The sequence below is a fragment of the Alphaproteobacteria bacterium genome, assembly GCA_040905865.1.
In the GTDB taxonomy this organism is placed as follows: Bacteria; Pseudomonadota; Alphaproteobacteria; order UBA8366.
On the sequence record JBBDQU010000046.1, the window covers coordinates 55,289 to 108,474 of the forward strand.

Below are 53,186 nucleotides of genomic sequence, written 5' to 3' on the forward strand. Positions count from 1 at the left end.
CGTCGCCGAGATCGTCGAACGCATTCTGCCGACCGTGGTGCAGGCGCTGGCGGAAGAACCGAGGTGACCATGGCAAATGAATTTCGCGCGGCCCATGCGGGCGGCGCAACCTGGCAGGATGCGGCGCGGGACATCATCATCGGACTTGGCGAACTCGATGCATCGCACCGGTTGGGCTTTCTCTACGTAACGGACGCCTATGCCGATTCCTTCGACGAAATCTGCATTTTCCTGCGCCAGGCGACAGGCGTTCCGCACTGGATCGGCACCATCGGCTTCGGCGTCGTGGGCGCCGGCAAGGAATATTTCGACGAACCGGCCCTTTCGGCCATGGTTGCCCCCCTTTCGGAAGATGCGTTCCGGATTTTCAATCTGAACGGCGACGGCGACGGCGCCGAAGCCTTGCGGCGCGATCACGGCCCGTGGCTGGATCAGGCCGATTCGCCGCTGATCATCGTGCATGCGGATCCGCGCAACGACGGCCTTCTGGAAGATATCGACGATCTGGCGGAAGCGACCAACGGGTATCTGGTCGGCGGGCTCACCGCATCGCGCGGCCATTACGGGTTGCTGGCGGACGGGACGGATCAGGGTCCGGTCTCCGGGGCCATGGTCTCGCTGCACAGCGTGCCGGTGCAGCTGGGCCTGACGCAGGGCTGCACGCCCATCGGCAGGCCGCGGATCATTACCGACGCGGAAGAAAACGTCCTGTTCTCCATCGACGACCGGCCGGCGCTGGAGGTGCTGAAGGAGGACATCGGCGAGATCCTGTCTCGCGACCTGCGGCGGATCGGCGGGTATATTTTCGCGGCCCTTCTGGTGCCCGGCTCGGATACCGCGGACTACACCGTGCGCAACCTTGTCGGCATCGACGAAAACGAGGGCGTGATCGCCATCGGCAGTAACGTGGAGGAAGGCGAGCGCATCATGTTCTGCCGCCGCGACCGGGACAGCGCGGTCGAGGACCTGAAACGCATGCTGAACGACCTGAAGCGCCGCGCCGGCGGCAAGGATATCCGCGGCGGGCTGTATTTTTCCTGCGTCGCCCGCGGACCCAACCAGTTCGGACCGGACAGCGCGGAACTCGGCCTCATCCGGGAGATGCTGGGCGACTTTCCCGTGACGGGATTTTTTGCCAATGGCGAAATCAGCAACAACCGGCTCTACGGTTATACCGGGGTGCTGGCCCTCTTCCTGTAACACGGGAGACGATGACGGATGATACGGCTGTTCGTCGGGCTCTCGATTCCCGAATCCCTTCAGGCCCGGCTGACCGGGCTTTGCGGCGGCGTTCCCGGCGCGCGCTGGGTCAGGCCCGAGAATTTTCATGTCACCTTGCGGTTCATCGGCGATATCGGTGAAAACCTCGCCGAGGATGTGGACGCGGCGCTGTCGCGGATTACCGCGCCGTCCTTCACGCTCGAGGTTGCCGGCGTCGGACAATTCGGCAAGGGAGTCGCCACCCGGGCGCTGTGGGCCGGCATCGCGCCGAACCCGGCGCTGAACCATCTGCGGTCGAAGATCGAAACCGCCGTGACCGGCGCCGGGCTTCCCGCCGAAACCCGCAAATTCAAACCGCATATAACGCTCGGCCGGTTGAAAAACCCGCCGCCCGACCGGGTGGGGAATTTCATCGTCGACCATGCCGGGCTGCGCGCCGGAACCTTCCCGGTCGACCGCTTCACCCTGTTTTCCAGCTTCCTGTCGTCCTCGGGGGCGATCTATACGCCGGAAGTGGATTATGAACTCGAGTAAGGATCTGGAGGCGTTGCTGGCCCGGGTTCGCGCCTGCCGCATCTGCGCGGAATCGCTGCCGCTCGGCCCCCGCCCGGTGTTGCGGGCACAGGCAAGCGCGCGGCTGCTGATCGTCGGGCAGGCCCCGGGCACAAAGGTGCATGAAACCGGCATCCCCTGGAACGACCGCAGCGGCGACCAGCTGCGCGAATGGCTGGCGGTGGACCAGGACACGTTCTACGACGAGTCCCGCGTCGCCATCGTGCCCATGGGATTCTGCTATCCCGGCGTCGACCCGCGCGGCGGCGACAACCCGCCCCGCCCCGAATGCGCCGCCTGGCACGAACCGGTGCTGGCGCAGTTGCCGAATGTCGAACTTGTACTGCTGGTCGGCATGTATGCGCAGCGGCATTATCTGGGGAAGGAACGGAAACGGACGCTCACCGACACGGTTGCCGCCTGGCGGGATTACGGTCCGCTATACCTGCCGCTGCCGCATCCGAGCTGGCGCAACCTGCACTGGCGCCGCAGGAACCCGTGGTTCGCGGCGGAAATCCTGCCGGTCCTGCGCCGGCGTGTGCACGGCCTGCTTCAGGCCTCCGCCTCCAGGGCTTCCATATCGTCATCGGAAAAGCCGAAGTGATGGCCGATTTCATGGATCAGCACATGTCGCACGATATGGCCGAGATCCTCGTCCGATTCACACCAGTAGTCGAGCATCGGGCGGCGGTAGAGAAACACCATGTCCATATCGGCGGCCCCATCCATGACGCTGCGTTCGTTGATCGCGACGCCCTGGTACAGGCCCAGCAGTTCGAAGGGACTGTCGAGTTCCATTTCCCGGCAGATATCCTCGTCGGGAAAATCCTCGACACAGATGACGACATCCTTCGCCGCCGCGCGCAGCGCGGCGGGAATGGTGCGCCAGGCGTCGTCGGCCAGACGTTCGAATTCTTCCAGCGAGGGGGCGATAATCGGCGGCATGTCGGGCGAAACGATAGCGCCATAGGCCGCGTTTCGATAGAGTGAACTGCTTCAGGTTTCGGAGGAAAATGGTTTGGTGGAAAGACTGACCGGCGCGGCGCGCGACGCCGCACTGGCGACACTCACGGGCTGGACGGTCGCGGCCGGTCGCGACGCCATTGAAAAATCCTTCCGGTTCCCGGATTTCAACGCGGCCTGGGGCTTCATGACCCGCGTCGCGCTGCAGGCGGAGAAACTGGACCATCATCCCGAATGGTCCAATGTCTACGGGTCGGTCGACATCACCCTGACAACCCATGAATGCGGCGGGTTGAGCGAACGCGACATCCAGCTCGCCGCGTTCATCGACCGGGCGGCGGGCGCATGAGGGCCGTACTTGTCGCCCTGATGCTGATGTTGTCCGCCGGAACGGCCGGCGCGACGGCGTTCAAGGATGGCATCGCCGCGCTGGAAGCGAAGGATTTCCCCGGCGCGATCGCCGTATTCGGCCCGCTGGCGGCGCAGGGGAACGGCGATGCGCAGTTCATGCTGGGCGTGATGCATGAAAACGGGCTGGGCGTGCCACAGGACATGGGCGCGGCGGCATCCTGGTATCTGAAGGCGGCGGAAACCGGCGTCGCCTCCGCGCAATACAATATCGGCGTGTTCTATCAGCTGGGAACGGGCGTGATCGTGGACCCGGCATCCGCGCGGCACTGGCTTTCCCGGGCGGCGGAACAGGGCCATCACCGGGCGCAGAACAATCTCGGCACGATGTACTACACCGGCGGCGGGGTCGCCCGCGACCCTGTAGAGGCGCTGAAATGGCTGACCCTGGCGGCGGAGGGGCTGCAGGGCGACGCCCGCGACATCGCCCTGCGGAATATCGCCGCAATCGAAAAAGAGCTGTCGGCGGGAGAAAAAGCCGAAGCGGAACGCCGGGTCGCGGCCTGGAAGAGCCAGCGGTGAAACGCGCCGCCGCGGCGCTTGCCGCGCTGTTGCTGCTGGGAACGGCCGCCGCCGCCGAAAACGCGGAGGAAATCTATCGGCGCGCCGTGACCGTCCTGGGTGAAGCGACCCGGGAAAGCCACCGGGCCGACGGAGCGGCGCTGGTCGCGCGCGCGGCGGAGATGGGCCTCGCGGCGGCGCAGGTTCATCTCGCCACCCTTTACGCGGAAGGAACCATCCTGCCGCTCGACAAGGGCCGCGCCATGGAATGGTTCCACCGCGCCGCGCAACAGGGCCATCCCACCGCGCAATACGCTGCGGGCCTGGCGCAGATGGCGGCGGGCGACCGGCGCGGCGCGGCCGACTGGTTCCGCCGCGCGGCCGAACAGGGGCAGACCGACGCCCGCTTCCAGCTGGCGCTGCTGCTGGAAAAGGGCGATGGCGTGCCGCGGAACGAAGCAGAGGCACGGCGGCTATACGCACAGGCGGCGGAACAAAAGGATACGGCCTCGATGATGAACCTGGCCCTGATGCTGGACGAGGGGCGCGGCGGGCCGGCCGACCTGAACGCCGCCATCGGCTGGTATGTCCGCGCCGCCGAGGCGGCGCTGCCGGAAGCCATGCATGCGCTGTGCGAAATCCTGCTGGACGGGCGGGGCGTCGAGGCCGACCCGGAAAAGGCGGCCGGCTGGTGCCGGGCCGCCGCGGATCGCGGCCATGCGCCGTCGCAGCTGCTGCTGGCGACGCTCCATGCACTGGGCAACGGCGTGGCCATTGACGAGGTTCGGGCGGCAGCCTGGCTGATTCTCGCGGCAAAATCAGGGTTTCCCCCGGCCGTGAAGGCCCGCGACGAGTTGGTGCCCGGCCTGCCGCCGGACACGCGCCGGAAAGCCGAGGCCCTGTCGAATACCCTCGTGCCGACGAATTAGCGCGGCGCCAGCCGGATCGCGCTGTCCAGGCGGACGACCTCGCCATTCAGGATCGGGTTGTCGATCATGTGCAGGACCAGCTTCGCGAATTCCGCCGGCGTGCCGAACCGCGAGGGAAAAGGCAGGCTTGCCGCGAGACTGCCCTGCACCTCCTGCGACAGGCCCAGCAGCATCGGCGTTTCGAACAGGCCCGGCGCGATCGCCAGCACGCGGATCGCCGAGCGGGCGAATTCCCGCGCCGCCGGCAGGGTCAGCCCGACGATGCCGCCCTTCGACGAGGAATACACCGCCTGCCCGATCTGGCCGTCATAGGCCGCGACCGAGGCGGTGTTGACGATGATGCCCCGCTCGCCATCCGATCCCGCCGGTTCGCGCTTCATCATGTCGGCGGCGGCGAGCCGCAGGATGTTGAAGGTGCCGATCAGGTTGACCTGGACGACCTTCGCATAGGCGTCCAGCGCCAGCGGGCCGTCGCGACCGACGATACGATGCGGCGTTCCGACCCCGGCGCAGTTGACGCAGATGCCGGCCAGTCCCTGGGCGTCGCGCGCGGCGGCGATGGCGGATTCGGCGCTGGCGGCGCTGGAAACGTCGCATTCGATGGCGACGCCGCCGATTTCGTCGGCGACCTGCCGGGCCGCCGCCATGTTCAGGTCCAGAATGGCCACCGGCGCGCCGGCCGCGGCCAGCGCCCTGGCGGTCCCGGCGCCCAGCCCCGATGCGCCCCCTGTCACGATTGCCGGTACGCCGCTGACATCCATGCCTCAAGACTCCCCGAAAAATTTCAACCGATACCCGCGATGGCGCATGACCGCCAGCGTCACTATATGTCCCCTTATGGACGAGAACGATATCAAAGGATTCAATTTCGGCAGCCTGAAAGTACAGGAACGCACGGTCCGTACCGGATTCTGGTCAAAAATCAGGCATGCCGCCGGGCGGATCGATTTCGCGCGCGAAGCGGTCGCGGCCTGGTATTGCGCCACCGATCCGCAGACTCCCGTCCGCGTGAAGGCCATCCTGATCGGCGCGCTGGCCTATTTCGTCATGCCGGCGGATATCATCCCGGACATCATTTTGAGCCTTGGCTTTACAGATGACGCCGCCGTGTTCTGGGCCGCGTGGCAAGCGGTCAGCGGCCATATCCAGGACCGGCACCGGGACCGCGCCGCCAGGGCGCTGGAATACCAGACGCCGGAAGACATCGGCTAGATTTATAGGAAGTGGCCGGGTAAAACTCCAGAATTGCGTATTTCACCGGGAGAGCAACCGTGCCGAAGCCGCTCTGGAGCCCCTCCGCCGACAAGATCGCCAATGCCAACATCACCGCGTTCCGGAACGCGGTTGCGGAACGCTGGAACGTGACGGTTGACGATTATCCGGCACTGCATGAATTTTCCATCACCGAGCCGGCCAGGTTCTGGATCAGCGTCCGGGAATTCTGCGGCGCGACGGCGGAAAGCTGGGGTAAGCGGGACCTGATAAACGGCGACAAAATGCCGGGCGCCCTGTTTTTCCCCGATGCGAAACTCAATTTCGCGCAAAACCTGCTGCGGCGGCGCGACGACACGCCGGCGATCATCTTCCAGGCCGAGGACCGGGTCAGCAGCCGGATGAGCTGGCGCGAACTGTACGACGCGGTTTCCGTACTGGCGCAGGCATTGTCCGACATGGGGGTTGTCGCGGGCGACCGCTGCGCCGGCTTCGTGCCCAACATGCCCGGCGCGATTGTCGCCATGCTGGCCACCGCATCGCTGGGCGCGGTGTGGACCTCCTGCTCGCCCGATTTCGGCGTGCGCGGGGTGCTGGACCGCTTCGGACAGACCGGACCCAGGGTGCTGTTTACCGCCGACGGCTATTACTACAACGGCAAGCCGCAGGATTCGCTGGCGCGCGTCGCGGAATTCACCGCCGAACTGCCGACGGTGGAGAAGATCGTCGTCCTGCCGCTGCTCGCCGGCATGCCCGATGTGTCCCGCGTGCCCAATGCGGTGACGCTGGCCGGTTTCACCGCGCCGTTCAGCCCCGGCGACATCGCATTCGTGCCGATGCCGTTCAACAGCCCGCTCTACATCATGTATTCGTCGGGCACGACCGGGAAGCCGAAATGCATCGTGCATGGCGCCGGCGGCACGCTGCTGACCCATCTGAAGGAACACATTTTGCATTGCGACGTGAAGCCGGGCGACCGGGTATTTTATTTCACCACCTGCGGCTGGATGATGTGGAACTGGCTGGTGACCGGTCTGGCGGCGGAAGCCACGCTGGTCCTGTATGACGGATCGCCCTTTTACCCGGACGGCAATGTGCTGTTCGACCTGGCGGACAGGACCGGGATGACCCTGTTCGGCACCTCGGCCAAATATATCGATGCGCTCGCCAAGGCGGGGCTGAAACCGATGGAAACCCATGACCTCTCGACCGTGCGGACCATGACCTCCACCGGGTCGGTGCTGGCGCCGGAAGGTTTCGACTATGTCTACGAAAACGTGAAGCGCGATGTCTGCCTGTCCTCGATCGCCGGCGGCACGGATATCCTTGGCTGCTTCATCGGCGGCAACCCGGCCCTGCCGGTCTATCGCGGCGAGATCCAGTGCCGGCTGCTCGGCATGGCCGCCGAGGTCTTCGACGATGACGGCAATTCGCTGCGCAATGAAAAGGGCGAACTGGTCTGCACGAGACCCTTCCCGACCATGCCGCTGCATTTCTGGGACGACCCGGACGGCGCGCGCTATCACGACGCCTATTTTGCCCGGTTCGACAATATCTGGTGCCATGGCGACTTCGTGCTGCGCACCGAGCGGGACGGCTGGGTCATCCTCGGCCGCTCCGACGCGACACTGAACCCCGGCGGCGTGCGGATCGGCACGGCGGAAATCTACCGGCAGGTGGAACAGTTCGACGAGGTGGTGGAATCCATCGTGATCGGCCAGGACTGGGACCATGACACGCGGGTGGTGCTGTTCGTCGTGCTGCGCCCGGGGCTGGCGCTCGACGAAGATCTGACCGACCGGATCCGCAAGCGGATCCGCCAGAACTGCACGCCGCGCCACGTCCCGGCGAAGATCGTGCAGGTTACGGATATTCCGCGCACCAAGTCCGGCAAGATCACCGAACTGGCGGTGCGCGATGTGGTGCATGGCCGCAATGTCAAAAACAGCGAGGCGCTGGCCAATCCGGAAGCGCTGTCGCTTTACCGCGACCTGCCGGATTTGCGAACGGCCTGAGCGGATTTCGAGGGGGAGAGTTTCGATGCGGATTGCAATCATGGGAACCGGCGGTATCGGCGGCTATTACGGGGCGCGCCTGGCCCAGCATGGCCATGACGTGGTGTTCGTCGCGCGCGGCGCCCATCTGGCGGCGATGCGTAAGGATGGCCTGCAGATAAAGGACCGGAAGGGCGATTTCGCCATCGACCCGGTGCAGGCGACCGACGACGTGTCGAGTATCGGACAGGTCGATGTGGTGCTGCTCTGCGTCAAACTGTATGATACCGAATCCGCCGCGGCGCTGGTCAAACCGCTGCTCGGCCCCGATTCCGTCGTCGTGACCCTGCAGAACGGGGTAGAAGCACCCGATATCGTCGCCAGGGTTATCGGCCCGGGGCGCACCATTGGCGGCGCGGCCTATATTTCCTCGACCATAGAGGCGCCGGGCGTCATCCGCCACAACAACGATCTGGCCCGTATCGATATCGGCGAACCGGACGGCCCGGTCAGCGAGCGGGTGCGGAACCTCGCCGAAACCTTCACCGCCGCCGGATTCACGACCAACGCGGTCGACGATATGGCCGCGTTGCTCTGGACCAAGTTCGTGCTGCTTGCCTCCAACAGCGGCATGGCGTCGCTGACGCGCCAGGACAGCGGCGCCTTCATCGGCGATCCGGCCATCGAGCTTGTCTGGCGCCGCGCACTGGCGGAAACCGCCGCGGTGGGCCGCGCGAAAGGCGTTTCCCTGGACGACAATATCGTGGAGAACTGCGTCAAATGGGTGAAGGACAACCCGCCGATCAAACCGTCCATGCTGGTCGATCTGGAGCGCGGCCGAAAGCTGGAGCTGGACTGGCTGACCGGCACGATCCACCGGCTGGGTCTGGAAACCGGCGTGCCGACGCCAACGCATGACACGATCTACGCCGCGCTGCATCCCTTTGTGAAGGGCGCGCCGGCGATGTAGACAATCAGAAATCGACGCAGCGGCCGGATTTTTCCCAGTCACCGTAGCGGGTCGGCTCCAGCCCCCTGGGGCCGCCGATTTCCGCCGGCGGCTGACCCTCCCGGGCGGCCGCCTGGCGGGCCGCCTCGCCGGCTTTCTCGGCCTTCAGCTCCGCGTTACGCTTGGCATCGACCTTGTCCGCCGGATCGACCGGCAACGGCGCATCCGCGGCCGCCGTGCGCGGATTAAGCGCCTTTTCGCGCAGCGTATCGAACAGATTACCCATTACCGTCTCCTCGCTCTTGAAGCCGTGTTCGCCAAGAGCAACATATGCGCCGCAAGGAGAAACGCCAAGATGAACTACGCAAAGACTGCCATATTGCTCGCCGCGATGACGGCGCTGTTCCTCGGCTGCGGTTACATGATCGCGGGCGAGGGCGGGATGCTGATCGCCCTGGTCATCGCGCTGGGGATGAATTTCTTCGCCTACTGGAATTCGGACACGATGGTGCTGCGCATGTATGGCGCCCGGCAGGTGAACGAACGCTCGGCCCCGGCGCTGTACGGCACGGTCGCCCAGCTGGCGCGGGCCGCGAACCTGCCCATGCCCAAGGTATTCATCATCGAAAATCCCCAGCCCAACGCCTTCGCCACCGGCCGCAACCCGGAAAACGCCTCCGTCGCCGCGACGACGGGGCTGTTGCGCCTGCTGAGCCAGGAGGAAATCGCCGGCGTCATGGCGCATGAACTGGCCCATGTGAAGAACCGAGACACGCTGATCATGACGATCACCGCGACCATAGCGGGCGCGCTGTCCATGCTGGCGACGTTCGCCATGTTTTTCGGCAACAACCGCAACAATCCGCTGGGCATCGTCGGCGTGCTTCTCGTCGCGATCCTGGCGCCGATCGGCGCATCGATCGTGCAGATGGCGATCAGCCGCAGCCGCGAATACGAGGCGGACCGCATCGGCGCGGAAATCTGCGGACGTCCCCTGTGGCTCGCCGCCGCGCTGGAAAAATTGCAGCTTGGCGCCGAGCGCATCGACAACGAAGCGGCGGAACGCAACCCGGCGACCGCGCATCTGTTCATCGTGAACCCGCTGCACGCCCATGCCGCCGACAGCCTGTTTTCGACCCATCCCAGCACGGCAAACCGGGTACGGCAGTTGCGCGAAATGGTCCGCGTCACCGGTCCCTGGAGCGCGGTGGCTTGAAGGCGCACCATTCTTTTCATCTGATCCGCGCCTCTGACCGCCGCAATCTTGAATTGCCCTGACGGAAGCGGCGGGATAGGACTGGCGGCGTGAACAAACCGGACCCCCGAACCGCCGCCTTCGAGCTGTTGCTGGCCATCCTGGATGACAAGCGGCCGCTGGACGATGCGCTGGCGACGCAGCCCGGACTGAAGGGCATGACCCCGCGCGACCGCGCGCTGGCGCGGCTGCTGACCGCGACCGTGCTGCGGCGCATGCCGGAACTGGACGCCATGATCGCCCCCCTGTTGAACAGGCCGCTGCGCGGACAGGCGCGGAAGGTCCAGAACCTGCTGCGGCTCGGCGCGGCCCAGTTCATCTTTCTGGACACCCCGGCGCATGCGGTGGTCGCCACTACGGTCGCCGCCGCGCAATCCAGCGGACAGCGCGCCTATAAGGGGCTGATCAACGCCGTACTGCGCAGGCTGACCCGCGAAGGCGCGGTCCGCGCCGACAATCCGGCGCAGCGCAATACCCCGGAATGGCTGTGGGAGAACTGGCTTGCCGCCTATGGGGCCGAAACGGCGACGGCCATCGCCGAAGCGCATCTGGGCGAAGCGTCGCTCGACATTACCGTGAAATCCGACCCGGCCCTGTGGGCCGAACGGCTGGAAGCGGAACTGCTGCCGACCGGCTCCCTGCGCCGGGCCGCCGGCGGCGATATCCGCGAACTTCCCGGATTCAAGGACGGCGCCTGGTGGGTGCAGGACGCGGCCGCCGCGCTGCCGGCAACGCTGCTGCGCCCCGCGCCCGGACAGGCAATCGTCGATCTGTGTGCGGCGCCCGGCGGCAAGACCGCACAACTCGCCGCGGCGGGCGCGGACGTCCTTGCGGTCGATATCTCCGAAAAACGGATGAAACAGGTCGCGGAAAACCTGCAGCGCCTGCAGTTGAATGCCCGGCTGACCGTGGCCGACGCGGCCGAATGGGAACCCCCGTCGCCAGTCGATGCTGTGCTGCTGGACGCGCCGTGTTCCGGCACCGGCACGATCCGGCGGCATCCGGATATCGCGCGGCTGAAACAGCCGGGCGATATCGACCGGATGAGCGCCATCCAGGACAGGCTGCTGGCGCGCGGCGCGGATATGCTGCGGCCGGGCGGCGTCCTGGTCTACGCCACCTGCTCGCTGCAGCCCGAGGAAGGCCCGCTCCGGATCGAAAAACTGCTGGCCGGCGGCGCGCCGCTGGAACGGAATCCCGTGACGGAATCGGAAATTCCGTCGCTCGAATCGGCGATTACGGCCGCGGGCGAGGTCCGCACCCTGCCGTCGCACTGGGCGGCCCGCGGCGGGATCGACGGCTTTTTCATTGCCCGACTGCGGCGAATCTGAAGCTTCCCGGATTGCGGCTTGCGCGAATTTGGCGAATTCACTATAGCACATCAGGGTTAACCGGAACCGCGACAGGTTCCATTTAATCCTGTGAAGGTGCTATATCTTCAATAAGATAGATCAGATTCACATGGTGGCTGGATCGCCACGGGCGATTCCAGCAAGCCATGACCTGATCTAGGAACATGGCATGCAGAAAACCGTTAGAATTTCTCCTTCGATCCTGTCGGCGGATTTCGCGAAGCTTGGCGAAGAAGTGCGCGCCATCGACGAAGCCGGGGCCGATTTCATCCATATCGACGTCATGGACGGGCATTTCGTGCCCAACCTGACCATCGGCCCGGACGTGGTGAAGGCGTTGCGGCCGCACAGCGACAAGCCGTTCGACGTGCATCTGATGATTTCCCCGGTCGATCCCTATATCGAAGCCTTCGCCCGCGCCGGCGCGAATATCCTGACGGTGCATCCCGAAGCGGGCGCCCACCTGCACCGCACCATCCAGGTTATAAAGGACCATGGCTGCAAGGCAGGCGTCGCGCTCAATCCCGCAACCCCGGTCAGCGTCCTGGATCACCTGCTGGGCGATATCGACCTCGTGCTCGTGATGAGCGTCAACCCCGGCTTCGGCGGCCAGAAATTCCTTTTCTCGCAATGCGACAAGATCCGTGAAATCCGCCGCCGGATCGACGAAACCGGCCGGAGCATCGATCTGGAAGTCGATGGCGGCGTCAATGACGGTACGGTCGCCGATGTCGTCGCCGCCGGGGCCGACCTGCTGGTCGCCGGCACTGCCGCCTTCAAGGGCGGGCCGGCCGCCTATGCCGGTAATATCCGCCGCCTCAAGGGTCAGAACTGACCGGTGCAATGATGAGCCAACCGCTGCGTGGCAAAGCTGCATGGTCTTCGTTTCGGCGCCGAATTTACGGCACGGTATTCGCGACGCCGCTTTATGGCGTGACCCTGCTGCACCGCAACCCGGCGCAACTGGCCAATGTGCCGCCGGACACATGGCCCGGCGACGCCAACCGTGGCGCGGCGATACTGGGCGGCGCCTTTACGCTCGCCGGAATCCATATTCGGCCGGAACTGTCGCCCTGGGATGAAACGGATGCCGATCCGTCGTGGCGCGAAGCCCTGCACGAGTTCCTGTGGCTGCGCGACCTGCGTGCGCTGGGCGGCGACGATGCCCGCCGCTGCGCCCGCAACCTGACCGAAGAATGGCTGGAACGGCATGATTCCTGTTCCGGCCCGGCCTGGCGCGCCGATGTCATCGGCCGGCGGCTGACCGCCTGGGCGGCGCATTACAAGCTGTTTTTCGCCAGCGCCCCGGATGAAATGCGCCTGCAGCTGCTGGCCAGCATGGCGCGCCAGGCGCGGCATCTCGGGCGGGTCGCCGCGCGGGAAACAGACGGGATGCGGCGGCTCGCCGCCATCAAGGGGCTGCTCTATGCCGGCATGGGCCTGCCCGGCGAAATGCCCCTTTTCGTCCGGGCCGTTGGATTGTTGGAAGACGAACTGACCTGGCAGATCACCGGCGATGGCAGTCATGTCGAACGCAGCCCGGCGGGACAGCTTGTCCTGCTGCGCGATCTGGTCGACATGCGCGCCGCGCTGAGCGCCGCTCGCCAGGAGCCCCTGGCGCTGCTGGGCGATGCCATTGTTCGTGCCGCCGCCATGCTGTGTTTTTTCCGCCACGGCGATGGCGGGCTGGCGAATTTCAATGGCGGCGGCGAGGCCGACCCGACCATCATCGACCTCGTCCTGGCCCAGGCCGACGCCCGCGAACGGCCCGCGCGAAGCGCCCCGCACAGCGGCTTCGAGCGCCTTTCCGCCGGAAAGCTGCTGGTCATCGCGGATGCGGGCCTGCCAGCGCCACCGGGCCTCGACCGGGGCGCCCACGCGGGCGCCCTGTCCTTCGAGGCGAGCTACGGCAAGGAACGGCTGATCGTGAATTGCGGCGCCTCGCTGGCCAGCGGGCCGGACTGGCGCCATGCCGCGCGCGCCACGGCCGCACATTCCACACTCACGATCGAGGACATGAATTCCAGCGAAATCCGCCCGAACGGGTCACTGGGCCGGCGGCCGGAACATGTCACGGCCGAACGCGAACAGACCGACGGCAATGTCTGGCTGTCTATGAGCCATGACGGCTACGCGGCGCCCTTCGGATTGATCCACCGCCGCCGGATATACATGGCGGCATCGGGCGACGAATTGCGCGGCGAGGACAGCCTGATCCCCGCGGAACGCAGAATCGCCGAAGGCACTGCCGGCGAACCGGACAATCGGGCCTTTGCCATCCGATTCCATATTCACCCGGCGGCGCGCGCTTCGCTGGCGCAGGACGGCACCGCCGTGTTCCTGCGCCTGCCCAGCGGCGTCGGCTGGCGGCTGCGGGTCGGCGGCGCCAAGGTCGACCTGACGGAAAGCATGTATTTCGGCGGCAACGAAGCCCGGCGGACACAACAGATCGTCCTGTCGGGACGGACCGGTCCGGCGACGACAACGATCAAATGGGCGCTGCGCCGGGAAGGCGCTCAAAAATGACCTGCTGCCGGATCACAGCGACCAGTAGCGGAACGCCGTCGAGCCGGCCTGGTCGCGCCAGATTCCCTTGACGTCCGCCGCAAATCCGCCCGGCGCCAGCAATTCCTCCAGCCGCAGCGTCCGGTATGTATCGTGCGCTACCGTACCGACGACGCAGTCATAGCCACTGCCGATCTCGGCAATCAGTTCGAGGCTGTAAAGCCGCTTCGCCACCGCCGGATCGGCCATCGGGTCGTGCACGCGGACATCATGCCCCGCCGACGCCAGGCGCCTGGCGATGTCGGGGCTTTGCGAATTGCGCAGGTCCGGCACGTTTTCCTTGAATGTCAGGCCCAGCAGCAGGATTTTCGACGGTCCGGACAGTTGCGCGGCGACCCGGTCGGCGACAAAGCGGCTCATGCTGTCGTTGATCCGGCGACCGGCCAGGATGACTTCCGGGTCGTGGTTCGCCGCCTTGGCCGCATGCGCCAGGTAATAGGGATCGACGCCGATGCAATGGCCGCCGACCAGCCCCGGCGTGAAACCGAGGAAATTCCACTTCGTCGACGCGGCCGCCAGTACATCGTGGACCGACAGGTTCATGCGATCGAAAATCATCGCGACTTCGTTGATAAAGGCAATGTTGATGTCCCGCTGGGCGTTCTCGATGACCTTCGCCGCTTCGGCGGTGCGGATATCGGCCGCCACGAAGATATCGCCGCCATTCACCTTGCCGTAAACCGCACCGAGGCGCGCGGCAATTTCGGGCGTCTGCCCCGCGACAACCTTGGTAATGGTGTCGATCCGGTGGGCGCGGTCGCCGGGATTGATCCGTTCCGGCGAATAGCCGAGGAAGAAATCGCGGCCGCATTCCAGCCCGGACGCGGCGGCCAGCGCCGGACCGCAGACATCCTCGGTCACGCCGGGATAGACGGTGCTTTCGAAAACGACGATAGCGCCCGGCCGCATTGCCCTGCCGACGATTCCGGCGGCCGATTCCAGAGCGCCCAGATCCGGCTGCCGGTCGTCATCCACAGGCGTCGGCACGGCAACAATATAGATGTCGCGGCCCCGGATTACGGCTTCATCGCGGGTCAGCGCCAGTGACGACGCACGCAGGGCTGGCGAATCGATTTCGCCGGTACGGTCGTTTCCCGCCCGCAGCGCCTCGATTCGTCCCGCGTCGATATCGAATCCGACAGTGTCGAAATGCCGGGCCAGCGCGACCGCGAGCGGCAGACCGACATAACCGAGGCCGATCACGGCAAGTCTAGGGTTTTCCGGCATTTACGGGCTTTCCAGGCGCGCCTGCGGGTGTGCGAAGCGGGTCCTGACTAGCCTCTCGGCGGGCAATCTGTCAACCGTGCAAGTGATTGACTCATAGGGCGTTCATGAATTGAACCTTGACGTTCACAAACTGAACGCAGTACGTTCGCGGCGTGAACACGCAGCAGATTACGGACCGGTTTATGGCGCCCAAGGGTACAGCCGACAGTGCGCAGGACGGCGACACGGAAATCACGCTGGGCCTGCTGAACGCGGTGCAGGAAAACAGCGCCGTCACGCAGCGTTCGATGGCCAGCGACCTTGGCATCGCGCTGGGCCTGGCCAACACCTATCTGAAGCGCTGCGTGCGCAAGGGGCTGATCAAGGTCAGCCAGATTCCGCCGAACCGCTACGCCTATTACCTGACACCGAAGGGATTCAGCGAAAAATCGCGCCTGACGACGGAATACCTGTCATCGTCCTTCACCTTCTTTCGCCGCGCGCGCGGCCAGTGCGGCGACCTGCTGGAATACTGCGCCGCCCGGAAGTGGCAGCGGATCGCCCTGGCGGGCCGCAGCGAACTGGCGGAAATCGCGACGCTCTGCGCCATCGAGCGCAATATCCGGCTGGCCGGCCTGATCGATACCGGCCAGATTGCCGCGCCGGGCCGAAAAGGCGAACCGGTGCCGGCGGAGTTCGCCGGGCTGACGGTCGTGTCCCTGTCCCGGAAAATCTCCGATCTCGACGCCGTCATCGTGACGGATCTGCAGATTCCGCAGGCGGTCTTCGACAGGCTGGCGACGGAGTTTCCCGCCGAACGTATCCTCACGCCGCCCCTGCTGCGCATCCTGCGCGAGAATGCGCCAATGGACAGCGCATCATGAAACGCTGGTACGTGGTCTATACGCGCACCGGGATGGAGCGCATGGCGCAGGGGCACCTGGAACGGCAGGGGTTTACGACCTATCTGCCGCGCCGCCGCAAGGAGAGGCGGCATGCACGGCGCGTCGATTCGGTCCTCGTGCCTTTTTTCCCGCGCTACCTGTTCGTTGCCTTCGATATTGAAAAGGACCCCTGGCGGTCGGTAAACGGCACCTGGGGCGTGTCTTACCTGGTCGGCGCGGGCGACACGGTTTCTGCCGTCCCTGAAGGCGTCATCGAATCGATCCAGGAGCGGGAGAACGCCGAAGGCCTGATCGAAATCGAGGAGGCGCCGCCATTCGCACCGGGCGAGGTCGTGGAAATCACGCGCGGCGCGCTGGTCGCGCAGACCGGCATTTTCAAATGCGCCAACGACAACCAGCGGGTCACCCTGCTGCTGAGCCTGTTGGGCCGCGAAATGGAAATAAACGTGCCGGCGAATACCGTCCGCGGCTATGGCTAGCGGATACGCCGCACGATATAACGCCGCATGATATTCGCCGCAGCGGCCGTACTGATCGCCACCATCGCCGGAACCGGGCTGGTTCTGTATTTTCTGCGGCGGCACGCGATTCTGGACCATCCCAATGCCCGGTCCAGCCACGCCGTTCCGGTGCCGCGCGGCGGCGGCATTGCCGTGGTCACGGTCCTGGTCGCCGCATGGACCGCCCTGGCCGCGCCGGATTTCAGCACGGAATTCCTGCTCATCCTTGCCGGCGCCACGGGCCTGGCGGCGGTATCCTGGGTCGATGACCTGCGCTCCCTTCCCGCCGGCGTCCGGCTGCTTGCCCAGGCGGCGGCGGTCCTGCCGGCGTCGATCTGGCTCGCCGGTCCGGTATTTCAGGGCTGGCTGCCGGGGCCGCTGGATACCGCGGCGACGGTGCTGCTCTGGCTGTGGTTCGTCAACCTGTTCAATTTCATGGATGGAATCGACGGCATTTCAGGAATCGAAGCCGCCTGCGTCGGCGGCGGCGCCGCGCTGATCGCCTGGCTGGCGCCGGGCGCGGCGCTGGACCCCGTCTTCGGGCTGACCCTCGCCGCGGCGGCGCTGGGATTTCTCGCCTGGAATCGGCCGCCGGCGAAGATTTTCCTGGGCGATGTCGGCAGCGTGCCGGTGGGTTTCCTGCTGGGCTGGCTGCTGCTGAAACTGGCGGAATCCGGGCTTTGGGCGCCAGCGGTCATCCTGCCGCTCTATTACCTCGCCGATGCGACAATCACGCTATTGTGCCGCGCCATGCGCGGTGAACGCGTCTGGCAGGCGCACCGGGAGCATTATTACCAGAAGGCCGTGCAAAGGGGCCGCAGCCACGCCACCGTCAGCGCCGGCGTCGGAATTGCCAACCTGTTGCTCGCCGGGCTGGCCGTGTTTGCGATCCACTGGCCCTGGGCGGCGCTGGCGGGCGCTTCCGCAGTGGTCGCCGCCCTGCTGATCTGGCTGTCGCGGCCGGGAGCGCCGGCCGAAATCTGATCGGGTCGGCGGCATGCGAGGGCGCTTGCTTCGCGCACCCGGTGGGACTAATAAGGCCGGACATGGCCAGTCGATTCATTCTGAAGACACGCCGCGCGCGCGTCGCATTCCTGCACGATGTGTTTATGGCCGCGGTGTCATTTCCATTGTCGCTGTACCTGCGCGTTGGCGGCGACATTACCTATTTCGCTCAATCCTTCCTGCTGGAAGGCGCGGTGATCTTTACCGTGGTCGCCGCCGGCGTATTCTGGTTCGCCGACCTGTACCGCGGAATCTGGCGCTATGCCTCGTTGAACGACCTGATGGCGATCACAAAGGCGGTAACGCTGATCGTTCTCGTATTCCTGCCGCTGCTGTTCCTCGTCACCCGCCTGCATGACCTGCCGCGCTCGCTGCCGCTGATCAACTGGTTCGTCCTGCTGGTGCTGCTGGGGGGGCCGCGTTTCCTCTACCGGGTGTTCAAGGATCGCCGGCTGGATCACGTGCTGGAACGGAACAAGGCGGCCCGTGTCCCGGTCCTGCTGGTCGGCGCGGGCGATTCCGCCGAGCTGTTCATTCGCGAGCAGGCCCGCGACCCGGGCGCGCCCTACAGGGTCATCGGCCTGATCGACGAAACCGGCGGACGGGTCGGCCGCGAAATACACGGCGTGCCGGTCCTGGGACGGATCGAGGATGTCGACGGCATCCTCGCGCAAAAAGACGCGACCAGGCCCCAGCGGCTGATCCTGACGCGCGACAGGCTGGACGGCGCCGATGTCCGCACCCTGCTGACGCTTTGCGATGCCCACGGAATCACCCTGTCGCGCCTGCCCCGGCTCGCCGAACTGAAGGACGGCATAGCCAATCCGCTGGCCATTCGCCCGGTTGCGGTGGAAGACCTGCTGGGCCGGCCGCGGACCGTGCTGGACCGCGAGGCGATGCGGCAACTGGTAACCGGTCGCCGCGTCCTCGTCACCGGCGCCGGCGGCACCATCGGTTCGGAACTGGCCCGGCAGATCGCGGAAATCGGCCCGGCGACCCTGATCCTGTTCGATAACGCCGAATACCAGCTTTACGAAATCGACATGGCGCTGGCAGAGGCCTGGCCGGCGCTGGACCGCCGCCCGGTACTGGGCGATGTGCGCGACCGGGGGCGGGTCGACGACGTCATCGCCCGCGAAAAGCCGGAGCTTGTGTTCCACGCCGCCGCGCTGAAACACGTGCCCATGGTGGAACGCAACCCGAACGAAGGCGTGCTTACCAATGTGGTCGGCACGCGGAATGTCGCCGATGCCTGCCGCGCCGCCGGGGTCCGGCTGATGGTGCAGATTTCGACCGACAAGGCGGTGGACCCGGCCAACGTCATGGGCGCGACCAAGCGGCTGGCGGAAGGCTATTGCCAGGCGCTGGACATGGCGGGGCGGCCGCGGGACGAAACCCGCTTCGTCGTCGTCCGGTTCGGTAATGTGCTGGGATCGACCGGATCGGTGGTGCCGCTGTTCCAGCGCCAGCTTGCCGCCGGCGGACCGCTGACCGTCACCGACCCGAACATGACCCGCTATTTCATGACCGTGCGGGAAGCCGTCGAACTGGTTCTGCAGGCATCCGCCCTGGGCCTCTCCAACAGCGAGACGGAAGGCCGCATATTCGTGCTCGACATGGGCGAACCGGTCCGCATCATCGACCTCGCCCACCAGATCATCCGGCTGGCCGGCCTGCAGCCGGAAAAGGACATCGCCATCGAAATTATCGGCCCGCGTCCGGGCGAAAAGACCCATGAGGTCCTGCTGCATGGCGCGGAGACACCCGTTCCGACGTCCTGCGACGGCCTCACCCTGGCGGCGCCGCGGACCTTCGACCTGACGCTGATGTCCCGCACGATCGACGAACTGGAGCAATCGGCGCGCGCCCGGGAGACGGACCGCACGCTATCCCTGCTGCATACGCTGGTTCCGGAATTTTCCGGTGAGGCGGCCAAGCCCATTGCAGCGACGCAATAATTCAGAAAATGGAGTTACCCCGAATGGCTGAGGGAAAAATCGCCCGCGCGTTGATTTCGGTTTCCGACAAGACGGGACTGGACGAATTCGGTGCGTTCCTGTCCGGCAAGAGCGTCCGCCTGCTGTCCACGGGCGGGTCGGCAAGGGCCCTGCGCGGCGCCGGGTTGGCGGTCACCGATGTCGCCGATCATACCGATTTTCCGGAAATGCTGGATGGCAGGGTCAAGACGCTGCATCCGAAGATCCATGGCGGCATCCTCGGCCGGCGAAACCTGGATGCCCATCGCGTGGCAATGGAGGCGCATGGCATCGCGCCCATCGATCTGGTCGTGGTGAACCTGTACCCGTTCGAACAGACCGTCGCGCGCGGCGGCAGTTTCGAGGAGTGCGTTGAAAACATCGATATCGGCGGCCCCGCCCTGATTCGCGCCGCCGCCAAGAACCATGAATTCGTCACCGTCATTACCGATCCGGCGGACTACGCGGCGGTCATGGCCGACATGCAGGCGCGCGATGGCAGGGTCACCCCCGAATTGCGTCGCAGGCTCGCCGCGGTCGCCTTCGCCCGCACGGCCGCCTACGACACCCATATCGCCGCCTGGTTCGAAGCCCAGGCAAAAAACCCGTTCCCGGCGCGCCTGTCGGTTACCGGGCGCCTGAAGCAGACCCTGCGATACGGCGAAAACCCGCACCAGCAGGCGGCGCTGTACCTGGATGACGATACACGCCCCGGTATCGCGCGGGCGGACCAGATCCAGGGCAAGGAGCTGAGCTACAACAACCTGAACGACACCGACGCCGCCTTCGAACTGGTTGCGGAATTCGACGAACCGACCGTCGCTATCGTCAAGCACGCCAATCCCTGCGGCGTCGCCACCGGCGAAACGCCGCTTGCGGCATACCGGCGGGCGCAGTCCTGCGACCCCGTGAGCGCCTTTGGCGGCATCGTGGCGCTGAACCGGCCGCTGGACGCGGAAACCGCGCGGGCGATCACCGAGATATTCGTCGAAGTGGTCATCGCGCCGGACGCCAGCGCGGAGGCCCGCGTCGTCTTCGCCGAGAAAAAGAACCTGCGGCTGCTGCTGACCGGCGGCATGCCCGACCCCGCCGCCGAGGGTATGACCATGCGAACGATCGCCGGCGGCTTCCTGTTGCAGAACCGCGACAGCGGCCGCATCGGGCGCCACGACCTGCAAATCGTCACCAAACGTCAGCCGGACGACAACGAGGTTACCGACATGCTGTTTGCCTTCCGGGTCTGCAAGCACACCAAGTCCAACGCCATCGTCTATGTCCGCGACGGGGCCACGGTCGGCATCGGCGCGGGGCAGATGAGCCGCGTGGATTCATCGCGCGTCGCCGCCCAGAAATCCGCCGATCACCTGGGAACCCGGCCGTCGGTCGTGGCCTCCGATGCGTTCTTCCCCTTTGCCGACGGCCTCGTCGCGGCGATAGAGGCGGGCGCGACGGCGGTGATCCAGCCCGGCGGTTCGGTTCGCGACGACGAGGTCATCGCCGCCGCCAACGACGCCGGGATCGCCATGGCCTTTACCGGCATGCGCCATTTCAGGCATTAAAGCAAATCGTGATTAATCGGAATCACCCGGGTGATTCTGATTAACACGTGAATTTGCTTTTAATCCAAAAAATTAGACCGGATCGTGTTTGATCGAAAACAGGGGACAGGCCATGATTCTCACGACGACGGATTCAATTGAGGGCCACAGAGTCGTCGAATACCGGGGCATCTGTTCCGGCGAGACAATTCTGGGCGCGAATGTCGTCCGCGATCTGTTTGCCGGTGTACGGGACGTCGTCGGCGGCCGGTCCGGATCATACGAGAAGGTCATTCGCGCGGGAAAGGAAGCGGCGCTGCAGGACATGCAGGCGCATGCGGAGGAACTGGGCGCCAACGCCATCCTCGGGATCGACCTCGATTATGAGGTCGTCGGCGAAAAAGGCAGCATGATGATGGTCGTCGCCAGCGGCACCGCCGTGCGGATCGAGTAACGGGGAACTTATCCCGTTACCAGGCCGCGCAATTCCCGGTTGGCGACGGCGAGCATCGCCAGGTCAACCTGTCCGACCGCATCCAGATCGGCCAGCAGCCGTTCGACGCGGGCGCAGGCTTCCTTGCGGGCTTTCGCCCAGTTGTCGAGGGCGTCCGCGCCGGCGCCGGCCTGCGCCAGCACCTGCCCCGTCAGGGCGCTTTGCGCGTTCCACAAATCGTCGATGATCGCCTCCACCGCCAGCTTGTGCCATGAACTGTCCGGCGTCAGGCGGTTGGCGCCGCGGCGCAGCCAGTCGAGACGGAACCGGCTGCCCAGCTGGAAATAGACCCGCGCCGCGGTTTCGGGTTCCAGCCCGGCGGCCGCCGCGATGCAGATGACATCACAGGACGTGGACAGCATTTTCAGCGCCCCGACCCGTTTCGACAGAAGTTCCGGCACCCCCGGCAGGGCCAGGCGTTGCGTCCGCCGCGCCACATCCTCCAGTTGATCGGGCTGCAGGATGTCTTCCATCCGTCCGCCCAGCGCCGTGATGCCGGGCCCGAAGGCCTCCAGCAGTCGGGTGATATCCAGCGGCTGCGGCGTGTTGCGCAGGAACCATTGCGTATTGCGGTCCACCGTCCGGTCGATTTCCCGCAGCAGCAGGGTCTGCGCCTCCGCCGTGGCCACGTTGTCGAGGGCTTCGATCTCGGTCCATAGCGGGCGCAGGCCGAACACCTCGCGCACCACCGTGAAGGCGCGCGCCACCGCAGCCGTATCCATGCCGGACCGTTCGCGCATTTCGCTGACGAAGGACGGGCCGGTCCGGTTGATCATCGAGTTGGTCACGGCCGTGGCGATAATTTCCCGGCGCAGGGTATGGCGGCGGATCGCATCCCGGTACCCGTCGCGCAACGGCTGGGGGAAGTAGCGCTGCAGGTCCTTGACCAGCAGCGGGTCGTCCGGCAGGTCGGAATGCAGCAGTTCCTCATAGGTCGTGTTCTTCGCATAGGCCAGCAGCACCGCGATTTCCGGCCGGGTCAGCCCCTGCTGCGTGGCCTGCAGCGTATCGATGGTTTCGTCGTCCGGCAGGTATTCGATGGAACGGTCCAGTATTTCGGCGCGTTCCAGCGACCGCATGAGCCGCTGATGCCGGTCGAGCAGCCGGTGCGCCTGGCTGGCGATGACCGTGATCGCCTGCCCCTGTGCGTAATTGTCGGCAAGGCACAGCGCGCCGACTTCGTCGGTCATGGCGGCAAGCTGGTCGTTGCGCTGCTTTACCGTCATATCGCCCCGGGCGACGATGTCGTCCAGCAGGATCTTGATATTCACTTCATGGTCGGAACAGTCGACGCCGGCGGAATTGTCGACGGCATCCGTATTGATCCGGCCGCCGTTGCGGGCAAACTCGATCCGGCCGCGCTGGGTCACGCCGAGATTCGCGCCCTCGCCGACGACCCTGCAGCGCAGCGAGCGCCCGTCCACCCGAAGACCGTCATTCGCCCGGTCGCCGGCATCGCCATGGGTTTCGGTCGAGGCCTTGATATAGGTCCCGATACCGCCGAACCACAGCAGGTCGACCTCCGCCCTGAGCATGGCCGAAATCAGGGTATTCGGCGGCACCGACGACGCCTCGATGCCGAACAGCCTGCGGATTTCGGGAGTCAGCGCGATGGTCTTGGCGCTGCGGTCGAAAACGCCGCCGCCTTTGGAAATCAGTTTCGGATCATAATCGGACCAGCTGCTGCGCGGCAGGTCGAACAGCCGCTGACGTTCCGCAAGCGTCGCCGCGGGATCGGGATCGGGGTCGATAAAGATATGCATATGGTTGAAGGCGCCGACCAGCCTGATCTGGTTCGACAGCAGCATGCCGTTGCCGAACACGTCGCCCGACATGTCGCCGCAGCCGACCACCGTGAACGGCTGCGTCTGCGTATCATGGCCCATTTCGCGGAAATGACGCTTTACGGATTCCCAGGCGCCCTTTGCGGTAATACCCATCTTCTTGTGGTCGTACCCGACGGAGCCGCCCGACGCGAAGGCGTCGCCCAGCCAGAACCCGTAGGAAATCGCGATCTCGTTGGCGATATCGGAAAACGTTGCCGTGCCCTTGTCGGCGGCAACCACCAGGTAGGGGTCGTCGCCATCCATGCGGACAACCCGCTGCGGCGGCACGATCTTTCCTTCGACGAGATTGTCGGTGATGTCCAGCATTGCCGACATGAACAGCCGGTAGCAGGCGACGCCTTCGGCCTGGAAGGCTTCGCGGTCCTGCGGCGACGGCGCCTGTTTCAGGACGAACCCGCCCTTCGAGCCTACCGGCACGATAACCGAATTCTTGACCTGCTGCGCCTTGACCAGCCCCAGGATTTCCGTCCGGAAATCCTCGCGCCGGTCGGACCAGCGCAGCCCGCCGCGCGCGACAAGGCCGAACCGCATATGCACGGCCTCGAAGCGCGGGCTGTAGACCGAAATCTCGCGCAGCGGTTTCGGCTTCGGCAGTTCCTCGAGTTTCCGGCTGTCGTACTTCATGGACAGATACGATTTCACGGACCCGTCGGGCCCCGTCTGGAAAAAACTCGTGCGCAGCGTCGACTGGATGAGGTTCTGGTACAGGCGCAGGATCCGGTCCTCGTCTAGGTTGGACACCCGCTCCAGTTCCTGTTCGATGGCCTGCAGCAGGCGATCCGCCAGACCTTCGCGGTCGCCCTCGAAATCCGGGTCGAACCGCAGCTTGAACAGCCGGATCAGCAGGCGCACAAGGTCCGGGTGACGCGCCAGCGTGGCTTCCACATAGGACTGGCTGAAGGGGATTCCGGTCTGGTGCAGAAATTTGCAGTAGGCGCGCAGAACGACGACCTCGCGCCAGTCGAGCCCGGCGATCAGGACGAGGCGGTTGAAGCCGTCATCCTCCATCTCGCCGCTCCATATCCGCGCAAAGCTGTCGTGGAACGCATCGCGTATGGCATTGACGTCGGGGGCCGCGGCGTCGCCGCTGACCAGTCCGAAATCGTGCATATAGACCGGTCGGCCGACGCCGTCGGGATTCACTTCAGACGGCTCCTCGCTGACCACCTTGAGGCCCATGTTCTCGAGCCTGGGCAATATATCGGACAGGGCAATGGGATCGCCCGCGTTGTAGACCTTGAAAGAAAGCGCATTTTCACTGGCTTCGATCGGCCGGTACAGGTTCATGCCAAGCTTGCCGGACGCAAGCGCTTCCTCAATCCGCTCGATGTCGTACACGGCCGTCTTGGCGCTATAGGATTCCTGATAACCGGCGTCGAAGGCGGTGCTGTATATCTTGGAAAGCTGGGCGCCCCGCGCCTCGCCGAGATGCTCCACCAGCGCCTGCTTGAGCTTGTCTTCCCAGCTTCGCGCCGCATCCACCAGCCGGGCCTCGATTTCGCGGGTGTCGAATTCCGGCACGGCGCCCGGGGTCGTCTTGCCAACGAACTGCAGCCGGCCGAGCGGGTCATCCGCCATATGCATGTGGAAGGCGCGTACCGGGCCGCCAAACGCCGCGGACAGGATCGATTCGAACCGAAGCCGCAATGTCGTGCTCATCCGGTCACGCGGCAGGTAGACGGTCGCGGAGACATAGCGCTCGAAGGGATCGCAGCGCACGAATAACGCGATCCGCGGCCGTTCGTGAAGCTGCACGACGGAATGGGCGACTTCGGTCAGTTCCTCGACGCTGCTCTGGAACAGTTCGTCGCGCGGATAGTCTTCCAGCACGTGAAGCAGCGCCTTGCCGTTATGCCCGTTGAGGTCGAACCCCGAATTGCGGACAACAGTCGTCACCTTGTCCCGCAGCATCGGTATCTGCATCGGCGACTGGCTGTAGGCGACCGAGGTCAGTAGCCCGGCGAACAGATGCTCCCCGATGACATTGCCCGAATCGTCGAACAGCTTGATCGCGACCGTGTCCATATGAACGCTGCGATGCACGGTCGCCCGCTCGGTCGTTTTCGAAATGACCAGCAGTTCCGGCCGACGCACGAAATCCTGCACCGCCTGCGACTGTGCGCCGAGATTGCGCAGCCCTTCGAAAACCTGCACTTCCGGATCGCGCAGGATGCCGAGCCCCGATCCGGGCACCACGGCCATTCGCGCGCGCTTGCCCGTCCCGATGAAGTCCAGCCGGCGGTAGCCCAGGAAGGTGTAGTGATCGTCGTACAGCCATTCGAGGAAGGCGACCGCTTCATCGATTTCGGCCTTTTCCAGTTGCGGCGGGGCGGTCTTCAGCCGGTTCATTTCCGCGTGAATGTTATGGCGCATCGCCTGCCAGTCTTCCACCGCGGCGCGGACATTGCCCAGCACCAGACGCAACTGGCCTTCCAGCGCCTTCAGCGCCGCCGGGGTCGGCTGCGCGTCGATCTGGACATGGATAAAGGATTCGCGGATCGCATCCTTGTCCGCCTTGCCGACGGCGCAAAGAGTCTGGACGGCGCCGGTCCTGTCGCGCTCCGTCGCCATGACCGGATGAATGAGTTGATGGATGGCGGTGTTGTACTGGTTGAGATGGGACGTGACCGAATCGACCAGAAACGGCATATCGTCATTGACGATTTCGATGACGGTATGGGTGGAGTGCCAGCCATGCTGGTCGAAGCGGGGATTATAGACCCGTAGCTTCGTTTCGCCGGGTTGCCGGGTCGCCGCCATGCTCCATAGCGACAGCGCGGCGCCGTACAGGTCCTCGCTCTCTTCATTGATGAGGTCGTCCGTGGCGACGTCTTCATAAAACCGCCGCACGAAGGCTTCCGCCGTTGTCGCCTTGTTGCCCGCCATCTTGCTGCGGACAGTATCGACAATCCGCTCAATCGCCTCGTCCTTTACGCCATCCATCCGCAGTGCCATGGTCATCCTCCCGAACCGGTCGAAATCTCATTAACCCTATTTCATTAAGTATTGGTGAACTTATACCCCTTCGCCGAAAAAAATGGGCAAGGAATCGACCCGGTCATCCGCCCGTATTGCGGCAGCGGGCGGCGCGGTGAATCGTCAGATCACCCAGGAATCGTCTCCGTCTTCGACGGATGCCTGTGTTGCGACGGTTCCGGACAGGAGATCCGGGTTATCTTCCTTCGGCAGGGCCCGCAACAGCGCCACGACGCGTTTTTCCAGCAACTGCACCGTGAACGGCTTGGCCAGGTATCCGTTGACGCCGTGTTCGGCGGCCGCCGAGATCGCCTCGCGGGTGACATGGACGGACAGCATCAGGAACGGCGTCGGCCCGAATTTCTCCCGGACGAATTTGAGCATATCCAGGCCGCTGATATTCGGCAGTTCCCAGTCGCAAATTATCATGTCGACGTGATATTGGGGATTGTTCAGCATGTCGATCGCCGCGCGACCGTCGGTCGCCCGCAGGATCTTCCTGACCCCCATATCCTGCAGATAGGGCACAATCAGGGACAAAAGCTCGCGGTTGTCCGCGACCAGAAAACAGTACTTCGCCAGCTTCGCCTGCAACGCGCTCGACAGCATACCCCGCCTCCCGTCAGGCCAGCGTCGTCATGCCGGCATTTCCCGCGGCAATTTATACCGCGGGCCGGGCAGGTCAACCGCCCATCACGGCAACACGGGCAGTCCGGACTTGAAAATGCGTCGCACGCCGCATTCGGCGCATTGGCCGAACCGGATCACGCACCCCCTCGACCTGAAGCCGCTGAAGAGAAAGCCGGACGCGTAGTCGCGCCGCGTCTTATCCCTGCCGCCAGGCCGCCGTGGCCTTGCATTTTTTACAAACCCGTTCGCCGGCCCATTCGCTGGGAAATGTCTGACTGCAGAAAAGACATTTGCGCGTCCGCTGGGACGTCGCCTGTTCTTCGTCTTCTTTGGTCGGTTCTGCTACATCGCTCATATTTTATTTTTGGGACACTATACCGTCACCCGATACGATACGCCGTCCCAACTCCCTACCTGTGGCTAAGTTTTTCCTCCCGACCTGGCTTCAGCTGGTGCGCCGAATCAGGTGATAACCGAACGCTGTCGTCACGACATCGCTATCGGCGCCGACATCGAGCGCGAACGCAACAGCGTCGAACTCCGGCACCATCGCGCCACGCGGAAAAGAGCCCAGATCCCCGCCGTCCCTGCCAGACGGGCAATCCGAATGCTTCGATGCCAGCGCCGCGAAATCCTCGCCCTGAACGAGCTTTTCCCTGATTTCGCCAATCTGCGCCAGCGCATCCTCTTTAGACCGCGTCGCGGTCGAACGTTCCGATCCCTCGTACATCAAAAGGATATGTGAAACGCGAACCTGATCCGCCATTTTGCCCCCCCAGACCGATGAGAACCCGGCAGGCTGAAAAATCGCACCCGGTCCGAAACGTCAGTGTTGATAACCCGTTTTTAAGCAATATGTCACAAAAACGCCACCCCTTTGTGCAGTAAATCTGCATATATTTTCCAAAGTTCATTTTTTATCAATACGTTGAGTTGGATTTTCGATATCTACCGCATTGCACAATTATTGTGCAATGCGGTATTATTGATTCAGGTCAATGCATTGACGGACCGTATCGCCCCAATATTTCAATCAGCATTCCTTAACCACAGCAAAGGGGAATTTTCATGGTCGAAAGCAGCACACGAAAGGTACCGGTCGATACCAGCCAGTCGCACTGGCCGCATCTTTTCGAACCGTTCCGCACTGCGGCAGCCAGCGTCGCCAGCTTCTTCGCGCCGAGCGCCGACGCCGCAAACGGTGCGGATCACTATGAAATCAACATGGAGCTTCCGGGCGTTTCGGCGGACGATATCGACGTTTCGCTGAACGACCACGTCCTCACCATCAGGGGCGAGAAGAAGGCGCGGCACGAGGAGAAAACCAGGACCTATTACTTCTCCGAGCGCAGCTATGGCGCCTTCCAGCGTTCCTTCCGCCTGCCCGGTGACGTCGATACCGACCGGATCGAGGCCGATTTCACCAATGGCGTGCTGAAGCTGAGCCTGCCGAAATCCGGCCCCGCGGCCAGGGCGGAGAAAAAGATCCCCATCCAGACCGGGCTCGACTGAGCGACAGCGCCGGCGGGACCGCGAGGGCATCCCGCAGCCGGTCCCGCCGGCGCTTTGCGGCAATTCCCGTAAGATGGCGGCCACGAAAGTTCGAGGGTGACCCGCCATGCGGCAACCGACACGAATGCCCCTGAGCTGCGCCGCCGTGCGGACGGCGGAGGTCATCGGCACGCTGGAGGCGGAACTGGACCGCCCGGTCGTCACCAGCAACCTGCTGGGCGCCAGGCACGCCATGCGGACCATCGGCGTGACCGACCGGATCGACGGGTTCGGCGCCCTGCTCGCGGATCACTGACGGGGTTCAGTCCACCTCGAACCGGCGGATACCGTCGCGGTCGATCTCGATGCCCAGCCCCGGGCCGGTCGGCACCTTCACGACTCCGTTCACATGCTCCAGCGGCTGTTTCAGCACCGCCTGGCGGAAGGGATGTTCGCTGCGGTCGAATTCCAGCAGCGGCTCGGTCGGGTTCCAGCCCGGCGGGTTGTGCGGCAGCACGGCGAGCAGTTGCATCGCCGCCGACAGCCCGATTCCCGTGCCCCAGACATGCGGGATGTAGCGGATGCCGTGGGCGACGGCCATGTCGGCGATCTTCTTGCATTCGGATAGCCCGCCGGCCGCGCAGGTATCCGGCTGGACGATATCCATCGAGCGGGTCGCGAGGATGTCGCGGAAGCCGTAGCGGGTGTAATCGCACTCGCCGCCCGACAGCGGGATTTTCAGCGCCGCCCTGATCTCCCGGTAGCCGGCAAGGTCCTCCGGCACCACCGGTTCCTCGAACCAGCGGATATCGAGGTCTTCCACCATCCGCCCCATGCGGATCGCGTCGATCACGTCATAGCCGTGATTGGCGTCCATCATCAGCCTGATATCGGGGCCGACCGCCTGGCGCACCGCGCGGGCGATGGCGACGTCGCCTTCCACGTCGAAGCCGATCTTCAACTTCACCCCCTTGAACCCTTCGGCGACGTAGCCCAACGCCTCTTCCACCAGGTATTCCAGCGGATCGCCCTCGTCGCGGCGATACATGCCGGTCGCATAGGCCTCGACCTCGGTGCGCAGCGGCCCGCCCATGAGCCGGTGTACCGGCGCGTTGAAATGCCTGCCCTTGATGTCCCACAGCGCGATGTCGATGCCGCTGATGGCGCAGATCGGCATGCCCTTCTGCCCCTGGTCGCGGCAGCGGTCATACAGCGTCTGCCAGATCAGTTCCGTGGCCAGCGCATCCGCGCCCACCAGCAGCGGCCGGAACGACCGGATGATGGCGGCGATGGGGCGCGACGGCCCGAAGCATTCGCCCCAGCCGGTCAGCCCGGTATCGGTCGTGATCTCGACCAGCACGGTCTGACGGATATCCGCGCGGTTGAAGGACCAGCGGAACGGCGCCGTCAGCGGCGCTTCGAGCACATGGGTGGCGACGTCGATAATCTTCATGAAAGGCTTCCTCCCCGTTTCGGAAACGGACGATGACATGCCTGACGCGCCGCCACCACCATCAATCCGCGCGCACGCAATTCTCACTCAGGCGTGAGGATGTTTGAAGTTCGCGCCGCCGCCGGAAGCGATAGGCTCGTGCCAAGGTTATCGGATTTTCAGATCAATGACGCCGCAAGGCGTGGAGGGAGGCTTACAATCATGAAACCGTTCAATGCAAAACTGTTGTCTTCAACCGTAATTCCGGTCGCGATCCTGGTCGGGCTGGGCGTTGCGACGATCGCCGCCGCGCCGAACACGGCCATCGGCAGCGCAAAGGCCGCCAGCCGGGGCTGCAATCCCTGCGCCGCGAAAAACCCCTGCGCCGCGAAGAAGGCGGGTAATCCATGCGCCGCAAAGAACCCCTGCGCCGCGAAAGGTTGCAACCCCTGCGCCGCAAACCCCTGTGCGGCTAACCCCTGCAACCCTTGTGGCGCGGGGAACCAGGCCTATAGCGCCCAATGCGTCGTACCCCGCCTGGCCAGCGCCGCTGCCTGCAACCCTTGCGCCGCGAAAAATCCCTGCGCGGCAAAAAATCCCTGCGCCGCCAAAGCGTGTAATCCCTGCGCGGCAAGGAATCCCTGCGCGGCAAAGGCATGCAATCCGTGCGCGGCCCGTAACCCCTGCGCGGCGAAAGCCACCAATCCTTGCGCCGCGAAGAATCCGTGCGGCGCAAAAGCCTGCAACCCCTGTGCTGCAAGGAATCCTTGCGCGGCGAACCCGTGCAGCCCCTGCGCGGCGGCGGATCCGGTGGAGCTCACCGATGCGGAAGCGGCCAGCGCCTATGACTGCGTCATTCGAGAACTGCGGGCGGCCTATTCGAAATCCGGCGCCGACACGGCGAAGAACTATGCCAACTGGCGCCGCTACAGCCGCGTCGCCTATACCTCCGGCACCCATGGCAACCGTTTCGTGCAGAATTACGCCAACGCAACCGCGAAGGCCTATGGCGCATTCGAGAATGCCGGCGTCATGCCGGTAGGTTCGATTCTCGCCAAGGACAGCTTCACCGTCGACGGCAAGGGCCGCATCGGCATCGGCCCGCTGTTCCTGATGGAAAAGATGCCCACCGGCTTCAAGGAGGAATCAGGCGACTGGAAATATTCCATGGTCATGCCGACCGGCGCGGTCGCGGGCGTCACCAACGGCAAGAACGCGACCGCCATGAATGTGTGTCATGAATGCCATATGTCCGTGGCGGAAGACCAGGACTCCATGATGTTCCTGCCCGAGGAATACCGGGCGAAGTAACCCGTGTTGATACGGCAGGCTCTACTCGGGGCCGGGCTCGCGATCCTTATCGCGCGCCTCGACGGCCGGAATTGACACCACCGCGTATTTGCGGAACATGGGCCGGCAATCGCAACGGGACCGCTTCATGACAAAACAGGTTTTCCATGTCGGCAACGCCGCCGGATTCTCCACCGACCGGCTCGATTCCGCCGCGCCCGTCGTGGCCGCGCTGATCGCATCGGGCGCGCCCTCGGCGCTGTTTTTCGAAACGCTGGCGGAGCGCACGCTTGCCTTCGCGCAGCGGGCGAAGCTGGCCGATCCGGAAAAGGGCTATACGCCCGACCTCGAAGGCTTCCTGCGTCCTGTCCTGAAGGATTGCGTGGCCCACGGCATTCCGGTTCTGGGTAATTTCGGCGCGGCCAATCCGCTGGGGGCCGCACGGGCGATCCACCGGCTGGCCCGGGACCTCGGGATCGAGGGGATCAGGGTCGCGGTGGTCGAGGGCGACGATGTCCGCGAGGGGCTGCGGTCCATGCAGGTCCAGGCCTGGGAGGAGGAAGCGCTGTTCGATGTGCGGCGCGACGATATCGTCGCCGCCAATGTCTATCTGGGCGCGCAGCCGATTGCCGACGCGCTGGCGCTGGGCGCCGATGTGGTCGTCACCGGGCGCGTGACCGATTCCGCGCTGGCGCTGGCGCCGCTGATCCATCATTTCGGCTGGCCGGCGGATGACTGGGACCGGATGGCGGCGGGCGTGCTGACCGGGCACCTGCTGGAATGCGGCGCGCAGGTCACCGGGGGCTATTTCGCCGATCCCGGCTACAAGGATGTCGCGGGCATGGCGAGCATCGGCTACCCCATTGTCGAGGTGTCGTCCGACGGCGACCTGGTGGTGACCAAGCCGGCCGGCACCGGCGGGCGGGTCGACACGCGGACGGTGAAGGAACAGATCCTGTACGAGATCCACGACCCGGCGAGCTACCTGACGCCGGATGTGACGCTCGACCTGACCTCGGTGCGGATCATGGATGTGGGACCGGATCGGGTGCAGGTGACCGGCGCCAGGGGCCGCGCCGCGCCGGAAACCCTGAAGGTCACGATCAGCTATGCCGGCGGCTGGCTCGGCGAGGGCGAAATCTCCTATGCCGGGCCCGGTGCGGCGGCGCGGGCGCGGCTTGCGGCGGCCATCGCCCGGCGGCGCATCGAAACCCTGTTCCCCGGCATCGATATCCGCACGGACGTGATCGGGCTGATCAGCATTTTCGACGGCGACAGCGGCGAACGGGCAAGGGGCATGTGGGATACCGAATGGGAGGATGTACGCGTACGCGTCGCCGTGAATACGGACGACGAATCGACAGCCGCCATGGCGGCGCGCGAGGTGGAAACCCTGTACTGCGCGGGCCCGGCCGGCGGCGGCGGGGTAAGGCGCCATGTGACGCCCCGGATCAAAACCGCTTCCTGCCTCGTCCCCCGGGAATCGGTGCAACCCAAATTCCGGCTGGTACCGGCCGATGAGTAGCGAAACCAACATGATCGACGTGCCGCTGCGCGAAATCGCCCATGGCCGCACCGGTGACAAGGGCGACCGGGCCAATATCAGCATAATTCCCTATGAAACCGCCGCTTTCGCCTTTATCGCCGACCAGTTGACGGCGGCGAAAATGCGCGACGCCTTCGCCCATCGCGACGTCGGCAAGGTGGTGCGCTACGACCTGCCGGAGCTGGGCGCGTTCAATTTCGTGCTCGACAATGTGCTGCAGGGCGGCGTGAACGGCAGCCTGAACCTGGACGGGCACGGCAAGAGCCTGTCCTTCATCGCCATGTCGATCAATGTACGCGTACCGGCGGAACTGGTCGAAAGCGCCCGCAAGGCGCGGATGACCGAAGACAGTTCGGTTTAGAATTTTAATAAGAAGCGGACGATCTTCTTCATCCTCTCGCTGAACAGTTTCGGCGTGTAATAGCTGCCGGCGGCGCGCTTGCCAACCTCGCTCAGGGTCGGATAGGGGACGATGACGCCCGCCATCGCGCCAATTTTCTGTTTGCCGGCGACCGCCAGCACCCAGGGCAGGATCAGTTCGCCGGCGCGCGATCCGGCGATGGTCGCGCCCAGCACCCGGCCTTTCCTGTCCAGCACGATCTTGATCATGCCGTGGGTTTCGCGCTCCGCCTGCGCCCGGTCGTTTTCGTGGAAGGGCCAGCGCAGGATATTCATGCCGCTGACCTTGCTTTCCTTCGCCTGCGCCTCGGTCATGCCCACATGGGCCAGTTCCGGGTCCGTGTAGGTGACCCAGGGCACGGCGCGGTAATCGACCTTCGCCGGCAGTTTGAACAGGATGTTCCGGATGACGATCCCGGCATGGTAACCGGCCATATGGGTGAACTGGTACGGGCCGACCACGTCGCCGATGGCGAAAATCTTCCTGTTCGATGTCCGCAGCCGCGCGTCCACATTGATGCCCTTGCGGTCATAATCGACGCCGGCGGCCTCCAGGTTCAGCCCGGCGGTATTCGCCTGCCGCCCCGCCGCGACCAGCAGATGCGAACCGGTCACGACCTCGGGCCGGCCGTCCTTCACGACATGCACGTCGATCCCGCCATCCGCCGCCGCCGCGACGGATTTCACCACCGTCCGCGCGCGGATATCCACCCCGTCCGCGACGAACTGCCGGCGCACGACTTCGGTCAGTTCCGGATCGTCCTTGCCCAGGAAATCGAACATTTCCAGCACGGTCACGCGCGCGCCGAGGCGGCGATGCGCCTGCGCCAGTTCCGCGCCGATGGGGCCGCCGCCGATGACGATCAGGTGATCCGGCCGGGAATCGAGTTCGAACACCGTCTCGTTGGTCAGGTAGGGCACGGACTCCAGCCCGGGGAGCGGCGGCACCATGGCCGAGGACCCGGTGGCGATAACGAAGCGATTCGCCCGGATGCGCCTGCCGCCGGCTTCCAGCGCATCCGGCGCGACGAAACGCCCTTCCGCCTGGATCACATTGACGCCGAGCCCGGTGAAGCGTTCCACCGAGTCATTGGGTTCGATGGCCGCGATCACGCCCCGGATATGCGCGCGCAGCGCCGCGTAGTCGACCTCCGGCGTGACGGACTTCACGCCAAACCGGTCGCCGTGCCGCATCCCGTGCGCCGTATGCGCGGCGGCGATCAGCGCCTTGGACGGCACACAGCCGTAATTCAGGCAGTCGCCGCCCATCTTGCCGCGCTCGACCAGCGCGACGCTGGCGCCCATCTGGGACGCCCCGGCGGCGACGCTCAACCCGCCTGACCCGGCGCCGATGACGCAGATATCGACTGAAATCGTTTCCATGGCCGTGTTGTTACCTGCTTCCCCGACTATGCGACACTGACACTTGCGTGATGATGTCAGTCCCCGAGGCTTTTCGTCGCGATTTCGTAGACGTCCGGCGACAGGCCGTCCCCGGTCGCCAGGATCCGTTCCAGCTGCGCCTTCATCAGCGACCGGCGCGGCTCGCCAAAACGCCGCCACGGGCCCAGCGGCCCCAGCAGCCGCGCCGCGATCTGCGGGTTCAGCCGGTCCAGCGCCAGCACCTGGTCGGCCAGGAAGCGGTAGCCGCCGCCATCCGCCGCGTGGAAGCGCAGCTGGTTGCTGTTGCAGAACGCGCCGATCAGCGCCCGGACCCGGTTCGGGTTGCGGAGCGAAAACGCCGGATGGTCCAGCAGGGCGACCACCGCCTCCAGCGTGCCCGGCAGGGAGGATGTCGCCTGGATCGACAGCCATTTGTCGATCACGATGGGGTCGGCCTTCCAGGTTTCGTAGAAATCGGCCAGCGCCGCGTCACGCGCGGGAACCGCCAGCCCGGACAGGATATTCAGCGCCGCGATCCGGTCGGTCATGTTATCCGCCAGGCGGTATTGCGCGGCGCACAGCGCGGTCATGTCCGGATCGTCGAGCAGCGCCAGGAAGGACAGCGCCGCGTTGCGCAGCCGCCGCTGTCCCGCCGCCGCCGCGTCGGGCGCGTAGGGCCGGTTGCCGGCATTGCCGTGATAGGTATCGAGCAGCGGCTGTTTCAGCCGCTCCGCCAGCACGCGCCGCAGCCTGCGCCGCGCCGCGTGGACCGCGTCCACATCGACGATATCCAGCTGGTTGCCCAGGTATTCCTCGCCCGGCAGTTCCAGCATCTGCGCCAGCAGCGCCTTGTCCCCGACCCCGCCGGTCAGGATATTCTCCATCGCGGCGATGAAGGATTGCGGCGGTTCCGGGTCCTCCCCGCGCTGGATGGCGCGGACCATGTCCAGCGATACGGCGACCGCGCGCTGCTGCCCCGCCTCCCAGCGCGAGAACGGGTCGGAATCATGCGCCATCAGGAGGGTGCTGTCCGCTTCGGACATCGGCGGATCGAGGATCACCGGCGCGGAAAACCCGCGCAGCAGCGACGGCGTCGGCGCCTCGGGCACATCGACGAACCGGAATGTCTGGGTCTTGTTCGCCAGCGCCAGCACGCAGGTCGTTTCCAGATGCCCCGCCGCCGCGCCATGCAGCCGCAGCGGCATGTCCCGCCCCCGCCCGTCCAGCAGGCCAAGCGCGATGGGCACCAGCAGCGGCGGCTTGTCCTTCTGCCCCGGCGTCGGCGGGCAGGACTGGGTCACGGTCAGGTCATAGGTCTTCGCAGCCGCGTCATAGACGCCGTCCACCTTCAGGCGCGGCGTGCCCGCCTGGTCGTACCAGCGGCGGAACTGGCCGAGGTCGCGGCCGCCCGCATCCTCCATCGCGGCGACGAAATCCTCCACCGTCGCCGCCGTGCCGTCATGGCGGTCGATATACAGGGTCATGCCCTTCGCAAAGGCCTCGCGCCCGATCAGCGTGTAGATCATGCGGACGATCTCGGCCCCTTTTTCATACACGGTCGCGGTGTAGAAATTATTGATCTCGATGTAGGATTTCGGCTGCACCGGATGCGCCAGCGGCCCCGCATCCTCCGGGAACTGGCGCGCCCGCAGGGTCCGCACATCGCCGATCCGCTGCACCCCGCGCGAGCGCATGTCGGACGAGAATTCCTGGTCGCGGAACACGGTCAGCCCTTCCTTGAGGCTGAGCTGGAACCAGTCGCGGCAGGTCACCCGGTTGCCGGTCCAGTTGTGCAGGTATTCATGGGCGATGATCGCCTCGATGCTGGCGTAATCCGCATCCGTCGCGGTATCCGGCCGGGCCAGCACGTATTTCGCATTGAAGAGGTTCAGCCCCTTGTTCTCCATCGCCCCCATGTTGAAATCGCTGACCGCGACGATCATGAAGATGTCGAGATCGTATTCCAGCCCGAAACGCGCCTCGTCCCACCGCATCGATTTCTTCAGCGATTCCATGGCGAAGCCGCAGCTCGCCTCGTTGCCCGGCTCCACATAGATGCGCAGCGCCACATCCCGGCCCGAGGCGGTGGTGAAGCTGTCCTCGACGCAGACGAGGTTGCCCGCGACCAGCGCGAACAGGTAGGACGGCTTGGGGTGCGGGTCGTGCCAGGTGGCGCTGTGGCGGCCATCGGGCTCCTCGCTTTCGTCCAGCGGATTGCCGTTCGACAGCAGCACCGGGTAACGCGCCTTGTCCGCCGTCATCCCGACGGTGAAGACGGTCAGCACATCCGGCCGGTCGAGGAAATACGTAATCCTGCGGAAGCCCTCGGCCTCGCATTGCGTGACGAAATTGCCGCCGGAGACATACAGCCCCTCCAGCGCGGTGTTCGCCGCCGGCGCGATGGCCACTTCGGTTTCCAGCACGAATGCGGCGGGCGGGTTGTGGATGGTCAGCGTATCGGGACCGACAGAATAATCCGCCGCCGAAAGTTCCCGGCCGTCGATGCGGATCACCAGCAGTTCGAGCCCCTGCCCGTCCAGCACCAGCGGCCCCGCGATATCGGCCTCCCGCCGCATCTGCAGCCGCGTCCACACGATTGTCCGCGCGGGGTCGAGATCGAAATGCAGGTCGACGCTGTCGATCCCGTAGGCCGGCGGCTGGTAATCCGCCAGATGGATCGCCTTCGGCGCCGCGCGAGCGGCGGCGGCGCTTTCCCCTGCGCCGGTTCCGGGATCTGCTGGTGAATTCATGGTGCCTGCCTGACGGTCGGAGAAATTGCAATGCGCGGGCCGGGCCAGCAAGGCCCCATCCCCGCCGCGCCATCCTACGCGACGGCGGGCGCGGAGGCCAACGGCGGAACGCGGAGGACGGATCGTCGCGATGCGTGACCGGAACCGTGCGCCCGACGGCAGTCGCCCCACCACCCCCTCACGCCCGTTTCTCGCCCGCCTGGATAACGAACATCGCCGCCACGATGATCGCGATCCCCGGCAGGATGATCGGGTCGGGCAGGCCCTTGCCGGTCGCCCATTCGATCGCCACGACCAGCGCCGGGGTCAGGTAGCCGTAGGCCATCACCCGGGTCGGACCGAAATGCAGGGTCGCGTGCTGCACGATGAAGAAGGAGATGATGGTCGGAAACACCGCCAGATAGGCGATGCCGGCCAGGACATGCGGCGCGACCGCGGCCCAGTCGGTTTCGAACACCGCGCGGTTGTTCACCAGCAGCAGCCAGCCGGCGCCCGTCGCCAGCACCCAGAAGGACATCACCGCCGCCGGTTCGTTGCGGCTGAAGCGGCGCACCAGCGGCGTGTACAGCCCCATCGCGCACAGCCCGCCGAGGAAGATCAGGTCGCCCCGGTTGAAGGCCAGCGCCATCAGAAGCTGCACATCGCCCCGGAAGATGACCCAGAGCGCCCCCGCCGCGCCGATGACCAGCGCCGTGAGGCGGTTGCGGCCGAGCCGCTCGCGCACGAGCACCGCCGCGTACAGGGCTGAAATACAGGGCAGGAGCGTGAACAGCGCGGCCGTATTGAGCGCCGAGGTCAGGCGCAGCGCCTCGAACATGCACCAGAAGAAGGTGACGATGCAGGCGCTGATCGCCGCATAGCCGGCGAACTGCCGCGCCGGGGGGATCGCCATGCCGTGCCGCCAGACCACATAGGGCGCGAACAGCAGTGTCGCCAGGACAAAGCGCAGCAGGGTCAGCCGTTCGGGTTCGAGCCCGTGGGTTATCGCGGCGCCGACCGTGAAGGACGTCGCGACCAGCGTCCGACCCAGCAGAAGCTGCAAATGCATCCTCGGCACGCTGGCCGGCACGGGATTCGTCACGGGTTCGCCTTCGCGTCACATCCGCCGGCGCCGCCGCGGGGGCGTCGCCCGCGCGGCCGCCGCGCTATCCGACCAGCTCATACACGGAATCGATATCCGCCGGCCCGTCGCAGCGCACCCGCTCCTCGTCCTGCATCTGGATCAGGTGCGCCAGCACGGAGCGGCCCGCCGCGCGGTACAGCCGCTGGTCGACATCCTTGTAGATGACCGGCACCATCGCCGCGATGGTGCGGTGGCCGTCGGCGATGCATTTGCGGATCGCGTCCTCGCGTTCCTGGCGATGCGCCAGGAACGCGCGCACGAAGGGTTTCGGGTCCCGGACCGGCGCGCCGTGCGTCGGCCAGAAGATCGCGTCGTCGCGGTCCAGCAGCTTGCGCAGCGAGTGCAGGTAATGCGCCATGTCGCCATCGGGCGGAGAGATCACCGAGGTCGACCAGCCCATCACGTGGTCGCCGGAAAACAGGGCGTTTTCCTCCTTCAGCGCGAAGCACAGGTGGTTCGACGTATGGCCCGGCGTATGCACCGCCTCCAGCGTCCAGCCATTGCCTTCGATGATGTCGCCGTCCTGCACCACGTGATCGGGGCGGAAATCCCAGTCGCCGCCCTCCTCCACCTTCGGCGCGCGCTGGTTGCCGTGATGCGGGCCGTAGCCATAGGTCGGCGCGGCGGTCGCCACCTTCATCGGCGCCGCCGCCGGGGAATGGTCGCGGTGGGTATGGGTGATGATCTGGTGGGTGACGGTCTCGCCGTCCAGCGCGGCCAGCAGGGCGGCGATATGATCGTCGTCCAGCGGCCCCGGATCGACCACCGCGACATTGCCATGCCCGACGATATAGGTGCCGGTCCCCTTGAAGGTGAAGGGACCGGGATTGTTGCAGATCACGCGGCGGATCATCGGCGTCATCGTCTCGATCCTGCCGTATTCGAACTCGATGTCCCGCACATAGGGAATAGGCTGCGCCATGCCGGTCTCTCCTGATTTTGAACAGGCGGGCAGGATGGGTGCGGGCGGCGGCGGCGTCAAGCGCGGCGGCGCGCGGGTGATGTATGAGATTTTGTGTCAGCGGTGTGCGAGGAGGTGGGGATGATGATCGGCCGCACGCCGGGACGGCGGATTTGCCGCGCGCCGCGGCGCGTGATCCAATACAGGGGGAAACCGGCCGGGGAGGATGCGATGACCAGGATCGAGCGGGTCGAGATTCACGAATACACCTTCGACGTGGAAAACATGGCGGGCGACCGCGCCTACCAGCCCGGCGCCAGGCTCACTATCGGCAGTTTCGGCCTGCGCATCCTGACCGATGACGGGCTGGCCGGCGAGTACTGCCCGGTGCATGGCGGCAAAAAGGCGATCCTGGCGCAGGTGCTGGCGGTCGCGCCGCTGCTGATCGGCCGCGACCCGTTCCGGCGCGAGGAACTCTACGACGACATGAAGCGCGCCTTGCGCCAGCACGGTTTCCTGGGCGTCGGGGCGCTGGATATCGGCCTGTGGGACCTTGCCGGCAAGGCGCTGAACGCCTCGGTCAGCAGACTGCTCGGCGGCTACCGCACCAGCCTGCCGACCTATCCCAGCACCAATCATGCCGACCGCGCGGGCGGGCTGGACTGTCCGGAGGCCTTCGCCGATTTCGCCGAGCGCTGCTGCGGCCTCGGTTATCGCGCCTTCAAGATCCACGGCTGGAACGACGGCGACGCGCGCGAGGAAGCGGCCAACCTGCTGCATGTCGCCCGGCAGGTCGGCGACCGCATGGACCTGATGATCGACCCGGCCTGCGAGCTGCGCACCTTCGCCGACGCGCTGTATGTGGGCCGCGCCTGCGACGATGCCGGTTTCTTCTGGTACGAGGACCCGATGCGCGACGCCGGCACCTCGCAGCACGCCCACCGCAAGCTGCGCCAGATGATCAGAACCCCGCTGCTGATCGGCGAACATGTGCGCGGGGTGGAGGCCAAGGCCGACTGGATCGCGGCGGAAGCCACCGATTTCGTCCGCGCCGACCCGGACCTGGACCTCGGCATCACCGGCACAATGAAGATCGCCCACCTGGCGGAATCCTTCGGGCTCGACCTGGAAATCCACGCGCCGGGCCCGGCGCACCGGGCCTGCATGTCGGCGATCCGCAACACGAATTACTACGAGCTGGCGCTGGTCGGCCCGAAAATCCGCAACCCGGCCCCGCCGGTCCATCGCTGCGGCTATTCCGACCAGCTGGAGGATTCCGACGGCAGGGGATGCTTCCCCGTGCCGACCGGACCGGGGCTCGGAGTGGTCTATGACTGGGACTATATCGCCCGGCACTCCACCGGCGTGCACCGCTTCGGGTGAGGATCGCGCGGCGTGCTTGAATTACGTTCAAATATTTATTATCAATTCCGCATGTTCTCTATTTGTACGCATCTACTTTTTGGTGTATCGATAATATCGAAAACAAGGTTTAGAAATGGGACAGATATCCGAAATCGAGTGGACCGACGCAACCTGGAACCCCGTGACCGGCTGCACGAAAATCGGGCCCGGCTGCGACAACTGCTATGCGCAAAGGTTCGCGGAACGGTGGCGCGGCATCCCGGGGCATCCTTATGAACAGGGATTCGATCTTCGCTTATGGCCTTCGCGATTGCAGCAGCCGTCGCAGTGGAAAAAGCCGCGCATGATCTTCGTCAACTCGATGAGCGACCTGTTCCACAAGAACGTGGACCGCCAGTACATCGACCAGGTTTTTGCGGCAATGGAGCTTGCGGACTGGCATGTATTTCAGGTTTTGACCAAACGCAGTTCTCTCATGCGTAATTACATCCGCGACCGATATCGGGGTAACGAAGTTCCAAAACACATCTGGCTTGGCGTTTCAGTCGAAGACGCCGCCCACAAAGGGCGCATCGATCATCTGCGTCAGATCAATTCAGAAGCACGCTTCATTTCCTTTGAACCCCTGCTCGGTTCGATCGGAACGGTCGATCTCTCCGGCATCGCATGGGCTATCGTCGGCGGAGAAAGCGGACCCAAGGCAAGGCCGATGGCTCCGGAATGGGCCACGGAATTACGGGATAAATGTGAAGAATTTGACGTCGCCTTCTTTTTCAAACAATGGGGTGGCGCGCGCCCGAAATCCGGTGGCCGCCTTCTCGAAGGCGAGGAATGGAACGGGTTTCCGACTAAAATAGTACCAAAACGGATATTAGCTGAATTGGTATGAAAAGGCCTCACAGAGAAAACACTGTCGGACCGTGGGCAGCTGAAAAACTTAAAGCTCTTGAGGACTACTTACGTTTCTATACCACGGCACTAAAAAAACAAACCTTCACCCGGGTTTATATTGACGCTTTTGCAGGCTCTCCGGTATCAAAGCTTCGCAGTGCGGGCACGCTAATCGCCCAGCCCCTTTTTAGACGAAGTCGAAGACTCTGAGGCGCAAGAAGAGTTTATTTTAGGATCGCCTTTGCGCGCACTTAACATCGAAGATGGGTTCCACCGCTACTATTTTTTTGACCTTGATGAGAGTCGCGCTCAAATGTTGCGTGAATATGCTATTTCAGCAGAAAACGTGACTATCGAGGTCGGAGATAGCAATCCGTTAATTCGGGAGCTTTCGACAAGCCTTGGCGAAAATCATATTCGCGGAGTTGCTTTTCTTGATCCCTATGGTGCCCATCTCGAATGGGAAACATTAGAAGCATTGGCTAAAACAGGAAAAATGGAAGTGATTATAAACTTCCCTGTCGCAATGGCGATAAATCGTTTGATCACCAAATCTGGCAATATTCCTGAAAATTGGAGCGATCAACTAACACGGTGTTTTTGCACAAATGAATGGTTGGCTGCTTCATATAAGACAGATACAGACTTATTTGGAAACGAAATCATCTCAAAGCAGGGCGGTGTCGCAGATCGTTTGCTCAATCTCTATGTTGGACGGTTGCGTAAAATTTTTCCACATGTCGCTAGGCCGCGCTTAATTCGTAATACAAGAAAAGCGCCGCTGTACTATCTCATTTGGGCCGGACCAAACAGGCTTGGCCTGAAAGGGGCTGATCACGTGTTGCAGCAAGGTGAAATTGTAAAATAGTCACATTGTCAGCATCCAATAGCCGCCCATAAAGATCAACACCGCAACGCGCGGCAACGCTATCGCATCGCCGCCGCGCGGTCCGCCCGTAATCAGTCGCCGAAAAACACGCCGTCCTTGAAGATCACCGGCAGTTCGCGGTTTTCCGCCGAGTAGCCGACCAGCGGCTTGCCGTCCGCGCCCAGGCGGTCGTGTTCGCCCTGTTTCTGGAAGTTCGGCGTGCCGACGCGCAGCATGACCAGGCATTCGTCGGTGCTGGTCGCGTGGAAGCGGTACAGCATGCCGGCGGGCATCAGGAAGCCTTCATTCGCCGAAACGTCCTGGATTTCGCCTTCCGGCCCGTAGAAGCGGGCGCTGCCCTGCAGCAGCACGAAGACATGGTCCTCGGTCGGGTGGGAGTGCAGTTCGTTTTCGCCGCCCGAGGCGTAGACCTTGATCCGTACCGACATGTCCTCGGTCGCCGCCAGCACCGTATCGGTGCGGCCCTGTTCCAGCATCTGCGCCTTCAGGCTGAACAGGGTCGGCTTTTTCGTCTGCGTCGCCGCGACCTGATCGTCGAACAGGCTCTGCGCCGTCATCGACGGCTGTTTCAATTCCACCGCGCTCGAACCATCCATGGGTGTTGCTCCTCGTTTTGTTGGCGGATATGCGCCCTCCCGCACACCGGTTGCGCGATTATAGCGCCGCGCGCGCATCTCGTGCAGCAGGATTCCGCAAAAGGGCGGCGCGGCTGCCTATGCCGGGCGGCCGAAGAACAGCCGGTTGCCATCCGGGTCCGCGACCGTGAAGCCGCGCATGCCGGCTGCGGTTTCCATCGTCGCGGCGGCCCCCGCGACCGCCGCCGCCAGCGCGTCGGGATCGGGCGTCAGCAGGAACGCGTCCCATGACGTGTCCGCGCCGCGCGACGGCCGCGCGCCGGCCCGCAGCAGGATCTTCGCCGCGCCCCGTTCGACGATGGCGAAACCGGCGCCGCGCGCGCCGGGGGCGAAGCCCAGCGTCTCCGCGTAGAACGCCGCCGCCGCGTCGAGGTCGCGCACCGGCAACACCGGCATGGCCGCCGTGACCGCCTGGGCGGCGCGTTCCGCCGCCGCGTGCTGCAACCGCCCGATGGCCTCGTCGATCCTGCCGGTGAACAGGGCCCCGTCGATATTGTGCTGCGAGCGGTTGTCGGTGATCAGGTCGAACAGCGGATGTTTCTGGATCGGGCCGCCGGCGGCGGCGGGCGGGTGATGCTGGAAAATGCAGGCGATGCCCAGCCCTTCCACGATCGTCGCGGCGCGCCCCTTCATGCGGTCGATATCCTGCCGCAGCGCGCGGAAAGCGGGGTCCTTCATGCCTTCCTCCATCTGGAAGATGCCCTTTGTTCCCCAGACCGGGTCCTGCGAGGGTGCTGCCCCCGCAACCAGGAAGCGCATGATGCGGTCGCGGAAATCCTCCAGGAAGGCGATATCGTCTTCGGTGGTCATCGGTTTTGTCCTTCGCATGCCGGCGAGCCGTCGCAGGCTCCCGTCCCCGGGCCTTTATCGTCCTTTTAAAGCAAATCGTGATTAATCGGAATCACTTGGGTGATTCCGATTAATCACGTGAATTTGCTTTTAATTTAAAGTGATAGAGCAGATTCAGGCGCCAGGATGGCGAGGATTTCCGAATACGGGGTTCCGCGACTACCCCACGCGGGCGGGAATGATGGCCGGGATATCCGCGGCGGGCCGCATTTTCAGCAGGCAGTTGACCGAATTGTCGTCGAGATGCTGCGGTATCTCCTCGCACCAGACGCGGAACGCGGTCAGGGCGTAGTTGCCGAACGAGGTAATCATGGCGACATCCGCCGCGTCATACCCCCGCGTCATCAGTACCCGGCCGATGCGCGGTGTGTTGTAGCGTGCATCGAAGGTGTGCCATTCGCCGTCCAGGAACGCCTCGAACCAGGCGCAGAAATCCCCGGCGCCGGCGGGCGGCACGCCGATATCGCCCAGGTACCCGCTGGCATAGCGCGCGGGAATATTCATTGCCCGGCACAGCGCGATGGACAGATGCGCGAAATCGCGGCACACGCCGGACTTTTCGACGAAAACCTCCTGCGCGGTCTTGGTGGGGCGCCCGAACTGATAGCCGAATGTCACATGATTGTGCACGAAGTCGCAGATCGCCTGCACCCGGGGCCAGCCTTCAGGCGTGTTGCCGAATATATTCCAGGCCCGGCCCACGAGTGCGTCGGATTCGCAATACCGGCTCGCCCTCAGATAGACCAGCGTTTCCGGCGGCAATTGCTCCACCGGAAGCTGCCGCGCTTCCGGAATAACCGGATCCGGCAGGCCATCGCTTTCCACGGCACAATCAGACCACAGTGTGAGCATGCCCGGCGGGGCGACGATGCGGGACATCCGGTTGCCGAAAGCGTCAATATATTCGTTCACCAGGATTTGCGGCTCCGACTGTACCCGGTCGGAGCCGATGCGGCGCGCGCGGAAGCCGGAATGCGGCGACAGGGCCAGCGTCATGGGAACCGGCATGGTGCACTGTAGCGAAATCTCGAATCCAAAGCGAACGAGCATGCTGTTACCCTTGATTTTGAGAGACTCACAGCTTCGACGGGCTTGCCTGTCTCGGTTAACGGGATAACGATTGGCCCCGGGCAAGGTTCCTGTACGGGCATATAAAAAACGTCGGCGCGGAGCGGGCAGTCGCGGCCATCGCCCTGGCGGCGAACGCGCTCCTCTGGACGCCGCCGCCGCGACCTGCTGCAATGGCGCAAAGCGGTTCAGCACGGAGAAACTCACGCCATGGCCATCATCGATTCCCAGGTTCACGCCTATGAGCCGGACACGCCCGCCCGCCCCTGGGCCAATACCCCCAACTGGCCCGACCATGTGACGGCCGACGAAATGGTGGCGGCGATGGATGCGGTCGGCGTCGACGGCGCGATCCTGGTGTCGCCCTTCGCCATGTACAGATACGACGCCAGCTACGCCATCCAGGTGCAGCAGGCCTATCCGGGCCGGTTCGGCATCGTCAAGCCGGTCGACCCCGGCGACCCGGCGGTGGACGAGGTCGTCGCCGACTGGAAGCGGACCCCGGGCACGGTCGGCATCCGCATCATGATGCCGAAGGAATCGGGCTACCGGGCGAGCGACCCGGGCATCGCCAATGTCGCGCGCGCGGCGGCGCGGCACGATTTTCCCGTCAACGTACTGTTCTGGGACAATCTGGAGAACGGCACGGCGCTGATCGACGCCTATCCGCAAACGCGCTTTGTCATCGACCACATGGCCATCGCGCAGCCGCATGAGCCGCCCGCCCCGGCGGAGCCCTGGAAGGACCTGCCGGCGGTGCTGGATCTTGCGAAACGCGACAACGCGGTCATCAAGGTCAGCGGCGCCGGCACCCTGTCGAAGGCGGGCTACCCCTATCCGGATATCTGGGACCCGCTGGCGCGCATTTTCGACGCCTGGGGCTTCGAGCGCTGCCTGTGGGGCACGGACTGGACCCGCGCCTTCGCCAACCTCACCTATGCGCAGGGCGTCGACCCCTTCCGCGCGACCGACCGCCTGAGCGACAGCGAACGCGCCATGCTGATGGGCGGGGCCTGCGCGAAAACCTACGGCTGGACGCCGTCATAAGCGGAACCGGGTTTCGGGATCGCGGCTTCCGCTGGACGCGGCGGGCGCGACCTGCTGCAATAGGGAAAATCCGTTTGATCCAGAAGGAAACGACCGATGCCGATTATCGATTCCCAGGTCCATGTCTATGAGGCCAACACGCCGCAACGCCCGTGGCATTCGGTGCCGAACTGGCCGGACCATGTGATCGGCGACGAAATGGTGGCGGCGATGGACAGGGTCGGCGTCGACGGCGCGATCTTCATCTCCGCCTTTTCCATGTACCGGTACGACGCCAGCTACGCGGTCGAGGTGCAGAAGGCGCATCCGGGGCGGTTCGCGCTGGTCAAGCCGGTCGACCCGGACGATCCGGCGGTGGGCGATGTCATCGCCGACTGGAAGAAGACCCCCGGCACGGTCGGCATCCGCATCATGATGACGAAGGAAGCGGGGCGCGACCCCGCCGATCCGGGGCTGGACCGTATCGCGCGCGAGGCCGTGAAACACGATTTCCCGGTCAACATGCTGTGCTGGGACAATGTCGACAACGGCATCGCAATCGTCGACCGGCACCCGGACACCCGCTTCATCATCGACCATATGGCGATCCTGCAGCCGCGCACCCCGCCGGCCCCGGCCGAGCCCTGGAAGGACCTGCCGAAGGTGCTGGAGCTGGCCAGACGCCCGAACGCGGTGATCAAGGTCAGCGGCGCCTGCACCCTGTCGAAACAGCCCTATCCGTTCGACGATATCTGGGACCCGCTGGCCCGCATCTTCGACGCCTGGGGCTTCGAGCGCTGCCTGTGGGGCACGGACTGGACCCGCGCCTTCGCGGTCGTCAACTACGAACAGGCGGTCGAACCCTTCCGCATGACCGACCGGCTGTCCGACAGCGAGCGCGCCATGCTGATGGGCGGCGCCACGGCGAAGACCTATCGATGGGAACCCTCATAACCGCCGGGCGCATGGCCGTTCCCCCGGGACGCCGGTCATGAGGGACAGGATGTGGTTCAACCCGCGCAACCGGGCGAACGCGTCGAGCGCGCTGGTCGGGGTTGCGCTGCTCTATACGATCTGGATCGAGAGCGCGCTCATGGTCGCCGGGCTGGTGATCGTGAACTGCTTCCTCGCCTCGTTCCACAAATGCCCGAAATGCCGGGAGATGGTCGGGCGCAACTATCTGGGCTACTGGACGCCCTACGTGCCGGCGAAATGCCGGAGCTGCGGTTGCGACCTGACCGACCCGGAATCATATGAACCCGAACCGAAGCCGGATCAGGCGACGTAATTTCAACACCAGGAGACACGACATGAAGATGAACACATTCGGCCGCACGGGCCTCGAGGTATCGCTGCTGACCTTCGGCTGCGGCGCGGTCGGCGGGCTGATGACCAGGGGCGACCCGAAGGACCAGGCCAACGCCGTCGCCTGGGCGCGCGACCACGGCGTCAATTTCTTCGACACCGCCGCGTCCTACGGCAATGGCGCGTCGGAAACCAATCTCGGCCGCATCCTGGGCGGCAGCAGCGAAGGGATCGTCGTCAGCACCAAGTTCGGCCTGTCCGCCGAGGACCTGAAGGACGCCGCGAAATCGTCCCGCGCCTCGCTGGAGGCCAGCCTGAAGCGGCTGAACCTGGACCATGTCGATATCTTCCAGTTGCACAACACGCCGGGCGGCCCGGAGGACGACGCCAATATCACCCTCGACCAGGTGATGAACGATGTCGTGCCCGCCTTCGAGAAACTGCGCGACGAGGGCAAGACCCGCTTCATCGGCTTCACCGCCAAGGGCCGGACGGACGATCTGCACAGGATCGTCGAATCGGGGAAATTCGACAGCGCCCAGGTGTTCTACAACATGCTGGTCCCCTCGGCGGGCGAGCCCGTGCCGGCGAACTACCCGGCGCAGGATTACCGGGAACTGCTCGGCCTGTGCAAAAAGCACGGCGTCGGCGTCTACGGCGTGCGGGTGCTGGCCGGCGGCGCCCTGTCGGGCAGCGAAGAACGCCACCCGCTCGGCACGCCGACCGTCGCCCCCATCGGCTCGAAGACCGACTACGCGACCGATGTGCAGCGCGCGCTGAAGTTCAAGCCGCTGGTCGCGGCCGGCCACGCCGCCAGCCTGCCGGAACTGGCGATCCGCTACGTGATCTCCAACCCGGACCTGCCGACGGTCGAGGTCGGCATCGCCACCTTCGACGAATTCAAAAAGGCCTATGACGCGATCGAAAAAGGCCCGCTGCCGCAGGCGGTGCTGGACGAGATCCGGACGATCCAGAAGGGGTTTGCGGCGTAGCGGTTGCGCCGTGGATCCCGCATCGAGTGCGGGATGACGGACGGAGAATGCGCGGGAAACCGCCGGAGAATGACGCTACCCGTCCCGGCAACGCTACTGTCATCCCGCACGTGATGCGGGATCCAGTCGCCGTGGCGGACGCCGCCGCCGCGCGAGGATATCGACCGGGCGCTGAGCGGCCTCGCCGGCCATATGCGCAACCGGGACGAAGCCCCGGCGGGCCACCGATAGACGCCCGGCCGCAACGCACTATATAGAGCATCAGGACACGGCGGCCGCAGCGGCGGCCGGTCGCACGAATATCGGGAGGAAACGGAATGGCGCAGGAACGCGCGGTACTGGCGGGCGGCTGCTTCTGGGGCATGCAGGACCTGATCCGCAGGCTGCCGGGGGTCGAAAGGACCCGCGTCGGCTATACGGGCGGCGAGGTGAAGAACGCCACCTACCGCAACCACGGCAACCATGCCGAGGGGATCGAGATTTTCTTCGACCCGGCGAAAATATCCTACCGCGAACTGCTGGAATTCTTCTTCCAGATCCACGACCCCTCGACGCCGAACCGGCAGGGCAACGACCGGGGACCGTCCTACCGCTCCGCGATCTACTACGTGGACGAGGCGCAGAAACAGGTGGCGCTGGACACCATCGCCGATGTGAACGAAAGCGGCATCTGGCCCGGAAAAGTCGTCACCGAGGTGGAACCGGTGGGCGATTTCTGGGAAGCGGAACCGGAACACCAGGACTACCTGGAACGCTATCCCAACGGCTACACCTGCCACTTCCCGCGCCCCGACTGGGTCCTCCCCCGGCGCCACGCGGCGGAATAGGCCTCAAAATAGAGTTCCCCTCAAAGCGGACCCTCTCCTCCCGGGAGGAGAGGGCAGGGTGAGGAGGGAAACGGGGCGTAGACAGCTGGCACGCAAACCATTGCCATCAGCGTAGCGCACCCCTCATCCCGACCCTGAAACTGCTTTGCGGCAGTTTCAGCCCCTCAATGAGGGGCGAGGGGGCCGCTATCGTGTTCGGCGCTGCCGCTGACCCCCGCCCCTACCGGATCACCTCATACCCCACCAGCCCCGGCACGCGGCCCGGCTGGTGGTCGATGCCCATGCGGCCGCCGCGATTCTCGAACGCCTGCATCTCGGGCTTCATCACCCGGGGCGGGTCGCCCTGCAGCCATATCCGCAGCAGCAGGCGGCGGCGCTCGAATTCCGGCCAGTCCTCGAACGCCGTGCGCGAATGCAGGATTTCGTAGTTGTTCACATAGACCGCCTCGCCCGGTTCGGTGCGCAAATCGAAGCGTTCGCCCTCGCGCAGCGCGGCCTCCTGGAAGAAATCGAGGGCGGCGCGTTCCAGCGGCGTCATCTCGCGGCCCAGGCCGTGCACCCCGGCGAAGATGCCCTCGGTGGAATACCGGCAGCTCACGATGCCGTCGCGCCGCGAGAACACCGGCACGTTATAGGGCGAGATCGGCGCCTGGCCGTCGGCCTCCTCGCCGCGCCGGTGATAGGGGAAGCCCCTTTCCAGCACCGGCAGGTATTCGGGATGCTCGCGCCGGATGATGTCGTAAACGCGCAGCGAGGAGGCGAACACATTCTCGCCGCCGCTCTTCGACTGCCGCACGCAGAGCAGCCCGACCAGTTCGGCGGAATCGCAATGCATCACCAGTTCCCGCGCGCTCTGGTAGCCGCGCCCGGGGATGCCGCGCGCCGGGTCGCTTTTGTCCGTCACATGGCCCATCAGGTCGCCGCGCGCGCTCTGCGACACCGCGTCGCCCCAATGGGCGCCGACGCCCCAGTAGATGCACTCGATTTCCTCCAGCGGATAATCCGCCACCGGAAACCCCGCCAGCACCAGCACGCCCGGCCCGGTTTTCAGTTCATGCAGCGCATCGGCGAGGAACCCGTCCAGCGCCGGATGCGAGAAATCCGCCTTCGTGACCTGCGAAAACGCCAGCCCCCGCGCGCGGATGCCGGCCATCACCTCGGCGATCGCGTCAAGCTGCGGCGCGCCGAACCGCATGGTGATCCCCGCCTTCGTCAGGTCCCGCCCCGACCAGCCCGACCGGTGAAGGGTCAGCCCCGCCGCTTCCTGCACGTCGCTCATCCTGCCTGCCTCCTCTTCGAAGTCATTCGCCGATGCCGGGCACCAGCCTATCCCCGCCGCGCGATGGTGGCAATCGGGGGTGCGGCGCATCTGCCCCGATAATCCATGCCCGGCGGCGGAAATCTGACGCGAAAACCATGCCATTGGTTGCAAATACCGTTACAGTACCACGGGGATCACCAGCGGGGATGGCAAGGGCATGGCGGACGCCGAGGCGTTTATCGCCTATTGGAGCGAGGCCGGAGGCACGGAACGGTCGAACTACACGCGATTTCTGGACAACCTGTGCAAGTTGATCGGCGTCGATGTTCCGGGCAGGTCGTCCGACGCCGCTCGCCGGACGGACTACGAATACGAACGGCAGGTCATCCGCCACCCGCGCGACGGCACGACCACGCCCAACTACATCAACCTGTACCGGCGCGGCTGCTTCGTGCTGGATAAGTATTACCGAATTTTTATTCGATTAGCAGCAAGGAAAATTAATACAAAATAATAACTATTCTGAATTTTAGTGTAAAAAAGCGGGCTCTAAAAGACATGAAGAGAATTTCAGAAGACGAAAAAAGGCACCGAAAAATAATTCAAAGGCGAAGAGAAAAAAGAAATAGAGTCTCTCAAAGGAAAAAATTATACTTAAGGAAATACTCTAAACCTCTTCCGAGAAAAATTTCTTCTAATCGTTCACAGCCGATATTTATCGATGTTCCTACGTTCTTAAGTCTTTCGGAAAATTACGACGAAACATTACAATTTTTTAATGAACTGCGAAACTTTGGTGTGCTTCAGGGAAAAAATATTCACATAAATTTTTCAAAATTACGAACTATTAGACCAGGCGCTGCGTTAGTGTTAGCAGCGGAAATAGATAGATGGCGGCGGTCCAAGAATATAAAACCTAGACTACATCGCCCAAAATTCTGGAATAAAGAAGTTCGGCGCTTGCTAAATGAAATGGGTTTATTCGATCTCATTGACGTTGCGAATCCACCGGAAACTCGGTCAACACGTGGCCGACAAAGGTTTATCCGATTCCAATCTGCTGACCAGGCAATTGGAGCGATGGCAAAGGAGCTTAGACTTAGCCTAGAACAAATTGTCGGTGTCGTGGCAAGGCACACGGAATTATATGGCGCACTAATAGAAGCGATGAAAAATACTAATCAACATGCCTATCCAGAGGGTGAAGATTATGATTTTCCTATCGAACGGAACCGTTGGTGGATGTGTGGAGCCTTTGATGGAGATAGCGAAAAATTAACGATTATGTTTTATGATCAAGGTGTTGGTATCCCTTTCACGCTACCCAGAATTCATACCATCGAGAAAGTTCGCGAATTTTTGGCCGGATTTGGCCTTCCGGTTGAGAGCGACGCAGCGCTCATAAAAGCAGCTTTACACGTTGGGCGTTCACGCAGCGGGCTGTCCAATCGCGGTAATGGTCTTCCTCAAATACGTGGATACGTACAAACTGGGCAAGACGATCGAATACGGATATTGAGTGGGCGTGGAGAATACATATATATGTCAGACGGTCGTGAGTCTATGGACGACAAGCACGCACCGTTAGGCGGCACTCTAATTCAATGGGAAATCAGCTCCGCAGGTCCAACGGAGGTAAGGTAATGAAAAAATTGAAAATATCGACTGATTTTTCGGATACCCCGGGCGCGCGGTATGAGACCGATGGGCCATTCAGTGGTGAAGTGTTCAGAAAAGACTTTTTGTTGCCCGCACTTGAGGGCACTGAAGGGGTTGAAATTGATCTTAATGACGTTGAGGGCTTTGGGTCTTCTTTCCTAGAAGAGGCATTTGGAGGCTTAGTACGATCAGATGGCTATAAAGCGGACGAGCTTTTAAGGAGGCTTAAGTTTAAGAGTTTGGACGCAGTGTATATAGATCAAATTACTCGTTATATTAGAAATGCGCAGCCGATGAAAGAGAATCTTTCTACATAATTACCTACTTACGATTGTCCGAGGTGAATATGGATCCAGCAATTTCGGGAGCGATAAGCGGCGGATTAATCGGCGGGATAATTAGTTATGTGACATCGCAAGGCATTGCACGAAGAAGTGAAGTTCGTAATCGGTCCAATGCTCTAGAAGACAGAATTAGAGAACTTTGCATGGAGAGTACTCGATATTGGCGGAAGGCACCCGGATCATCTGATTTGGAAATTATTCGTTCGGATATTCATCGATTAAGTCGATTAACAGGAATGGAAATAACACGCCTGTCTGACGAGCTTCCTAGGTTCAAGAAGTGTATAGCCTCATGGGCATGTTACGTGATGCAATTACAATGGACCCGTATGAAAATGATCAACGGGCAGCAAGTCCAGAACGTGTAGATCAAATTCATGTTTGTGAGGCTGATTTAATTGACGAGTTAAAAAGACGCAGCGAAACCTATTACTGGCCGTTTTAGCTAGATTTATTGGACAATACTTATCTCATATCGTTAGATATATCGATTAATTTTTTCGTAATAGTGCTGGCTCGACAGTCGCTGCTCAGGCGAGAGTATATTTAGCGGCATTTGTCTTTCGGTCCACCTTTCATAATATTTATTCGGTACCTAGTTCCGGCAAACTAAGGTCGTTCTGCTATTCATGTATTGTTAGGGACCAAATACCCTTCCGGGTCCGTCTGCATCTCATCGAGACCTTCATGTAACTTCGTACGGTTCATGACGGCGCAACACGCGCGCTGTAGCCGTCCGGTCTGACCGCTCTTGCGGGTGACGATTTGATCGTGCTTCTTGGC

General features: G+C 63.9%; 53 protein-coding genes and 1 pseudogene (1 of these 54 cut by a window edge). 36 read left to right on the forward strand and 18 right to left on the reverse strand.

Annotated elements, in window-relative coordinates:
• The 4 genes in view from WD767_09615 to WD767_09630 are tightly spaced (at most 18 nt apart) and all read left to right on the forward strand, a layout consistent with a single transcriptional unit that may run on beyond the window.
• Positions 1-67: the final stretch of an arylesterase gene (locus WD767_09615; protein MEX2616343.1), read on the forward strand. 521 nt of this gene lie to the left of the window's left edge; 67 of the gene's 588 nt are visible here — the last part of the coding sequence; its start codon lies off the left edge, out of view; its stop codon occupies positions 65-67.
• 2 nt (positions 68-69) lie between these two features.
• Positions 70-1,200, forward strand: a complete 1,131-nt coding sequence (locus WD767_09620; protein MEX2616344.1) for an FIST C-terminal domain-containing protein — start codon at positions 70-72, stop codon at positions 1,198-1,200.
• An 18-nt stretch (positions 1,201-1,218) separates the two neighbouring features.
• Positions 1,219-1,755 carry an RNA 2',3'-cyclic phosphodiesterase gene (thpR, locus tag WD767_09625; GenBank protein ID MEX2616345.1) on the forward strand — a complete coding sequence of 179 codons (537 nt, stop codon included), beginning with the start codon at positions 1,219-1,221 and terminating at the stop codon, positions 1,753-1,755.
• A complete protein-coding gene (locus WD767_09630; GenBank protein MEX2616346.1) occupies positions 1,742-2,377 on the forward strand; it encodes a uracil-DNA glycosylase family protein in 636 nt (211 codons plus the stop codon). Before thpR ends, WD767_09630 begins: the two co-directional genes overlap by 14 nt.
• Here the strand turns inward: WD767_09630 and WD767_09635 are convergent.
• Positions 2,326-2,718 (reverse strand): metallopeptidase family protein, encoded by a 393-nt coding sequence (locus WD767_09635; protein ID MEX2616347.1) that lies wholly within the window; start codon positions 2,716-2,718, stop codon positions 2,326-2,328. The genes WD767_09630 and WD767_09635 overlap by 52 nt on opposite strands.
• A gap of 73 nt (positions 2,719-2,791) precedes the next feature.
• Here WD767_09635 and WD767_09640 point away from each other — a divergent pair, with 73 nt between their 5' ends.
• From WD767_09640 to WD767_09650, 3 genes are read left to right on the forward strand one after another with little or no spacing between them, the layout of a single operon-like run.
• Positions 2,792-3,085 carry a 4a-hydroxytetrahydrobiopterin dehydratase gene (locus WD767_09640; protein MEX2616348.1) on the forward strand — a complete coding sequence of 98 codons (294 nt, stop codon included), beginning with the start codon at positions 2,792-2,794 and terminating at the stop codon, positions 3,083-3,085.
• Positions 3,082-3,666 carry a tetratricopeptide repeat protein gene (locus WD767_09645; GenBank protein MEX2616349.1) on the forward strand — a complete coding sequence of 195 codons (585 nt, stop codon included), beginning with the start codon at positions 3,082-3,084 and terminating at the stop codon, positions 3,664-3,666. Before WD767_09640 ends, WD767_09645 begins: the two co-directional genes overlap by 4 nt.
• Complete coding sequence (locus WD767_09650; protein MEX2616350.1) at positions 3,663-4,574, forward strand: tetratricopeptide repeat protein; 912 nt, start codon at positions 3,663-3,665, stop codon at positions 4,572-4,574. The genes WD767_09645 and WD767_09650 overlap by 4 nt, the downstream gene beginning before the upstream one ends.
• On the opposite strand, the gene WD767_09655 is transcribed toward WD767_09650, so the two are convergent.
• Positions 4,571-5,335, reverse strand: coding sequence for an SDR family NAD(P)-dependent oxidoreductase (locus tag WD767_09655; GenBank protein ID MEX2616351.1), 765 nt, complete (start codon positions 5,333-5,335; stop codon positions 4,571-4,573). The two genes, WD767_09650 and WD767_09655, sit on opposite strands and share 4 nt — an antisense overlap.
• Before the next feature lie 46 nt (positions 5,336-5,381).
• Between WD767_09655 and WD767_09660 the strand changes: the two genes are divergently transcribed.
• From WD767_09660 to WD767_09670, 3 genes are read left to right on the forward strand one after another with little or no spacing between them, the layout of a single operon-like run.
• Positions 5,382-5,786 (forward strand): YkvA family protein, encoded by a 405-nt coding sequence (locus WD767_09660; protein MEX2616352.1) that lies wholly within the window; start codon positions 5,382-5,384, stop codon positions 5,784-5,786.
• A gap of 59 nt (positions 5,787-5,845) precedes the next feature.
• Complete coding sequence (locus WD767_09665; GenBank protein ID MEX2616353.1) at positions 5,846-7,801, forward strand: acetoacetate--CoA ligase; 1,956 nt, start codon at positions 5,846-5,848, stop codon at positions 7,799-7,801.
• A gap of 25 nt (positions 7,802-7,826) precedes the next feature.
• On the forward strand, positions 7,827-8,750 hold the full coding sequence (locus tag WD767_09670) for a 2-dehydropantoate 2-reductase (GenBank protein MEX2616354.1): 924 nt from the start codon (positions 7,827-7,829) through the stop codon (positions 8,748-8,750).
• 4 nt (positions 8,751-8,754) lie between these two features.
• Here the strand turns inward: WD767_09670 and WD767_09675 are convergent, their stop codons facing one another.
• A complete protein-coding gene (locus tag WD767_09675; protein MEX2616355.1) occupies positions 8,755-9,015 on the reverse strand; it encodes a succinate dehydrogenase assembly factor 4 in 261 nt (86 codons plus the stop codon).
• A gap of 69 nt (positions 9,016-9,084) precedes the next feature.
• Between WD767_09675 and htpX the strand changes: the two genes are divergently transcribed.
• The 4 genes from htpX to WD767_09695 all read left to right on the forward strand — a co-directional run bounded on the left by htpX (position 9,085) and on the right by WD767_09695 (position 13,862).
• Complete coding sequence (htpX, locus tag WD767_09680; GenBank protein MEX2616356.1) at positions 9,085-9,945, forward strand: zinc metalloprotease HtpX; 861 nt, start codon at positions 9,085-9,087, stop codon at positions 9,943-9,945.
• A gap of 89 nt (positions 9,946-10,034) precedes the next feature.
• Entirely contained in the window at positions 10,035-11,315 is a 1,281-nt protein-coding gene (gene rsmB / locus WD767_09685) for a 16S rRNA (cytosine(967)-C(5))-methyltransferase RsmB (protein ID MEX2616357.1), read from the forward strand.
• Positions 11,316-11,505: 190 nt separating this feature from the next.
• Positions 11,506-12,171 (forward strand): ribulose-phosphate 3-epimerase, encoded by a 666-nt coding sequence (gene rpe / locus WD767_09690; GenBank protein ID MEX2616358.1) that lies wholly within the window; start codon positions 11,506-11,508, stop codon positions 12,169-12,171.
• Between the two features lie 8 nt (positions 12,172-12,179).
• Complete coding sequence (locus WD767_09695) at positions 12,180-13,862, forward strand: heparinase II/III family protein (protein ID MEX2616359.1); 1,683 nt, start codon at positions 12,180-12,182, stop codon at positions 13,860-13,862.
• Positions 13,863-13,874: 12 nt separating this feature from the next.
• On the opposite strand, the gene WD767_09700 is transcribed toward WD767_09695, so the two are convergent.
• On the reverse strand, positions 13,875-15,128 hold the full coding sequence (locus WD767_09700; GenBank protein ID MEX2616360.1) for a nucleotide sugar dehydrogenase: 1,254 nt from the start codon (positions 15,126-15,128) through the stop codon (positions 13,875-13,877).
• 152 nt (positions 15,129-15,280) lie between these two features.
• Between WD767_09700 and WD767_09705 the strand changes: the two genes are divergently transcribed.
• The 6 genes from WD767_09705 to WD767_09730 all read left to right on the forward strand — a co-directional run bounded on the left by WD767_09705 (position 15,281) and on the right by WD767_09730 (position 21,485).
• Complete coding sequence (locus WD767_09705) at positions 15,281-15,991, forward strand: winged helix-turn-helix transcriptional regulator (protein ID MEX2616361.1); 711 nt, start codon at positions 15,281-15,283, stop codon at positions 15,989-15,991.
• On the forward strand, positions 15,988-16,491 hold the full coding sequence (locus WD767_09710; protein ID MEX2616362.1) for a transcription termination/antitermination NusG family protein: 504 nt from the start codon (positions 15,988-15,990) through the stop codon (positions 16,489-16,491). The genes WD767_09705 and WD767_09710 overlap by 4 nt, the downstream gene beginning before the upstream one ends.
• Positions 16,492-16,518: 27 nt before the next feature.
• Positions 16,519-17,496, forward strand: coding sequence for a glycosyltransferase family 4 protein (locus tag WD767_09715; protein ID MEX2616363.1), 978 nt, complete (start codon positions 16,519-16,521; stop codon positions 17,494-17,496).
• Between the two features lie 62 nt (positions 17,497-17,558).
• Positions 17,559-19,475 (forward strand): nucleoside-diphosphate sugar epimerase/dehydratase, encoded by a 1,917-nt coding sequence (locus WD767_09720; protein MEX2616364.1) that lies wholly within the window; start codon positions 17,559-17,561, stop codon positions 19,473-19,475.
• 23 nt (positions 19,476-19,498) lie between these two features.
• Positions 19,499-21,052, forward strand: a complete 1,554-nt coding sequence (purH, locus tag WD767_09725) for a bifunctional phosphoribosylaminoimidazolecarboxamide formyltransferase/IMP cyclohydrolase (protein MEX2616365.1) — start codon at positions 19,499-19,501, stop codon at positions 21,050-21,052.
• Between the two features lie 112 nt (positions 21,053-21,164).
• Positions 21,165-21,485 carry a heavy metal-binding domain-containing protein gene (locus WD767_09730; GenBank protein MEX2616366.1) on the forward strand — a complete coding sequence of 107 codons (321 nt, stop codon included), beginning with the start codon at positions 21,165-21,167 and terminating at the stop codon, positions 21,483-21,485.
• Positions 21,486-21,493: 8 nt separating this feature from the next.
• On the opposite strand, the gene WD767_09735 is transcribed toward WD767_09730, so the two are convergent.
• From WD767_09735 to WD767_09745, 3 genes are all read right to left on the reverse strand, one after another.
• On the reverse strand, positions 21,494-26,326 hold the full coding sequence (locus WD767_09735; protein ID MEX2616367.1) for an NAD-glutamate dehydrogenase: 4,833 nt from the start codon (positions 26,324-26,326) through the stop codon (positions 21,494-21,496).
• A gap of 144 nt (positions 26,327-26,470) precedes the next feature.
• The gene (locus WD767_09740; GenBank protein ID MEX2616368.1) at positions 26,471-26,956 is read right to left on the reverse strand and encodes a response regulator; all 486 of its coding nucleotides are present in this window, start codon (positions 26,954-26,956) and stop codon (positions 26,471-26,473) included.
• Between the two features lie 466 nt (positions 26,957-27,422).
• The gene (locus WD767_09745) at positions 27,423-27,743 is read right to left on the reverse strand and encodes a peptidylprolyl isomerase (protein ID MEX2616369.1); all 321 of its coding nucleotides are present in this window, start codon (positions 27,741-27,743) and stop codon (positions 27,423-27,425) included.
• Between the two features lie 302 nt (positions 27,744-28,045).
• On the opposite strand from WD767_09745, the gene WD767_09750 reads away from it, so the two are divergent.
• Both WD767_09750 and WD767_09755 read left to right on the forward strand, forming a co-directional pair.
• Positions 28,046-28,489, forward strand: a complete 444-nt coding sequence (locus WD767_09750) for an Hsp20/alpha crystallin family protein (GenBank protein MEX2616370.1) — start codon at positions 28,046-28,048, stop codon at positions 28,487-28,489.
• A gap of 124 nt (positions 28,490-28,613) precedes the next feature.
• Positions 28,614-28,784: a hypothetical protein gene (locus WD767_09755; protein MEX2616371.1), complete on the forward strand. Its 171-nt coding sequence runs from the start codon at positions 28,614-28,616 to the stop codon at positions 28,782-28,784.
• A 6-nt stretch (positions 28,785-28,790) separates the two neighbouring features.
• Here WD767_09755 and WD767_09760 read toward each other — a convergent pair whose 3' ends face one another.
• From WD767_09760 to WD767_09770, 3 genes are all read right to left on the reverse strand, one after another.
• Positions 28,791-29,921, reverse strand: a complete 1,131-nt coding sequence (locus WD767_09760; GenBank protein ID MEX2616372.1) for a mandelate racemase/muconate lactonizing enzyme family protein — start codon at positions 29,919-29,921, stop codon at positions 28,791-28,793.
• Positions 29,922-30,079: 158 nt separating this feature from the next.
• Positions 30,080-30,346: a hypothetical protein gene (locus WD767_09765; GenBank protein ID MEX2616373.1), complete on the reverse strand. Its 267-nt coding sequence runs from the start codon at positions 30,344-30,346 to the stop codon at positions 30,080-30,082.
• Between the two features lie 63 nt (positions 30,347-30,409).
• On the reverse strand, positions 30,410-30,721 hold the full coding sequence (locus WD767_09770; GenBank protein MEX2616374.1) for a hypothetical protein: 312 nt from the start codon (positions 30,719-30,721) through the stop codon (positions 30,410-30,412).
• Here WD767_09770 and WD767_09775 point away from each other — a divergent pair.
• The 3 genes from WD767_09775 (at position 30,711) to WD767_09785 (ending at position 33,097) form a co-directional block, all read left to right on the forward strand.
• Positions 30,711-31,211 (forward strand): cytochrome P460 family protein, encoded by a 501-nt coding sequence (locus WD767_09775; protein MEX2616375.1) that lies wholly within the window; start codon positions 30,711-30,713, stop codon positions 31,209-31,211. The genes WD767_09770 and WD767_09775 overlap by 11 nt on opposite strands.
• A gap of 127 nt (positions 31,212-31,338) precedes the next feature.
• On the forward strand, positions 31,339-32,715 hold the full coding sequence (locus WD767_09780; GenBank protein MEX2616376.1) for an acyclic terpene utilization AtuA family protein: 1,377 nt from the start codon (positions 31,339-31,341) through the stop codon (positions 32,713-32,715).
• Complete coding sequence (locus WD767_09785) at positions 32,708-33,097, forward strand: hypothetical protein (protein MEX2616377.1); 390 nt, start codon at positions 32,708-32,710, stop codon at positions 33,095-33,097. Before WD767_09780 ends, WD767_09785 begins: the two co-directional genes overlap by 8 nt.
• On the opposite strand, the gene WD767_09790 is transcribed toward WD767_09785, so the two are convergent.
• From WD767_09790 to WD767_09805, 4 genes are all read right to left on the reverse strand, one after another.
• Complete coding sequence (locus WD767_09790; GenBank protein ID MEX2616378.1) at positions 33,094-34,518, reverse strand: mercuric reductase; 1,425 nt, start codon at positions 34,516-34,518, stop codon at positions 33,094-33,096. The genes WD767_09785 and WD767_09790 overlap by 4 nt on opposite strands.
• Positions 34,519-34,574: 56 nt before the next feature.
• A complete protein-coding gene (gene pepN, locus WD767_09795) occupies positions 34,575-37,268 on the reverse strand; it encodes an aminopeptidase N (GenBank protein ID MEX2616379.1) in 2,694 nt (897 codons plus the stop codon).
• A 178-nt stretch (positions 37,269-37,446) separates the two neighbouring features.
• The gene (locus WD767_09800) at positions 37,447-38,349 is read right to left on the reverse strand and encodes a DMT family transporter (protein ID MEX2616380.1); all 903 of its coding nucleotides are present in this window, start codon (positions 38,347-38,349) and stop codon (positions 37,447-37,449) included.
• A gap of 64 nt (positions 38,350-38,413) precedes the next feature.
• Positions 38,414-39,313, reverse strand: a complete 900-nt coding sequence (locus WD767_09805; GenBank protein ID MEX2616381.1) for an MBL fold metallo-hydrolase — start codon at positions 39,311-39,313, stop codon at positions 38,414-38,416.
• A gap of 210 nt (positions 39,314-39,523) precedes the next feature.
• Here WD767_09805 and WD767_09810 point away from each other — a divergent pair, with 210 nt between their 5' ends.
• From WD767_09810 to tcmP, 3 genes and pseudogenes are all read left to right on the forward strand, one after another.
• Positions 39,524-40,675, forward strand: coding sequence for an enolase C-terminal domain-like protein (locus WD767_09810; protein ID MEX2616382.1), 1,152 nt, complete (start codon positions 39,524-39,526; stop codon positions 40,673-40,675).
• Positions 40,676-40,790: 115 nt separating this feature from the next.
• On the forward strand, positions 40,791-41,546 hold the full coding sequence (locus tag WD767_09815; protein MEX2616383.1) for a phage Gp37/Gp68 family protein: 756 nt from the start codon (positions 40,791-40,793) through the stop codon (positions 41,544-41,546).
• A 222-nt stretch (positions 41,547-41,768) separates the two neighbouring features.
• Positions 41,769-42,416 (forward strand): annotated as a pseudogene (tcmP, locus tag WD767_09820) (three-Cys-motif partner protein TcmP).
• Between the two features lie 92 nt (positions 42,417-42,508).
• On the opposite strand, the gene WD767_09825 reads toward tcmP, so the two are convergent.
• From WD767_09825 to WD767_09835, 3 genes are all read right to left on the reverse strand, one after another.
• The gene (locus tag WD767_09825) at positions 42,509-43,033 is read right to left on the reverse strand and encodes a cupin domain-containing protein (GenBank protein MEX2616384.1); all 525 of its coding nucleotides are present in this window, start codon (positions 43,031-43,033) and stop codon (positions 42,509-42,511) included.
• Between the two features lie 117 nt (positions 43,034-43,150).
• Positions 43,151-43,882, reverse strand: coding sequence for a VOC family protein (locus WD767_09830; GenBank protein ID MEX2616385.1), 732 nt, complete (start codon positions 43,880-43,882; stop codon positions 43,151-43,153).
• Positions 43,883-44,080: 198 nt separating this feature from the next.
• A complete protein-coding gene (locus WD767_09835; GenBank protein ID MEX2616386.1) occupies positions 44,081-44,971 on the reverse strand; it encodes a transglutaminase family protein in 891 nt (296 codons plus the stop codon).
• A 228-nt stretch (positions 44,972-45,199) separates the two neighbouring features.
• Here WD767_09835 and WD767_09840 point away from each other — a divergent pair, with 228 nt between their 5' ends.
• The 5 genes from WD767_09840 to msrA all read left to right on the forward strand — a co-directional run bounded on the left by WD767_09840 (position 45,200) and on the right by msrA (position 49,139).
• Positions 45,200-46,036 carry an amidohydrolase family protein gene (locus WD767_09840; GenBank protein ID MEX2616387.1) on the forward strand — a complete coding sequence of 279 codons (837 nt, stop codon included), beginning with the start codon at positions 45,200-45,202 and terminating at the stop codon, positions 46,034-46,036.
• A gap of 96 nt (positions 46,037-46,132) precedes the next feature.
• The gene (locus WD767_09845) at positions 46,133-46,969 is read left to right on the forward strand and encodes an amidohydrolase family protein (GenBank protein MEX2616388.1); all 837 of its coding nucleotides are present in this window, start codon (positions 46,133-46,135) and stop codon (positions 46,967-46,969) included.
• A 37-nt stretch (positions 46,970-47,006) separates the two neighbouring features.
• A complete protein-coding gene (locus WD767_09850; GenBank protein MEX2616389.1) occupies positions 47,007-47,303 on the forward strand; it encodes a hypothetical protein in 297 nt (98 codons plus the stop codon).
• 22 nt (positions 47,304-47,325) lie between these two features.
• Positions 47,326-48,312: an aldo/keto reductase gene (locus WD767_09855; protein MEX2616390.1), complete on the forward strand. Its 987-nt coding sequence runs from the start codon at positions 47,326-47,328 to the stop codon at positions 48,310-48,312.
• Between the two features lie 317 nt (positions 48,313-48,629).
• On the forward strand, positions 48,630-49,139 hold the full coding sequence (gene msrA, locus WD767_09860; protein ID MEX2616391.1) for a peptide-methionine (S)-S-oxide reductase MsrA: 510 nt from the start codon (positions 48,630-48,632) through the stop codon (positions 49,137-49,139).
• Between the two features lie 220 nt (positions 49,140-49,359).
• Here the strand turns inward: msrA and WD767_09865 are convergent, their stop codons facing one another.
• Complete coding sequence (locus tag WD767_09865; protein ID MEX2616392.1) at positions 49,360-50,418, reverse strand: TauD/TfdA family dioxygenase; 1,059 nt, start codon at positions 50,416-50,418, stop codon at positions 49,360-49,362.
• Positions 50,419-50,617: 199 nt separating this feature from the next.
• Here WD767_09865 and WD767_09870 point away from each other — a divergent pair, with 199 nt between their 5' ends.
• The 3 genes from WD767_09870 to WD767_09880 are packed head-to-tail and all read left to right on the forward strand — an operon-like array spanning position 50,618 to position 52,376.
• Complete coding sequence (locus WD767_09870; protein ID MEX2616393.1) at positions 50,618-50,914, forward strand: type IIL restriction-modification enzyme MmeI; 297 nt, start codon at positions 50,618-50,620, stop codon at positions 50,912-50,914.
• 44 nt (positions 50,915-50,958) lie between these two features.
• Entirely contained in the window at positions 50,959-52,044 is a 1,086-nt protein-coding gene (locus tag WD767_09875) for a hypothetical protein (GenBank protein ID MEX2616394.1), read from the forward strand.
• Positions 52,044-52,376: an STAS-like domain-containing protein gene (locus tag WD767_09880; protein MEX2616395.1), complete on the forward strand. Its 333-nt coding sequence runs from the start codon at positions 52,044-52,046 to the stop codon at positions 52,374-52,376. Before WD767_09875 ends, WD767_09880 begins: the two co-directional genes overlap by 1 nt.
• Positions 52,377-53,186 lie beyond the last annotated feature (810 nt).

Coding starts and splice junctions, on each gene's coding strand:
- WD767_09830 (MEX2616385.1), bottom strand. CDS start 43,882: ATGACCACCGAAGACGATATCGCCTTCCTGGAGGATTTCCGCGACCGC.
- WD767_09715 (MEX2616363.1), top strand. CDS start 16,519: ATGATATTCGCCGCAGCGGCCGTACTGATCGCCACCATCGCCGGAACC.
- purH (MEX2616365.1), top strand. CDS start 19,499: ATGGCTGAGGGAAAAATCGCCCGCGCGTTGATTTCGGTTTCCGACAAG.
- pepN (MEX2616379.1), bottom strand. CDS start 37,268: ATGAATTCACCAGCAGATCCCGGAACCGGCGCAGGGGAAAGCGCCGCC.
- WD767_09740 (MEX2616368.1), bottom strand. CDS start 26,956: ATGCTGTCGAGCGCGTTGCAGGCGAAGCTGGCGAAGTACTGTTTTCTG.
- WD767_09635 (MEX2616347.1), bottom strand. CDS start 2,718: ATGCCGCCGATTATCGCCCCCTCGCTGGAAGAATTCGAACGTCTGGCC.
- WD767_09835 (MEX2616386.1), bottom strand. CDS start 44,971: ATGCTCGTTCGCTTTGGATTCGAGATTTCGCTACAGTGCACCATGCCG.
- WD767_09825 (MEX2616384.1), bottom strand. CDS start 43,033: ATGGATGGTTCGAGCGCGGTGGAATTGAAACAGCCGTCGATGACGGCG.
- WD767_09620 (MEX2616344.1), top strand. CDS start 70: ATGGCAAATGAATTTCGCGCGGCCCATGCGGGCGGCGCAACCTGGCAG.
- WD767_09755 (MEX2616371.1), top strand. CDS start 28,614: ATGCCCCTGAGCTGCGCCGCCGTGCGGACGGCGGAGGTCATCGGCACG.
- WD767_09645 (MEX2616349.1), top strand. CDS start 3,082: ATGAGGGCCGTACTTGTCGCCCTGATGCTGATGTTGTCCGCCGGAACG.
- WD767_09790 (MEX2616378.1), bottom strand. CDS start 34,518: ATGGAAACGATTTCAGTCGATATCTGCGTCATCGGCGCCGGGTCAGGC.
- WD767_09815 (MEX2616383.1), top strand. CDS start 40,791: ATGGGACAGATATCCGAAATCGAGTGGACCGACGCAACCTGGAACCCC.
- WD767_09675 (MEX2616355.1), bottom strand. CDS start 9,015: ATGGGTAATCTGTTCGATACGCTGCGCGAAAAGGCGCTTAATCCGCGC.
- WD767_09745 (MEX2616369.1), bottom strand. CDS start 27,743: ATGGCGGATCAGGTTCGCGTTTCACATATCCTTTTGATGTACGAGGGA.
- WD767_09710 (MEX2616362.1), top strand. CDS start 15,988: ATGAAACGCTGGTACGTGGTCTATACGCGCACCGGGATGGAGCGCATG.
- WD767_09700 (MEX2616360.1), bottom strand. CDS start 15,128: ATGCCGGAAAACCCTAGACTTGCCGTGATCGGCCTCGGTTATGTCGGT.
- WD767_09870 (MEX2616393.1), top strand. CDS start 50,618: ATGGCGGACGCCGAGGCGTTTATCGCCTATTGGAGCGAGGCCGGAGGC.
- WD767_09655 (MEX2616351.1), bottom strand. CDS start 5,335: ATGGATGTCAGCGGCGTACCGGCAATCGTGACAGGGGGCGCATCGGGG.
- WD767_09660 (MEX2616352.1), top strand. CDS start 5,382: ATGACCGCCAGCGTCACTATATGTCCCCTTATGGACGAGAACGATATC.
- rpe (MEX2616358.1), top strand. CDS start 11,506: ATGCAGAAAACCGTTAGAATTTCTCCTTCGATCCTGTCGGCGGATTTC.
- WD767_09805 (MEX2616381.1), bottom strand. CDS start 39,313: ATGGCGCAGCCTATTCCCTATGTGCGGGACATCGAGTTCGAATACGGC.
- WD767_09850 (MEX2616389.1), top strand. CDS start 47,007: ATGAGGGACAGGATGTGGTTCAACCCGCGCAACCGGGCGAACGCGTCG.
- WD767_09865 (MEX2616392.1), bottom strand. CDS start 50,418: ATGAGCGACGTGCAGGAAGCGGCGGGGCTGACCCTTCACCGGTCGGGC.
- WD767_09780 (MEX2616376.1), top strand. CDS start 31,339: ATGACAAAACAGGTTTTCCATGTCGGCAACGCCGCCGGATTCTCCACC.
- WD767_09810 (MEX2616382.1), top strand. CDS start 39,524: ATGACCAGGATCGAGCGGGTCGAGATTCACGAATACACCTTCGACGTG.
- WD767_09760 (MEX2616372.1), bottom strand. CDS start 29,921: ATGAAGATTATCGACGTCGCCACCCATGTGCTCGAAGCGCCGCTGACG.
- WD767_09880 (MEX2616395.1), top strand. CDS start 52,044: ATGAAAAAATTGAAAATATCGACTGATTTTTCGGATACCCCGGGCGCG.
- msrA (MEX2616391.1), top strand. CDS start 48,630: ATGGCGCAGGAACGCGCGGTACTGGCGGGCGGCTGCTTCTGGGGCATG.
- WD767_09730 (MEX2616366.1), top strand. CDS start 21,165: ATGATTCTCACGACGACGGATTCAATTGAGGGCCACAGAGTCGTCGAA.
- WD767_09855 (MEX2616390.1), top strand. CDS start 47,326: ATGAAGATGAACACATTCGGCCGCACGGGCCTCGAGGTATCGCTGCTG.
- WD767_09735 (MEX2616367.1), bottom strand. CDS start 26,326: ATGGCACTGCGGATGGATGGCGTAAAGGACGAGGCGATTGAGCGGATT.
- thpR (MEX2616345.1), top strand. CDS start 1,219: ATGATACGGCTGTTCGTCGGGCTCTCGATTCCCGAATCCCTTCAGGCC.
- WD767_09875 (MEX2616394.1), top strand. CDS start 50,959: ATGAAGAGAATTTCAGAAGACGAAAAAAGGCACCGAAAAATAATTCAA.
- WD767_09695 (MEX2616359.1), top strand. CDS start 12,180: ATGATGAGCCAACCGCTGCGTGGCAAAGCTGCATGGTCTTCGTTTCGG.
- WD767_09840 (MEX2616387.1), top strand. CDS start 45,200: ATGGCCATCATCGATTCCCAGGTTCACGCCTATGAGCCGGACACGCCC.
- WD767_09845 (MEX2616388.1), top strand. CDS start 46,133: ATGCCGATTATCGATTCCCAGGTCCATGTCTATGAGGCCAACACGCCG.
- WD767_09630 (MEX2616346.1), top strand. CDS start 1,742: ATGAACTCGAGTAAGGATCTGGAGGCGTTGCTGGCCCGGGTTCGCGCC.
- WD767_09785 (MEX2616377.1), top strand. CDS start 32,708: ATGAGTAGCGAAACCAACATGATCGACGTGCCGCTGCGCGAAATCGCC.
- WD767_09750 (MEX2616370.1), top strand. CDS start 28,046: ATGGTCGAAAGCAGCACACGAAAGGTACCGGTCGATACCAGCCAGTCG.
- WD767_09720 (MEX2616364.1), top strand. CDS start 17,559: ATGGCCAGTCGATTCATTCTGAAGACACGCCGCGCGCGCGTCGCATTC.
- WD767_09670 (MEX2616354.1), top strand. CDS start 7,827: ATGCGGATTGCAATCATGGGAACCGGCGGTATCGGCGGCTATTACGGG.
- htpX (MEX2616356.1), top strand. CDS start 9,085: ATGAACTACGCAAAGACTGCCATATTGCTCGCCGCGATGACGGCGCTG.